Source organism: Corynebacterium suedekumii (genome assembly GCF_030252185.1).
GTDB lineage: Bacteria > Actinomycetota > Actinomycetes > Mycobacteriales > Mycobacteriaceae > Corynebacterium > Corynebacterium suedekumii.
The window spans coordinates 2,675,413-2,730,173 of sequence record NZ_CP126970.1 but is presented as its reverse complement, the minus strand read 5'-3'; the positions used below and the strand labels follow the sequence as shown (position 1 = coordinate 2,730,173).

Below are 54,761 nucleotides of genomic sequence, written 5' to 3'. Positions count from 1 at the left end.
CGTGGTCAGACCCGACTCACCGACGACATACGCGGTGCCCTCCTGGCGCTGATTGGCCAGGAAGTGCGCGGTCGCGGTCGCCGAGGTCCAGATCTTCTCCGCCGGGATCCGCAGACCCGTCGCCGCCAGGCGTGCCGAGAGGTCCCGCGGGGTGTGGATCGAGTTGTTCGTCAGCACCATGAACGGGATGTCATTGTCCGTCAGGGCCTGGAGGAAACGGTCGGCGCCGGGGATCATCTCGCCTTCACGAATGAGGACGCCGTCCATGTCGGTGAGATAGGAAATGCTCATGCCCGCCATTGTTCACCGTCGGGGGCGATCGTGCCCGTCTAGCTGGGTTGTGCCTGTTCCCGGATGTGGTCCTGAGTGTCGGGGCCCGCGGTGACGTAGTCGTTGAGCTCGCCGACGGTGGAGATGTCGAAGACGGTCTCATCATCCAGGCGCACACCGAAGGCGTCCTCGATGCGCACGGCGATCTCGATCATCGACAGGGAGCTGATCCCCAGCTCCGAAATCTTCGCCTCCGGGGTGAGCGCCTCGGCCTCGATGCCGGAGGCCTCCTCGATGATCTGGGCCAGTTCGGGATTGGTCATGCCCACCACCTTAGCGCCGCGGTGCCCCTCGGTAGGCTCTCAAGGTATGACGCCGAAGCTCCACGACATTCCTCCGCTCCTGCGCAGCTGGGCGATGCGGGTGACCCCCGGCGGAGGACGCCGCCTGGCGCTGGAACGCGGCGCCCTGCACTCCGGCACCCGGGAGCCGGGGTTGACCCACATCGACCGCACCGGGATCGTCGACAACGACGGCGTCCCCGTCCACTGGTACGAGTACGGCGACGTCGACGCCGGTGACAGCTCCGTCACCGTCGTGTTCATCCACGGCTTCACCCTCGCAGCCGAATCCTTCTACCTCCAGGTCAACCACCTCCGCGCCCAGTGGCCCGATGCCCGACTGCTGCTCATGGACCTGCGCGGACACGGCCAGACCGGTGCCGTCGCACCGGAGAAATGCACCGTCGAAGGTGCCGCCGACGACGTCACCGCGGTTCTCGACGCCCGCGGCGTCTCCGGCCCCGTCATCCTCGTCGGCCACTCCCTCGGCGGGCTTGTCGCCCTCAACCTCGTCCGCCGCTGCCCCGACGAACTCCGCGGCCGCATCAAGGGCCTCATCCTCGTCTCCGCCTCCATCGAGGCGCTCTCCGCGCAGGGTCTCCCGCAGATCCTCGCGTCGCCGATCGCCGACAAGGTCTACGACGCCGTCGAAGCCTCACCCAACGAGGCCGACAGGTTCCGCCACGAGGTGTCCAAATACCTCGCGCCGGGCCTGGCCGTCACCGTCTTCCACCGCGACACCGACTACGACCTCATCGAGTTCCACGCCGCGATGATCCACGAAACCCCGCTGGAGACCTTCGTCGGCTTCTTCGACGACCTGCAGGTCCACGACGAGCTCGCCGCCGGTCAGCATCTCGACGGCATCCCCGGTTATGTGATCAACGGCGACGCCGACGACGTGACCCCCATGAGCCAGGCCGAACGCATCTGCGAGGTCTGGCCCGGCGCCTGGCTGCAGACCGCCATGGGCGCCGGCCACATGATCCCGCTCGAGGCCCCCGGCATCCTCAACGCCGCCATCGACCGGCTCGTGGGGATGGCGACTCCGGAGGGTGGCGAATCGCTAGACTCGGGCAGATGAACGCTCTGGAACTGGTGAAGGACTGGCCCGTCGACAACGTCGCCGCCGCGGTCATCGACGGCGACGACATCCACCGCATCGGCGACCTCGGCCAGGTCTTCGAACTGGCCAGCGTGACCAAACCCCTGAGCGCCTACGGCTTCCTCATGGCCGTCGAGGAAGGAATCTTCGAGCTGGACACCCCGTTGGGGCCCGACGGGTCGACCGTGCGCCATCTGCTGGCTCACGCCTCCGGGGTGGGTTTCCGGGAAGGCGACAAGGTGCGCGAAGTAGGGGAGCGGCGCATCTACTCCAACTACGGCTTCGAGATCCTCGCCTCCGCCGTCGAGGAAGCCGCCGGCATGACCTTCGCCGAATACCTCCAGGCCGGCGTCATGGACCCCCTCGGCATGAAATGGACCCGCCTCCGCGGCTCCGCCGGCTGGGAAGCAGAAGGCACGGTCCACGACCTCATCACCTTCCTCATCGAGCTCATGCACCCGACCCTGCTGCATTCCTCGACCATGGAGGAGGCAACGACCGTGCAGTTCCCGGAGCTGAACGGCATCGTCCCCGGCTACGGCATGATGAAGCCCTGCCCCTGGGGCCTGGGCTTCGAGATCAAGGGCACCAAGGACCCCCACTGGACCGGCCCCTCCATGCCCGAGAACACCTTCGGCCACTTCGGCCAGTCCGGCACCTACCTCTGGCTCGCCCCCGGCACCGGCCGCGCCATGGTCGCACTCACCGACCGACCCTTCGGAGACTGGGCCAAGCCGCTGTGGGCCGAGACGAATGAGGCCGTGTGGCGGGAGTTGGAGGGGTAGGCGCTACGTTGGAAACCAGAAAATGAACAGGGTTTAGAAACCCACTAGTAGTGGGAGTAGCCAGATGAAAACAAACCTGCAACTTCTCCTCGCAGAGTTCGATGCCAGAAGAGATCCAACTCAGTGGGGTTCATATCGACAAGCTTCTGCTTTCTTACCCCAAACTTCTGGGATAGAATCTGAATCTGCTTGTCTCTGCCAATCCTGTCGAAATCGATCTCGACTGGCTCTTGGTATCCTTGGCTGCGCATCTTGCGAAAAGTCTTAAGGTAATAAGATATCGAATTCCCGCCGATTTGCCCAGGCTCAGGGGAGTATTCTTTCGAGAGGTGATCACGCAGTAGGTTTGCAGTGAACGTATCTAAGCTCTTGAAGGCGTAGACATCGTCAGAGAATCCCCAATACCCAGGGAATCCATATGTCTTACCCTGATACCGGCATCCTGCAGACTTAAGGAGCAATCTGTAATGAAGAAAATTCATCCTCTCGGAAAAGGAGAAACCTTCAAGGCGGCCACCTTCCCTAACTGTCAAGTATTTATCGAATAGTTTCCATATTTGGGACTTCTCCTCCTTTACTACATCTGGAGGTATTCGGTGCTTCACCTTACCATCACTACAAAGCGTTAGTTCTAGGCCGAGAAATGTCAGCCTCTGTTCCCCAGCTTGGCGTTGCAAAAGGAGGGACTTTGATTGGGGGTGATCAAAAGAATGGGCATGCAGGTTCTTCGACTTAAGTAGCCTCCTAAACTTTGCGATCTCACGTTTAGAACTGAAAACTGTTGCATCGTAACGGAAAAGGAACAGGATATCATCGACGAATCGGTGATAAGAGTGAACTTTGCTCGATCTTGTGTAATCTTTCAAAACCTTCTCGATATACCAGTTAGCGACGGACGGGGCGTAGGGTAAGCCCTGAGGCGCGAGTATAGGTCGGTTGATATTAGGCTGACCGACGGAAGTCAGGGCGGCGTGGCAAGCTGTCGAGAAACGTTGCATTAAGGATATGATCTCATTGTCCACACGACTGTCCTTGATCATCATGCCTATGGCTTCATCGTAGGGAACTGAGCCATAGAAGTCACGAATGTCTAAACGGGCAATCGATGAGAACTTTATATCAGGTTCAGATGCGCTAGTGATTAACTTTCGAAGAACTTGCTTCGCAGGGACTGGAGGTTTCTCGGATACTCGAAGTATTTCATCCTTCATTGCTCTCGCAACCAGGTAGTCTCTGTTTGTTGGGATGAATACGGCCCGGGGAAGCTCTGCGGGTTTTTTGGGAATAAGTTTGACCTTTAATGGCCGAGGCTTATATCTTTGAAGTTTCAGATCTTCCTTGAGCCTCATCAAGTGCAAACTGTCTGGTCTTAGGTACAAGTATAGGTCTTCACCGTCAGTCCCTGGGGATCGATAGGTGACTTTTCTCTTTCTGAGATCGCCAACTACAGTGTTAAGCGCGGTTGTCCAGTCGATCTTGGTCACTTTGCCACCTGGGTATTACTCTTTTCGAAATCTTTCTCTAGATGGTTCTCGGTTGACAAAAGTAGGCTCTTGTACTCTTTCACGAGGGACTTTACTTCGTCCATTTTAAGGCCGGGCTTTCCGCGGAGGAGTTCAAAGTCTTGAGATAATGCTTGAATCAGGACATAATCTTGGCTCGCTTTATATACTCGGACATCCAAGTTAAGATACTCGATAAACTGTCTGGCCGAAATGCTTAAAGCGGTGAGTGCAGTGGCAATCAAAACGTACCTTTGGATTTGTATGGATCCGACAGTATCGTAGTCCACGACACTGGCCGGTATTACTATCCAGAGGATTGTTGCGGTGTCCAATACGGCCGAAACCAGTCTTGTCCGGAAGCGGTAGCTGCTTAACCGTTGGTGCATCTGAATTCGCGCCAGATAAGTGTTGTAAGTGCGCTTTTCGTAGAGGGCCGCCAAATACTGCGGGCCTGTTTTCGACATATGTGTAGATTAGGGCTTGACGACGACGCTGGCAAGCAGCGTCCCCCGCGCCTAAAGCGTGGGGCTTAGTGTGGATAGCGAAACGCTTGTAGCTCTTCCTGGGACAGGGCTACTGGAACCGAACAGATGATTCGGTGACTACGGAGGGCTGTTGACCCTAATCGCCAAGCCTGAGCAGTGTATCATAGGGGTCTTGGTAAGAGTCTAAAGGTGTGAGGGCGAAGAAATAGTTTGGGGAGGCGTGGTACTTGGTCTGCGGGCTGTCGTTAGCCTAGGAGGAGTCCCACTTATTCAATCTTCGCGTTGGTCGAGAAATTCTCAGTCTGAGTCAGGTGCAAACTAAACCCCGAAGAACCGGTCCCACAGGCTCCGGGTGTCCGGCGCCTGCCGGGTGATCACGCGCACGCTGGAGCCGCGGGACGAGCCGGTGAGGATGACGCGTGGGGCACCGGGGGCGGGCTGGGTGGTCTGGACGTCGACGGAGGACATGAAGTCCTTCATCCGGTTCTCCACGTAGACGCCGGGCGGGACGATGATCTCCACGGTGGACATGTTGGCGGTGATGTCGAAGACGCACTCGGGTGAGGCGGCGTTGGCCTGCCGGAGGTCCAGGTGGAGCGCGGAGCCGGAGATCTTGAAGGTGGAGTGGGCGGGGACGAGCCAGTTGCCGGTGCGACGGACGGTTCCCATGGTGGAGGAGACGGGCTGGCCTGCAATGGGGACGGCGTGGTGCTGGGCGCCGGGCTGGGCCATGGGGACGGGCTGCTGGAAGCCGGCCGGCGGGTACTGGGCGGGCGGCTGGGGCGGCTGCGGGGAGGAGTAGTTCGGGGTCTGGGGGCCTTGGTACGTGAGGTACTGGGAGCGGATGCGCTCGAGCACCGACTTGTCCTGCGTGGACCACACGACGTCCATGAGCTGGTCGAACTCGTCGAACTGGAGGCGGCCGGCGCCGACGAGGCGGGTGAGGTCCGCCTGGAGCTGCTCGCGGTCCTGATCGGACGGCTTCCGGGTGGGGAACGTGCTCATGGTCTACTCCTGCGGGGCTTTCGGGCTTTCCAGCCAGGTTTTCAGCGCGGACACGATCTTAGGCCACCCCTCGGACACGCGGTCGAGCATGACGGAATCGGCGGAGTCGAAACCCTCATGGGTGAGGTGGAGGCGGACGGCGGCGAGCTCGGGGTCGTCGATAAGCGAGAACCGCACGACGCTGCGCTCGCTTTGCGACGCCGCGAACGCAGCATCCGAAGCAAAGAACCGGCGATGCGCCGGCTGGACGCCGTACCACGTGTACGCCAGCGCGACGCCCGGATCGGCCTCGAGCACCTCCTGGCCGAGGTCCTCGAAATCGCCCTCGGGCAGGGACTTCCAGAACACCTTCTCGCCGACGGCCCACGTCGACTGCGGGCCGGTGGTGCCCAGGTAGGCGTCATAGTCCGCGCGTTCCGTCAGCGCCCGGTAGACCCGCTGCGGTGTCGTGCCGAAGATGTAGGTGACGTAGGTGAACTGCATGGGCCCAGGGTACCCGCCCGAGATGGGACGAGCCCCGCACCAGCAGGTACGGGGCTCGGGTGACCAGGGAGTTTAGGCCTTGGTCGGGTCGTCGAGGTGGTACTTCTTGGCTGCCTCGGCGGCGACCGACATGTCCATCTTGCCCTCGCGGGCCAGGCCCATGAGGACGGCGACGACGACGGACTCGGCGTCGGTGTTGAAGTACCGGCGGGCGGCCGGACGGGTGTCCGAGAAGCCGAAGCCGTCGGTGCCCAGGACGATGTACTGGCCCGGGACGTAGGCGCGGATCTGCTCCTGCAGGTCCGTGGCGAAGTCGGAGACCGCGACGTAGGTCTCACCGTCGACCTGGTTGAGCTGCTTCGTGGCGAACGGCACCTCGACCTCTGCACCCGGATCACGCAGCTGCGCCTTGTTCTTCGCGGCACCGTCGCGGGCCAGCTCGACCCAGGAGGTGACGGAGAAGACGTTGGCCTGGACGTTGTACTCGGAGGCCAGCAGCTGCTGTGCCTCGAGTGCGGCCTGCATGCCGATACCGGACGCGAGGATGGAGGCCTCATGTCCGTTCGCCTCGATGTCGTCGGCCGTGGAGTAGAGGTAGATGCCCTTGTGCAGGCCATCGACGTCCAGATCCTCCGGCTCGGCCGGCTGATGGGTCGGCTCGTTGTACACGGTGAAGTAGTAGATGACGTCCTCGCCGCGGCCCTCGCCGTACATGCGGTCAATGCCCTCGCGCAGCAGGTGCGCGACCTCGTAGGCGAACGCCGGGTCGTAGGAGACGACACCCGGGTTCGTCGACGCCAGGATCTGGGAGTGGCCGTCCATGTGCTGCAGGCCCTCACCCGTCAGGGTGGTGCGGCCCGCGGTGGCACCGATGAGGAAACCACGGGTCATCTGGTCGGCGGCCGCCCAGATGCCGTCGCCGGTGCGCTGGAAACCGAACATCGAGTAGAAGATGTACAGCGGAACCATTGCCTCGCCGTGGGTGGCGTAGGACGTGCCGGCGGCGATGAAGGACGCGACCGAACCTGCCTCGTTGATGCCCTCGTGCAGGATCTGACCGTCCGTGGCCTCCCGGTAGGAGAGCATGAGGTCATGGTCGACCGGCACGTAGTTCTGGCCGTGCGGGTTGTAGATCTTCAGCGTCGGGAACCAGGAATCCATACCGAAGGTACGGGCCTCATCCGGGATGATCGGCACGATGCGCTCACCCAGGGTCTTGTCCCGCATGAGCTCCTTGAAGGTACGCACCAGCGCCATGGTGGTGGCGACCTCCTGCTTACCCGAGCCCTTCCGGACCGAGCGCAGCTTGTCCAGCTCCGGCACCGGCAGCGGGGTGTACTCCTCGCGACGCGTGGGCACGTAGCCGCCCAGCTCCTTGCGGCGGGCCTGCATGTACCTGATCTCCTCGGAATCCTCACCGGGGTGGTAGTACGGCGGCAGGTAGGGATCCTTCTCCAGCTCCTCATCGGAGATCGGGATACCCTGCTTGTCGCGGAACGCCTTGAGATCATCAGCCGTGAGCTTCTTCATCTGGTGGGTCGCGTTACGACCCTCGAAGTTGTGCCCCAGGCCGTAGCCCTTGATGGTGAACGCCAGGATGACCGTCGGCTTGTCCTTGGTCTCCATCGCACGCTGGTAGGCGGCATAGACCTTGCGGTAGTCATGGCCACCACGCGGCAGCGCCCAGATCTCCTCGTCGGTCATGTCCTCGACCAGCTTGAGGGTGCGCTCATCGCGGCCGAAGAAGTGCTCACGCACGTACGCGCCGTCATTGGCCTTGAAGGTCTGGTAATCGCCGTCCGGAGTGGTGTTCATGACGGTCACCAGAGCGCCGTCCTGGTCCTTCTCCAGCAGCGCATCCCACTCGCGGCCCCAGATCACCTTGATGACGTTCCAGCCCGCACCCAGGAAGAAGGACTCCAGCTCCTGGATGATCTGCGTGTTACCGCGCACCGGGCCATCCAGACGCTGCAGGTTGCAGTTGACCACGAAGGTCAGGTTGTCCAGGTTGTTCAGCGCCGCATGCTGGATGAGGCCACGGGACTCCGGCTCATCCATCTCACCGTCACCGAGGAACGCCCACACGTGCTGCTCGGAGGTGTCCTTGATGCCGCGGTTGTGCAGGTAACGGTTGAAGCGCGCCTGGTAGATCGCATCCATCGGGCCCAGGCCCATGGACACGGTGGGGAACTCCCAGAAATCCTTCATCCCGTGCGGGTGCGGGTACGACGGAATGCCGTTGCCCGGACCACGCGAGACCTCCTGGCGGAAACCGTCCAGGTCATCCTCGCTCAGACGACCCTCCAGGAACGCGCGGGCGTAAATACCGGGGGAGGCATGACCCTGGAAGAAGATGTGGTCACCGCCGCCCGGGTGGTCCTTACCGCGGAAGAAGTGGTTGAAACCGACCTCATACAGCGGGGCGGCACCGGCGTAGGTGGAGATGTGGCCACCCACTCCGATCTCCGGGCGCTGCGCCCGGTGCACCATGATCGCCGCGTTCCAGCGCATCCAGCGGCGGTAACGCTTCTCCATCTCCTCATCACCCGGGAACTCCGGCTCCATCGTGGTGGGGATCGTGTTGACGAAGTCCGTCGACGTCAGGTTCGGCAGCGGCACACGCTTGGCGGTCGCCCGCTCGAGCAGCCGCAGCATGAGATAACGCGCGCGCTCAGGCGAAGTCTCCGAGAGCAACCCGTCCAGCGAATCCATCCACTCGCGGGTCTCCTCCGGATCGGAGTCATTGAGGTACGAGGCGACGCCGTCGCGGATCAACGGGAAATTGGAGTCGCTCGACGCGCCGTTCGCGTTCCGGTCTTCTGCCATGGTTACCCTCCAGGTTCGTGGTTATGAGGTGGAGCACCGGGGAATCGTCGGATCGGTGTTCCGGCCTCGCCCGAATGTCTCGCCCAATGATACGTTGTTTTCCCTAGCCAAGCCCCACCCGGGGTCCTGTGAACTTAGCGAAGTCCGCAGGTAGTGGGGGTGTGGGGCTTGTCCGGTGGGCTGTTCTTGTGGAGTCTGGTCGGTTCCGCGCAGGGTGCGGGTTGGATTGGGCCGCTGTGATGACGAGGCCGTGTGATTCGGAGGAGCGGCCCGAGTTCAGTGGCATGCATAGTGTGCGAAGTGCGAACGGCGGTCAGCCCTGGGTCCGCGGACGGGTGAACTCACGATGTGAACCGCGGGTATCCCTGACGACAAGCCTGATAATCCCCGCCAACGGGTGGCAGAAATCGCGAGAAACCTGCATACTCCTTGTAATCTGCCTTATGAGACATCACGAGGAACCGGCCGAAAACGTCGACCGGGCCCAGGATCTAGGAGGACAAACGCAGTGGTAGACGCTCCGGGCGTGACCAACAAGAACGACCAGGACTATGCCCAGACCCTCGGAGTCACCTCCGGGATGACGGTCCTGGAAGTCGGCTGGGACGACGATTGTGACAGCAGCATCTCGGAGTCGATCGAGGCGGCCATCGGCGAGGAACTCCTCGACGAAGAGACCGACGACCTCTGCGACGTTGTCCTCCTCTGGTGGCGCGAAGACGACGGCGACCTCGTCGACGGACTCGTCGACTCCCTCCGCCCGCTGGCCGACAACGGCCGCATCTGGCTCCTGAGCCCGGGCGCCGGCCAGGACGGCACCATCGCCCCCGGCGAGATCTCCGAATCCGCCCAGACCGCCGGCCTCGTCCAGACCACCGCCACCCGCCTCGGCCAGTGGCAGGGCAGCTGCCTCGTCGCCCGCGGCTACACCAAGAAGTAGCGGGTTTACACGGCACCCGTTGCGGCGGGTACCTTCGTGGCCGTGTTACAGTTTTCGACGCCTGACACCGATGTTCCGGTGTCGCAGGCGCCCCTAGCTCAGCTGGAAGAGCAACTGGTTTACACCCAGTAGGTCGGCGGTTCGAACCCGTCGGGGCGCACAGATCAAATGGGCCACGTCTCCTGGTTCGGGGGCGTGGTCCTTGCCGTTGCCGGGCCCGTTTCCGGGGCAGAGTAAATACCGAGACCTGAACCCCGAGACGGTCACTGCTCTCGGGGTTTAGAGCCGGTAAACACCGAGAGGACGGCTCCTCTCGGTGTCCAGGTCTCGGTGTCCAGGTCTCGGGGTTCGAGTTCTCGCTAGTACTGGTGGGTCTCCACCCAGGCGACGGCTGCGCAGAGCTCGGGATCGGTGATGTATCCGTCCTGACAGCCATGCAGGGTCTGAATCTCACCGGAAGTCGGATTGTGCTGTCCCTGGTCGTTGGTTCCGTATCCGCAGATAGCTGCGGCGCAGGTCCCGCCGTCGGCGTAGGGAGCGTTGCTCAGATCCTGCGGAGTTTCCTCGCCTGCCGGAATTGCGGCGGCTGGACCCCAGAGATTGTCATAAGCGGGGTCGCCTCCGAGGTTGGCTGCCGTGCAGTTCGCCGGGTCATTCGTCCATGCATCGGTAGCGGCGCACCTGTATCCGATGCCCGGCTCATTCCAGATTGGGGCATTCGCCTGCGGAGTATCCGGAGGAACGGTTTCAGAAGGGGCGGCGGGGCGCTCTCCCGCACCTTGCTGGATCTCAATGCTGGATACGTCGAACACGTGCGTGTTCGGATCAGATCCCGCCGAGAATCTCACGAGCTCGGTGTTCTCAGGAATCGCAAGGATGATGTGACCCGAACGTTTGAGGCCAGGATCCACTGCTGTGGTCAGTTTGTTGTCGGGGTCAAGATCCTCGCAGTCGAAAGCAGTTAGCGAGGTAGTGGCGTAATCTTCCGAGTCCACGGCTGTGAAGTCTGATTCATTCAGCGCGAAGGCCCGCGGCGAGTCCCGGACATTGAACTCACCATCAAGGGTCAGATACTGGGTGCCTTCAGGATCGGTCCCTTCCATATCGGGGTATTTGACCCCGAAGGGACAAGTCTCCGTGAGGGCGGCTTCAGTGAATGTGACTTCAATATCGCAAGGGTCGTCACCACATTGAGTGATTGCGATCCTGCTGCCCAGGGTGAGCACTTGCAACTTGGCGGGAGCGTCAGTAGTTGCTGCGCTTGTTTCGGCGCTTGTGGAGGGCTGTGCAGCTTCCTGTGTGTTAGCACATGCAGTAAGGCTGAGTGCTAGGGCGCTGGCTGCGACTAATCGGCGAGCGATCATGGTGCTGTCCTTTGTTGGGGTTCGCGTCAGATCCAGCGGAGGTCAAAAATGAGAACTGTTTCCCTCATGATGCTGAGGGAGAGCAAAGCGAACCGGCCCGCAAATCACAAACGCAGAGATGAAATCGGTGAGGATTCCATCTTCTCCTGTATTTGCCGTGTAGGGGCCGAATTCCGTGTCTCGGGGTTTGGCTCGGCGGCAGTAGAACGCGAACTCAGGACCACGACAGGACCCGCCCTTTCGGGGCTGAGGCACAGTAAAACCCGAAAGGAGTCGTCCTTCCGGGTTCCTGGATTCGCGTTGTACCGGTCTGTCGGAGGCTACCCAGCGTCGGCTTCCTGGTTCTCGTCCTGCAGGGCCTCGATGAGTCGGTCGTCGCTGTTGCGCGGCACCCATACGGTGATCTGCTTCATGCCGGTGCCGGCGAGGAGGGTGTAGGCGTCGAAACCTTCGGGGCTGACGGCTTCGAGGATGTCGGACTCGGCGAGGTCGTCGCCGAAGTCGGGGTCCAGGTCGAAGGAGAGGTCGCGGACGTTGTTGTCCACGGTCAGGCGGAGGCTGCCGGTGGTGGTGCTGCCCGGGTCGGCCATGATGATGACGTCGCGGATCTGGTCGGCGGTGCCGGCACCGGTGGCGGCGTCGGCGATGAACTCCTCGAGGTCGGCGACCTCGATGCGGCTGAACTCCTCGGCGTCGATGAAGACGCGGTTGAAGACGGGGGAGCCGACCTCGTCGACGAGGGTGAGCAGGGTGGTCAGGGGGCGGCGTCGGAAGCCGTCGATGCCCTCGGGCTGGTTGGCCTCGAGATCCTCGACGGTGACGTCGCGGCGTGGGTGGAACTCGTAGTCGGCGAGGGTGTTCAGGCCGTCGTAGAGAAGCGCCTGGTCAGACCCGACACGCGCACCAGCGGCAGCACCAGCCGTAGCGGCGGCGGCACCGAGCACGGCGGTGTCGGCGCCGGCGTGGGCGTCGAAGGGGATCGGCTCGTCGGTGGTCTCCGGGGTATTGGGGGCCTCGTAGACCGCGGCCGGCTCGACGGGGGAGTCGGTGGACGGGGCGGTCAGCGGTGCGTTGGCGCTCGGGTCCTCGACGTTGAGAGCGCCGTCGGCGACCGGGTCGAAGGGCTCGGGGGCGTCGGTGGTCTCCGGGGTGTTCGGGGACTCGTAGACCTCGGTGGGTTCGACCTCCGGGGTGGCGACCGGCTCCGGCTCAACGTCGACCACCGGTTCGGCGGTGTCCTCCGGTGCGGCGTACTCTTCCGGGACTTCTCCGACGGGTTCGCCGTCGACGAGATGGACGGCGTCGCGGTCGGAGTCGAACTCGGAGTCGTCGACATCCTTGTCGGGTTCCGGCACCGACACGGGGGCAGGCTCCGTAACCGGTTCCGCAGCCGGCTGGACAACCGGCTCAGCTACAGCCTCGCGGGAGTCGTCGAGTGTCTCGCGCACCTCCGACTCCGCCGGGGCGGTGTCCTCGCCGACCTGCCAGGAGAACTGTGCCTCGTCGGCCTCGACACCGTCGCGGAGGTGGCGGGCGTCCTCGTCCTCGACCTGCCAGGCGAACTGGGTCTGCTCGTCGCCGGCCTTGTCCGGGGTGCCCTCAGAGGTTTCGTCCATTCCGAGGAGTTTCTTCCAGAAGCTCATGCGTGCGTGTCATCCTTCGTGTCATGATCGGTGCCGGCGTGACGGTGGTGGCGCAGACCGCCGACGAGGCGGGTCTCCGCGGCGGCGTCTTCGTCTGCAAAGATACGCGCGAGCGCATCGGCGTGCCGGTCTTCGACCCAGGTGTGGATCGCGTAGTCGCCGGTGGCGACCCAGCGGTGGCCTTCGGGGGTGGCGTCCTCGAAGAGTTGGCGGGCGACCTCGGGGTCGATCCAGTCACCTTCGACGGCGATGTCGAGGTGGACGGGTTCGCCGCCGCGGAGGTAGGACAGCTCGCCGATGGGGTTGTCGGCGAAGTCGGGGCCGAAGTGGAGATCGCAGTGGATGCGGGTGAAGCGGTCGCGGGTGCCGGCGGCCTCGGAGATCTGTTCCAGGAGGTGTGCATACGTGTCGTTGGACTCGACGCACTCGGGATCGAAGAGGAGGACCCGGGAGAAGAGGGGCCTGCCTTCGTCGTCGTCGAGGCGCAGCAGGGCGGTCATCGCCTCGGTGCGGAAGCCGTCGACGCCGCCGTAGAAGTCGAAGTCGATGTCGTCGACGGTGATCTCCCGTCGGGGGACCATGCCCAGGTCGGCGGCCCGGTCGAGGGCGACGTAGAGGACCTGTGCCGCCTCCCGGGGATCGCAGCCGAGGTCGACGGTCGCGTCGCTGTCGCCGCTCAGGCGACGTCGGGGTGTGGCGGTTCCGGTCGCCCGGGAGTCAACGATCTGCTCCGCGCCGGAAAGTCCGAGAAGTCTGTTCCAGAAGCCCATGATCTGTCCTGCCGAATCTCGTGAAGAGCAATAGGGTGGCGTTGATATACATCACCCTATCCCGCAGAAAAGTTTAGCGCTGCCCCCGGAGGCAACGGATCAGAAACGTTCGCGGGAACGACGGGCGAACTTGCCGTAGTGGTCCTCCTGCTCGTCGCCGTAACGGGCGCGACGGCGGGCGGGCGCGGCAGGTGCCTCATCGACTGCGGCGTCGGCGTCGACCCCCGCATCACCCTGAGTGCCGGAGCCTGCGGTGGTGTCCACGGGGACGTCGAGAAGCTCCTGCTCCTCGCGGCGCACGCGGCGGCGTTCGCGGATCTCGGCCCAGATGAAGTAGCCCAGGCCGATGGGCGCCATGATGCCGAAGGCGATCCACTGGAAGCCGTAGGACAGGTGGGAGCCGCGGTCGAGTTTGGGGACGGGGATGGCGCGGAGTTCGCCGGGCTGGCCCTCGGAGAGCTGGAGGTAGTCGCGGGCGAGGTCGGTGCCGGTGATGGCGGAGATTTCCTCGGTGTTGATGCCGTAGACCTGCTCGAAGCCGGCCTCGGTCATCGGCGCGCTGGGTGGGGTCGGCTCGTTGAGGCGGGCGTGCCCGGTGATGGTCACCGGTTCGGTGGGGGCGGGTTCGATGTCGGGCTGTCCCTCGACGGGGACGGAGAAACCGCGGTTGACCAGGATCGTCTCGCCGGAGTCCAGCTGGAAGGGGGTCAGCGCGTGGTAGGCGGGGGAGGACTCGACGGGGCGCAGGCGCAGGATGACCTCGTCCTCGGGCAGGTAGCGGCCCTGGAGGATGACGCGGGACCATTCCTCGTTGGGCTCGATCTCGCCGGCCGCACCGAAGACGGAGGTGACGGGGACGGGGTCGGTCTGGAAGGCGGCGTCGATACGCTCGTTGCGTTCGACGATGTCATCGTCCTTGTTCAGCTGCCACGGCGCCAGGAAGGAGAAGGCGGCGTAGGAGAACGCGATGATGGTGAGCACGGCGATGATCCATCCGGGCGTGAGGAAGGACCGCCAGCCTTTGCGTCGGCCGGTCGCGGTGCTTCCACTGCTGCGCTCACTCACACCGGTTGAGTCTACCTACCGCTGCAAGCCGGCCCGAACCTGCTCGTCCGCCTGCTCGTTCACCCACGCGAGGATGCCGTCGACGGCGGCCTCGATCTGGACGCGGGTCTCGGTGAAGCCCTCCGGGCCGCCGTAGTAGGGGTCGGCGACGGAGGCGTCCTCCTCGGCTGCCGGGTCGAAGCTGCGCAGCAGGCGCACCCGGTCCTCGTCGATGCCGCGGGCGATGAGTTCCGAACGGTGCCCGGTGTCCAGGGCGACGAGCAGGTCCGCGTCGAGGTTGTCGGGGCCGATCTGGGCGGCGATGTGCTCGGAGCCGTCATGGCCGGCGGAGCGTAGTTCGGCGACGGCGCGCTTGTCGGCCCCCTGGCCCACGTGCCAGCCGCCGATCCCGGAGGAGGACACCCGGACCCGGTCGGTCAGGCCGGCGGCCTCGACGGCGTCGCGGACGATGACCTCGGCCATGGGGGAGCGGCAGATGTTGCCGGTGCACACGAAGTTGATGTGCAGGCGGTCATCCTCGTGCGAGGCGGCCTCGGGCGAAGCAGTCATGGACGATACCTTCCAGTTCCTCGGGGGAGTGTGCGGTGGCGCGGGCGGTGGCCCATTCCTCGGGCGTGCCGTAGCCCCAGGTGACGGCGACGGTGTCGATGCCGTGCTCGGCCGCCCCCTCGATGTCGTGGGAGCGGTCGCCGACCATGAGGATATCGGACGTCGCGGTGTCCCACCCGGTGGAGGCCAGGACGTGGTCGATCACCGCCGACTTGGAGCGCCGCGGGCCATCCTCCTGTGCGGCCCCGAGGAAGTCAATGTGCTCGAGGAAACCCTCCCGCGCCAGGATCTTCTCCGCGAAGCTCTCGCCTTTCGACGTCGCCGTGGCCACCGTGTGGCCCTGCCCCTTCCAGCGTCGCACCAGGTCGAGCATGCCGGGGAAGGCGGTGGCGTCCGCCCACCCGCCGCCGGCGGTGTAGTCGAGGTAGATGCCCAGCCCCTCCTGCGCCTGCTCCTCGCTCATGCCGAGTGAGCGCAGCGTCACCTCCATCGGCGGGCCGGGGATCCGGGCGATGAACTCCTCCGGGGGGCGCTCCCACCCCAGGGTGTCCAGGGTGTGCAGGAACCCGGCGCGGATGCCGGGGAAGGAATCGATGAGGGTGCCGTCGACGTCCAGCAGGAGAATGCTCATGGTGTCCAGCCTGCCATCTACACTGGGACGCCATGAAGACCGTCGCCGACATCCGCTCGATCCTGGACACCGCCTACCCACCGCACCTGGCCGAGAGCTGGGACGCGGTCGGCCTGATCTGCGGCGACCCCTCGGCGGAGGTGACCACGGTCGCCTTCGCCCTCGACTGCACCCAGGCCGTCGCGGAGGAGGCCGTGGCCCTGGGTGCGGACATGCTCGTCGTCCACCACCCGCTGCTCATGCGCGGGGTCACCTCCGTGGCGGCGGACACCCCGAAGGGCAAGGTCATCCACACGCTCATCCGCGGTGGGGTCGCCCTGTTCGCCGCGCACACCAACGCCGATTCGGCCCGCCCGGGCGTCAATGACCGGCTCGCCGAGTTGGTGGGCATCACCCCGGGGCGTCCGATCCTGCCCAAGGACGGCGCCGCGATGGACAAGTGGGGCGTGCACGTCCCCGTCGACGCCGCCGAGACCGTCACCGCCGCGCTCTTCGACGCCGGCGCCGGCCACATCGGCGACTACGCCGAGTGCGCCTTCTCCTGGGAGGGCACCGGCCAGTTCACCCCGCAGGACGGCGCGAACCCCACCGAGGGCGAGATCGGGGTCACCCACCGCGGCCCCGAACGGCGGGTGGAGTTCGTGGCCCCCGCTTCTCGACGTCGCGACCTCATCACCGCCCTCCGCGACGCCCACCCCTACGAGGAGCCGGCCTTCGACATCGTCGAGCTGCCCGACGCCGCCCCAGTCGACCAGGCCTGCGGCCTCGGCCGGATCGGGCGACTGCCCGAGCCGATGACGTTGCGGGAGTTCACCCAGCAGGTCGCCGACGCCCTGCCTGAGACCGCCTGGGGTGTGCGCGCCGCCGGCGACCCGGAGGCGATGGTGCAGACCGTGGCCGTCAGCTCCGGCTCCGGCGACAGCTTCCTCGACGCCGTCCGCGGCCTCGGCGTGGACGTCTACGTCACCTCCGACCTGCGCCACCACCCCGTCGACGAGTACCTCCGCGCCGGCGGCCCGCCGGTGATCGACACCGCCCACTACGCCAGCGAGTTCCCCTGGACCGCGCAGGTGGCGGGCATCGTGGGGGACCAGGCGGGCGTCGACACGCACGTCATCGATCTCCGCACCGACCCCTGGACACTGTCCGCCCACCCCACCCGAGGAGAATAGAACCCATGAAACTCGATCCCACCCAGCAGGACATCCTCCTCGACCTGGCCACCACCGAACGCTCCCTCGACGTGGTGGGCGACTCCGCCTTCGTCACGCCCGAGCAGAAGGAGCTCGACCGCCTCATCAGCGAGCACGCCCGCATGCGCAACGCCGCCGGCTCCGCCCAGATGGCCGTCGACGACATGGAGGCCGAGATCCTGCGCATCCAGGAGGACGAACGCAGGCTGCGCCGCCGCGAACGCGACGACAAGGCCCAGCTCGCCGCCGAGACCGACCCCGAGCGCCGCAAGGACCTCGAGCACGACCGCTACTCCGCCAAGTCGCGCATCGCCGACCTCATGGGCGAGCTCACCGAGGCCCACAACGAGATCCACGCCCTGCGCAACAACCGCGACGTCCACGGCGCCCGCCTCGACGACCTGGCCCGCAAGATCGAGGTCGCCGAGCGCGCCGCCGAGGCCGCCAACGCCGCCCACGCCGAGCTGCAGAACCCGGTGGAGCGCGTCGCGGAACTGCGCTCCCAGCTGCCCGCGGACGTGCTCGCCGAGTACGACGCCCAGAAGAAGGACTCCGACGTCGGCGCCGCCGACTTCAACGGCCGCACCTGCGGCGGCTGCTTCATCGTCCTGTCCGGCACCGACCAGAAGCGCATCCGCAACGCCCCCGCCGACGAGCTGCCCCAGTGCCCCGAATGCGGCACCTACCTCATCCGGAAGCAGGCCTGAGTCGTGTCGGGGAAGGTGCTGATCTACACCGACGGCGGCTCCCGCGGCAATCCCGGCATCGCCGGCTCCGGCACCGTCGTCTACTCCGAGTCCGGTGAGGTCCTCCGCGAGATCGTCTACGTCGTGGGCAAGAAGGCCACGAACAACGTCGCCGAGTACCACGGCATGCTCCGTGGCCTCGAGGCCGCCGCCGACCTCGGTGCCAGTGTCGTCGAGGTCCGCATGGACTCCAAGCTCGTCGTCGAGCAGATGAGCGGCCGCTGGAAGATCAAGCACCCCGCCATGCAGGAACTCGCCGTCCAGGCCCGCCGCCTCATGGAGCGTTTCGACGCCGTCACCTTCACCTGGGTGCCGCGCGCCAGAAACAAGGAGGCTGACCACCTGTCCAACGTGGCGATGGACGCCGCCGCCCAGGGCCACGCGCCGGGCATCGTCGCCGAGGCGTCCTCGGTGGAGGCGTCGCTGCCGGGCGCCACATCTGCCGAGCCCGCCGAGGAGACCGCGGCTGCGGAACCGGCCGAGGACACCGCGAACGGCACCGCCGGGACCCCCTCCCACTGGACCGGCGCCACCGCCACCCCCACCCGCTTCGTCCTCCTGCGCCACGGCCAGACCACCATGAACGCCGCCCGCCAGTACTCCGGCCGCACCGACACCGCGCTCACCGAGGTGGGTGTCGAGCAGGCGCAGGCCGCGGCACGGCTGCTGGGGGAACGTGGTGACATCGACGTCATCGTCTCCTCCCCGCTGGCCCGCTGCGTGCAGACCGCCGAGGCCGCCGGGGCGGTCCTCGGGCTCGAGGTGGAGGTCATCGACGACCTCATCGAACTCGACTTCGGCGACTGGGAGGGCAAGACCTTCGACCAGGCACACGAGCAGGACCCCGAGCTCCACGACGAGTGGATCACCGACCCGGCGGTGTGCCCACCGAACGGGGAGACCCTGGAGGCCCTGCACCGCCGGATCCGCAACGTGCGCCGCGACCTGGTCAAGCGCTATGAGGGCAAGACCATCCTCGTGGTCAGCCACGTCACGCCGATCAAGTCGTTTCTCCGGCAGGCCCTGGACGCCGGCCCGCAGGTGTTCTCCCGGATGTTCCTGGACGTGGCGTCGATAAGCGTCGTCGAGTTCTACGCCGAGGGTGCCCGCATCGGGTCCTGCGTGCGGACCTTCAACGAGACCTCGCACCTGCGGTGATGGTGCCGGCGAGGGTGGGGGAGTAGGATCAGGCCTCGCGAATGAGTCGGCCGGGTGATCGCGGCCCCCGAACCCCACCTGCACGGGTGGAGGCGGGTGTCGAGGAAAGTCCGGACTCCACAGAGCACGGTGGTTGCTAACGGCAACCCGGGGCGACCCGCGGGCACGTGCAACAGAAAGTAGACCGCCTGTCTCCCTCGCGGAGGCGGGTAAGGGTGAAAGGGTGCGGTAAGAGCGCACCGGCGGGCCAGGTGACTGGTCCGGCCAGGTAAACCCCACCGGGAGCAAGGCATCAAGGTCTGCCACGTCGCAGACCGGATCGGACGTTCGAGGGTGACTCGCCCGAGTTCGAAGGTAGCTGCTTGAGGCGGCCAGTGATGGTCGACCCAGATGGATGATCACCGCCCTCACGGGAACAGAATCCGGCTTAGAGGCCGGCTCATTCGCCCACTTTCCTCACGCCCGCGAAGTAGCCTGTGTGGGTAGGCTGTGTGCCAGATCACACGGCACCGCGACGAGGAGCACCCATGTACCTCAACCCCTTCTACACCCCCGAGGTCCACGGCCCCTACGAGATGATCAGCATCGGCCGGCTCGAGCTCGAACGCGGCGGGGTGATCGAGGACTGCCGGCTGGCGGTGCGCACCGTCGGCCAGCTCAACGAGGCGAAGGACAACGCCATCCTCATCCCCACGTGGTTCACGGGGACGCACCAGGCGTGGATCGACACCTACATCGGGCCGGAGCATGCGCTGGATCCGTCGCGCTTCTTCATCGTCATCGTCAACCAGATCGGCAACGGGCTATCCACCTCCCCGCACACCACCGACGACGAGTCCATCGCCATGTCGCGGTTCCCCTTCGTCACCATCGGCGATGACGTGGTGGCCCAGGAATGGCTCCTGCGCGAGCACTTCGGCATCACGGAACTGTTCGCCGTCGTCGGCGCGTCCATGGGCGCGCAGCAGACCTACGAATGGGCCGTCCGCTTCCCGGACCGCGTCCACCGCGCCGCCCCCATCGCCGGCACCGCCCAGAACACCCCGCACGACTTCCTGTTCACCCGGGTGCTGCTCGACGCCGTCACCTCCGACCCCGGCTTCAACGACGGCGAGTACGCCTCGAACACCGACGTCGTCGAGGGTCTGGGGCGCCACGCCCGGGTGTGGGGAGTGATGGGCCTGTCCACCGAGTGGTGGAAGAGCGGGGCCTGGCGCGCGCTCGAGTTCGAGACCCCGCAGCAGGTGGTCGAGGGATTCCTCGAACCGACCTTCACCGCGCTGGACCCCAACTCGTTGGTGGTCATGGGCCGCAAGTGGCAGCACGGCGACGTCGCGCTCCACACCGACGGTGACCTCGCCACCGCCCTCGGCCGGGTGACCGCGAGGGTGTTCGTCATGCCCATCAGCGAGGACATGTTCTTCCCCGTCCGGGACTGCGCCACCGAGGCCGACCTGATCCCCGGCGCCGAGCTGCGCGTCATCGACGATGTGGCCGGTCACTTCGGGCTCTTCGGCTTCGTGCCCGAGTACATGGCCCAGATCGATCACCATCTCGGGGAGCTGTTCGCTGTGTAAGAATGGGGCGTCATGAAGCTCTACGCAGCGCCCCTCAACTTCCGTGGCCTCGCCGAGGAATTCGACGTCCCCACCGACTTCACCCCGGAGCTGCACGCCGAGGCCGCGGCGGCGACCGACCGCTTCGCCGACGAGCGCCGTGACGCCCGCGGCATCCCCCTGGTCACCATCGACCCCGTCGGCTCGAAGGACCTCGACCAGGCCGTCTACCTCGAACGCACCGCCGGCGGCTACCGCGTCCTCTACGCCATCGCCGACGTCGCCGCCTTCATCGAACCCGGCTCCGCCCTCGAGGCCGAGTCCCTGCGCCGCGGGCAGACCATCTACCTGCCCGACGAACCCGCCCGCCTCCACCCGCCGGAACTGTCCGAGGGTGATGCGTCGCTGCTTCCCGACGTCGACCGGCCCGCCGTCCTGTGGACCTTCGACCTCGACGACGCCGGCGAGGTCACCTCCTTCCACCTCGAACGCGCCCTGGTCCACTCCGTCGCCCGCCTCGACTACGACGGCGTCCACGCCGACTACCTCGCCGGCACCATGCACCCGTCCATCGAGCTCCTGCCGGAGGTGGGCCAGCTCCGCGAGGTCTCCGCGTTACGACGCCACGCCATCAACCTCCGCATCCCCGCCCAACGCGTGGCCACCACCGACGACGGCCAGTACGAACTCATCACCGAACCACGCCACGAGGTCATGGACTGGAACTCCGAGATCTCCCTGCTCACCGGCATGTGCGCCGGCCAGCTCATGGTGGAGAAAGGCCAGGGCCTGCTGCGCACCCTCCGGCCGGCCACCGAGGAATCCGAGGCCGAGTTCCGCACCGAGGCCCTCGCCCTCGGCTTCGACCTGCCCGCCGACCGGGAGATCGGCGAGTTCCTCCAGACCGTCGACGCCACCGCACCCCTGGGCATGGCCGTCATGCGCGAGGCCCAGAAGCTGCTCCGTGGCTCCGGCTACGCCCGCGTGGACAACGGTGACGCCGAGGTCCACGCCGGCATCGGCGGCTACTACTCGCACGTCACCGCACCCCTGCGCCGCCTCATCGACCGCTTCGCCACCGAGTACTGCCTGGCCCTGATCCAGGGGGTCGAGGTGCCCGCGTGGGTCACCTCGCGTGCCGACGAGGTCATCGACACCATGAACCGCACCTCCGCCCTGGCCAACACCGTCGACCGGGCTGCCCTCGACCTCACCGAGGCCACCGTGCTGGCCCCCTGGGTCGGCCACAACTTCCAGGCTGTGGTCCTCAGCTCCGACGCCGAACGCGACACCGCCCGCATCCTGCTCACCGACCCGCCGGTACTCTCCGACACCCTCGGCGCCCCACCCCTGGGCACGACGACCACCGTCTCCCTCATCCGCGCCGACGTGGCCACCCGCGACGTCGCCTTCGCCTGGCCGGCGGACTGACATGGAGCCCTTCGTCTCCCGGGTGCCGGAGGCCTAACTCGACGATCTCCGCGCCCGCCTTCTCACCGCCCGCCTCCCCGAGGCCGAACCACCCGGCGACCACCCCTGGCACCGGGGCGTCCCGCTCGCCGACCTGGTCACACTGGTGGAGTACTGGCGCACCGACTATGACTGGCGCGCCTTCCAACGGCGCCTGGACGAGATCGGCCAGCACCGGGTCGAGATCGACGGCCTGGGCATCCACTGTCTCCGCCGACGTTCCCCGCGGGCGGACGCCACCCGCTCATCCTCACCCACGGCTGGCCCGGCAGCGTGGCCGAGTTCGTCGACATCATCGACGAGCTCGCCGATCCCGCCGACCCGGCCCAGCCCGCCTTCCACGTCGTCGCTCCGTCCCTGCCCGGCTTCGGATTCAGCGACAAACCCCGGGTCACCGGCTGGGGGACCGAGAAGATCGCCGCCACCTGGGTCGACCTCATGGGCCGCCTCGGCTACGACCGCTTCCTCGCCCACGGCGGCGACTGGGGAGGGGTGATCACCACCATCCTCGGCGGCCGCTTCCCCGGGCAGGTCATCGGCATCCACACCACCTTCGCCGAAGGCCCGCCCGGCCTGCCGGTCAGCGAGCTCAGCGACGCCGACCGCGCGATCGTCGAGGCCAACCGCCACTTCTGGACCGAACGCGCCGGCTACGCCAAACACCAGGCCACCGGCCCGCAGACCATCGGCTACGCCTCTCGTCGACTCCCCGGTCGGCCAACTGGCGTGGATCCTGGAGAAGTTTGCCGAATGGTCCGACACCGACGACAGCCCCTTCGAGACGATGCCCCGCGACCGTGTCCTGGACAACGTCACCCTCTACTGGCTGACCCGCACCGGCGCCTCCGCCGCCCGCATCTACGCCGAAAGCCACGGCGCCCTCGACCCGGCCCTGCGTGTCGACGTCCCCACCGCCGTCACCAGGTACCCCGCCGACATCAGCTCCCACTGCCCCCGCCCCTGGGCCGAACAGCGCTACCGCCGCCTCGTCCGCTGGAGCGAGCCGGACGTCGGCGGCCACTTCCCCTCACTTGAGGTCCTCGAGGTCTTCATCGCCGACCTGCGGGCAGGGCTGCGCGCCGTCCTCGGGTGAGCATTCGGGTAGCAGGACGTCCCGGAAATCCGGGTTTTCGGTGCATTCCTGCCACCCGAAGGAACATCAGCGGCGGAGAGTCGCGACCCCGCCGACCCCCAGTTCCACGACGAGCAGCCCGTCCGCGGACAGATCCGCGGTGAAGTTGTCCGTGTGCCGCTTATCGACGCCCGCGATCACCGCCGCTGAGGTCCCCGCCGACGCCGCCCGCGCCCCCAGGGCGCCCCGGGCGTTGCACAGCTGAACCAGCTCGGTGGCACCCGTGAGACCGTACTGGCCGGTCAGGGCCACCTCCGACTCGGCGAGCAGCGGCCAGACGTCCTCGATGCGCCGCGACCGCAGCGCCCGGCCCAGCTGCTGGGCCCGCCGGGTCTCCGACTCGTCGAAGGACAACCAGCCGGCGGCCTGATCGGCGGTGGGCTGGTTCTCGGTGCCGTGGACCTTGTGGACCGCACGGAGCCACTCCAGGACGCGCTGCGGGGCGTCGGGAAGCAGGCGCAGCGACTCCGCGCCGAAGGCGTGGCACGCGTTGTCGAGGAACTCGCGACGCTCCCGGATCAGCTCCGCCTCATCGACCTCAGGGCCGGGAACGGCGACCGCGACGAAACAGACACCCGCGGACATCGGGTGCGGGGCGTGCGTGACCGATCCGTCGGCGTAGTCGATGACCGAGACCGCGTCGGCGACCCCGCGCAGGGCGGTGGTGTGACGGGCGCGCAACGGCGGGACCTCGGAGAACATCTCCGCCGCCTGCGCACACACCTCGGCCAGGCGGGCCCGCATGGGGGCGTCGTCGATGTCCTCGGCATCCCCCTGGAGGGCGAGGGCGAACGCCGCCTCGAGGGACGCGTTGGCACCCAGACCGGCGCCGGCCGGGATGTCGTCGACGACCGTGACGTCCAGGCCCGCGGTGTCCCGGGACAGCAGTTGACGATGGATCATCGTCCACACGATGCCCGCCAGCCGGGCGGCGAGCCCGCCCTCCGGGGCGGGGGGAGTGGTGGTGCGCCCGCGGGCGTCGATTCCCGACTGCTGGCCGGCCGCCCGCTCCGCGATCGCCCCGGTGCTGATCTCATCGGTGTCGGCGTCCGCCCCGGGGACGTGCCGCGTGACCCGGATGAGGTCATCCTGGCGGGGAGAGAACGCCACCGCCACCCGCTGGGCGGCCTGCCCGACGAGGACGACCCCGCCCGCGTAATCGACGTGCTCACCCATGAGCAGCCACGTCGCCGGGGCATCGGCGGCATGCGTGGCCTCGACCCCGGTGGCCTCCCGGTGGGCGGCGACCACCCGGTCGAGGGCGGGGCTGTCGGCGGTGGGCCACATCGGCATGTCGGGGTTCTCCTTCAGGAATCTTCGATTGCAGTCGACGACTAAATCTCCTCCACCTTAGCCCCGCTACCGCGGCCCGTCCGCAGGTAGCCTGGGCAGCACCAGACTCACAGACTCTTCAGGAGGACACCATGGCAGACACCGAGAAGTGGTACTTCGACCCCACCACCGGCAGCGTCGAGCAGGGCAAGGTCGGTAGCTGGGACGAGCGGATGGGTCCCTACGACACCCGCGAGGAGGCCGCCCGCGCCCTCGAGGTCGCCGAGGCCCGCAACGCCGCCGCCGACGCCGAGGACCAGGCCGACGAGGACTGGGGCAAGCCCGCCTCCTGGGAAAAGCCCTGACACCCGCCCCGCAGACCGACATTGACACCGCCACCGCGAACCGAGCTGGTTCGCCGTGGCGGTGTCGTCGTCGCTGAGGCGACCTACGTCGTGCGCTACTTCTTGCGCCGCTTCCGGTCACCCTTCTTCGCGCGCTTCTTGGCGGAATCCTTCACGTCCTTCATCAGCCGCTCATAGGCGGCCTTGATGGCCTTCACCTCGTCGTTGTAGTCATCGAGCGCCTTGAGGCCGATGGAGCGCTCACGCTGGTAGAGCACGCCGTAACCGAAGGTGTCCTCGCCGCGGCGGTGGGCGTGCTCGGCGAGCTTGACCAGCCGGTCACGGGAGGTCACCGAATCCTGGAAGTCGCCCAGGCTGGACTGCATGGCCTTGCAGGCGTTGTAGAGGCGCCTGGTCTTCAGGCTCGTCGCCGCGCCGACGGCCTCGGCCGCGTAGCGCAGCTTCTTCGCCGACTTGCGCATGTCGTGGAAGTACTCCTCCCGCTCGTGCAGCGTCAGTTCCCGGTTGTCCCAGTTCTCCACGGCCTTGCGGTGGCGCTTCATCAGCTTCCTGTAGGCCTGCTCAAGGTGCTCGGACAGCAGCGCCTCGACCTCCTCGGGGGACTGGGCCTGGGTGAGGACCGGTGCCGCTGAGTCTTCCGCGTCCTCGGTGTCCGCTGTGTCAGCGTCGTCCTCATCGGCCTCGGGCACGATCTCGCTGTCGGCGGCCAGGGCCTCATCGGTCGGGGCGCCCTCGGCGACCATGTCGGCCTCGTCCTCGGTGGTGTCCTCGGCCGGGTCCGGGACCTCGACGACGGTGACCTCCTCCGACTCCACTGCCGGATCCTCGCCGGGTTCCTCACCGTCCGGCTCCACCTGCGGTTCGGCACCGGGGGTCGGCGGGTGGGCCAGCAGCTCGTCGATGGCGTCGAGGAGGTTGAGGTAGCGGTCGGAGTTGAGGGTGGCCACCACCCGGCGGTGAGCGCGGCGGTACTCGGTGCCCATGTCCTCGCGCAGGTGCAGCTTCGTCTCCTCGTCCAGGACACTGGAGTCCTCCAGGTCCAGCAGCTGGTGGAAACGTTCCTCCACCACCTCGGCGTCGCGGGCGTGGCCGAGCATGCCGGCGAGCAGCTTGAGCTCGGACTCGATGTAGGTGACCTCCTCGCCACCGAGGATGCCGTCGAAGGTCTCCATGTGGCTGCGCAGCTCGCGGGTGGCCACGCGCATCTGGTGGACGGAGTCCCACTCGTCGCGACGCACGCGCGGGTCGTAGTCGAGCAGTTTGTCGCGGTTGAGCTCCAGCGCGGCGATGACGGCGGCGGCGGGGGAGTCCTCGTCGATGTCGGCGCGCTGGCGGAACAGCGGCTGCGGGGCGTTCTGCTCGGAGTCGCCGAGGGCCATGACCAGCTTGGAGGGGAGGAGGACACCCGCGCACCGGCGCCGACGAGAAGCGGGGTGGCAGACTGCATGAGGGCGGTGCCCTCCGGGGTGCCGGGCAGGTCACCGGCGAGTTCGATCTCCCATTCGCGCCACGAGGTCTGCTCGCCGCCGGGCAGCAGCGACCAGGCGGTGACGTGGTCGTCGCAGAACTCGGCGACCGGGGTGCCCTCGGGACCGAGCAGGGTGGATTCAACGCGCTCGTTGTCCACCTGGGCGATGGGGATCAGCTCCCGGCGACGGATGAGCGCGCGGACCTGGGACTCGATGTCGCGGGGAACCTGGTGGCGGCCGTCGACCAGCTCGCCGATCGGGGCGTGGATCTCCAGGCGGCCGTTCTCGCCGGGGAGTTTGATGTGCCAGCCGTCGTCCTCGCCGCCCTCGCGACGTCGCAACGTGATCTTCGAACGGGTGAGCCGGAGATCCTCGGTGTCGTAGTAGATCGCCGAGAGGCGGTGCGTCCGGGTCTGGCCCACCTCCTCGACACCGGTGATGCGGGTGAGGTCGGGGGTCGTGACATCGTCTGCCACGGCGAACTTGGCTTCGACCTCGAGGAAGGTGCGGGTGCTCATCGCGAACTCCTGTACAACGGCGGTGGGGTGGCTACAGCTGATCTGTCGCGTCCCAGCCTACCGCCGGGTCGTGGGTGAGTCGGGAGCTGTCGGCCGCGGCGTAGCCGTCCCGCCAGCCCCCACTGTGGCGGGCGGCGAAGGACATCGAGCGGGTGCGGTGGAAGGCGGAGTGGAGGTAGTCGTCGACCTCCGCGCGGCGATCATCGAGCAGGACGAGGGCACGGTCGTCGCCCGGGCGGGTGTCGCTGAGTCCGGTGTTGGCCTCCTCGAGGAGATTGCCGATGCGGGCGGCGTAGGACAGGAGGAAGGCGCGACGGTAGGCGGTGGTGTCACCCGCGCGGGCGGCCTCGGCAGCACCCGGGGAGGTGCGCATGAAGTAGTCGCGCTGCCGGTTGAGGCTGTGGAACAGCTCGACGGTGTGCCGCACGTCCTGCGGGTGGCCGATGACCGAGGCGATCTCCTGCCCGCCCATGAGGATCGTCGAGCAGGAGTTGGCGCCGGCGACGCGGTGGAGCAGGAGGAACTGGTGTCGGACCCACGGGGCGACGAGGTGGACCCGGAGGGCGACGAGGGGGTGGTCGTCGAAGGAGCCGCCGCCGTCCGCTGTGTCCGCGGCGTCCGCTGTGTCGACGGTGTCCAGCCGGTGGCGCTGACGCAGCTGCTGCGCCTTGGCCACCAGGGACTCCGCCTCGGCCTCGAAGGTCGTCGACTCCGCCTTGCGGAGCAGAGCGGTGATGCGGGTGAGGATCCGCTGCTGCTCCGGGTCGGCCTCCACGGCTGCGCCGGGGTGACCTTCCAGGTGGTCGAGGTCGGTGAGGATCGCGGCGTCGGCAAGCTCGGGCAGCAGATCCACCTGGTCGAGGATCTTCTCCAGCTGGGCGCTGCGGTAGTCCGGGCGGGGAGTCGGCCGGCACTGCTCCTGCCAGGCGCGGCGGACGGGTGCGGCGACGGTGGCGGGGATGCGGTGGTGGGCGAGGAAGAGGAGGTGGTCGATGCCGGCGCCACAGAGATGGCGCAGGTCCGCCGGGGCCCAGCCGCGGCAGGCGGCGGTGGCGATACGGTCGACGATCATGGTGATGAGATGGCGGTGATAGCGGGTGCCGGGGCTGTCACCGACACCGTTGTCGCGGTCCAGGGCGTCGGCCTCGGCGAAGGCGCGGGCGAAGGCGGGGAACAGGGAGCTGGTCATGGGGGAGTCCTTCCGGGACGTGTTCACTGATGTGTTCGCTGATGTGTTCGACGCCAGTCGACCATGCCGCCCCGACACCGCCACCCCCGCGGGACCCGGCGAGCCCTGGCGGCCTGCGGGAACAACCCCGGACATCCACCCCGACCCGCCGCCCGTGTCGGGTGGCGTCATTAGGGTTGGGGGCATGAATCGTCAACAGGAATTCGTGTTGCGCACCGTCGAGGAACGTGACATCCGCTTCATCAGGCTGTGGTTCACCGACATCCTCGGGTACCTCAAGTCCGTCATGATGAGCCCCTCGGAGCTCGAGGGCGCCTTCGACGAGGGCGTCGGCTTCGACGGCTCCTCCGTCGAGGGGTTCTCCCGCATCTCCGAGTCGGACACCATCGCGCTGCCGGACCCGTCGACGTTCCAGATCCTGCCCTTCGACTCGGCCACCCCGGAGATCCAGTCGGCCCGGATGTTCTGCGACATCACCACCCCCGACGGCCAGCCCTCCTGGTCCGACCCGCGCCAGATCCTGCGCCGGCAGCTCACCAAGGCCGCCGACGACGGCTTCACCTGCATGATCTCCCCGGAGATCGAGTTCTACCTGATCAAGCAGAACCAGGACCTGACCACCCTGGAGCCGACGGACAACGGCGGCTACTTCGACCAGGCCACCAACAACATCGCGCCCCGGTTCCGCCGGGAGGCGATGATGGCGCTGGAGTCGATGGGCATCGCCACCGAGTTCTCCCACCATGAGACCGCGCCGGGCCAGCAGGAGATCGACCTGCGCCACGCCGACGCCCTCACCATGGCCGACAGCATCATGACGTTCCGCTACCTGATCAAGCAGGTCGCCGTGGACAGTGGCATCCGCGCCACCTTCATGCCCAAGCCGTTCACCGAGCACGCCGGGTCCGCGATGCACTCGCACATCTCCCTGTTCGAGGGCGGCACCAACGCCTTCCACGACCCGGACGACGAGATCTCGCTGTCGCAGACCGCCAAGCACTTCATCGCCGGCATCCTCCACCACGCCACGGAGATCTCCGCGGTGACCAACCAGTGGCCGAACTCCTACAAGCGCATCGTCTTCGGCAACGAGGCACCCACCGCCGCCACCTGGGGAGTGTCCAACCGCTCCGCCCTCGTCCGGGTGCCCACCTACCGGCTGGCCAAGGAGGATTCCCGCCGGGTCGAGGTCCGCTCCATCGACTCCGCCTGCAACCCCTACCTGGCCTACTCCGTCATCCTCGGCGCCGGCCTCAAGGGCATCCGGGAGGAGTACGAGCTGGATGAGCCGGCGGAGGATGACATCTCCCAGCTCACCCGCCGTGAGCGCCGGGCGATGGGCTACAAGGATCTTCCCTCCTCCCTCGACCAGGCGCTGAGGGAGCTGGAGAAGTCCGACTTCGTCGCCGACATCCTCGGCGAGCACGTCTTCGAGTACTTCCTGCGATCCAAGTGGAACGAATGGCACAGCTACCAGGAGCAGATCACGCCCTGGGAGCTGCGCAACACCCTCGACTACTAGACCCACACCCAGGAGCTGTCCCACCTCATGGCCGCTACCGCCACACCCCGCCCGAGTGTTCCCTCGCCCGCCGTCCTCAGCCTCACCAGCCCCCGCGCGGGCGAGGACCTCGCGTGGCTCGGCTGGGACAACACCGAATCCGTCGACCTGCTGTGGGGATTGTCGAGCGCGGGTGACCCCGACCTGGCGCTCAACACGCTCATCCGGGTGATGACCTCCCTCGAGGACGGCCGAGAGGAACTGGACCGGGCGCTGCGCGAGGACACCGACCTGCGGATCCGCCTGTTCGCCCTGCTCGGCGGTTCGACCGCCCTGGGCGATCACCTGGCGGCCCATCCCGAGCTGTGGCGGGAGCTCCAGCGCGAGCTGCCCACCCGGGAGGAGCTGCTGCAGGAGATGCTCGGCTGCGTCGAGGCGGTCCCGGCCACCGTCACGCTGGCGGAGGACACCGACACCGATGTCGCTGACCGCGGCCCCGACACTGCCACGCAGGACCTGACCACCCCGGGCACCTACCGCGCCGGTCTCTCCGGCCCGGAGGCGACGACGGCGCTCAAGCTCACCTACCGCACGCTCATCATGCGGATCGCCGCCCATGACCTGGCGGGCACGTTCGTCTCCCGCCGCGGGGCGGAGCTCGCCCAGCCGGTGGTGCCGTTCACCGAGGTCACGGGGTTGCTCACCGCGCTTGCCGACGCCGCCCTCACCGCCGCCCTCGCCGTGGCCCTGGCCGGGGTCTACGGGGAGTCGGACGTCGACTCCCGGCTGGCAGTCATGGCGATGGGCAAGTGCGGGGCGGGCGAACTCAACTACATCTCGGACGTGGACGTCATCTTCGTCGCCGAACCCCCGAGCCCGCGGGCGACCCGCGCGGCGGGGGAGTTCATGCGCATCGGGTCGGCCGCCTTCTTCGAGGTGGACGCGAACCTGCGCCCGGAGGGCAAGTCCGGCGCGCTGCTGCGCACCCTGGACAGTCATGTGGCCTACTACCAGCGCTGGGCGGAGACCTGGGAGTTCCAGGCCCTGCTCAAGGCGCGACCGATGACCGGGTACCTGCCGTTGGCGCAGGCCTACCTGGAGGCGCTCGCACCGATGGTGTGGACGGCGTCGCAACGCGACTCCTTCGTCGACGATGTCCAGGCGATGCGTCGCCGCGTCCTGGACAACGTCCCGGAGAACCTGCGCACCCGCGAGCTCAAGCTCGGCGTCGGCGGGCTCCGTGACGTCGAGTTCGCTGTGCAATTGCTCCAGCTCGTCCACGGCCGCTCCGACGACACCCTGCGGACCCTGGCCACGGTCGAGGCGCTGCAGGCCCTGGTCGACGGCGGCTACGTCGGCCGGGAGGACGGCCAACAGCTCATCGAGGCCTACGAGTTCCTCCGCCTCCTCGAGCACCGCCTGCAGCTGCACCGGCTCCGCCGCACGCACACCCTGCCGGCGGACGAGGACGAGAAGAACCTCACCTGGCTGGCTCGGACCAGCGGATTCGCCGCCGAGGGGAAGAAATCCGCCACCGAGGTGATGCAGAATCACCTGCGCAAGATCCGCCTGCGGATCTCCGACCTGCACTCCCGCCTGTTCTACCGGCCGCTGCTGCACACCGTGGTCAACATGTCCGTTGACGAGCTCACCCTCTCCCCGGAGGCGGCGAAAATCCAGCTCGCGGCCCTGCGCTACCGCCACCCGGAGCGCGCGTTCGAGCACCTCACCGCCCTCGCCGCCGGCGGCTCCCGCAAGGCGAAGCTGCAGGCCATGCTGCTGCCGACGCTGATGACCTGGCTGTCGGAGACCGCCGACCCGGACGCCGGCCTGCTCAACTACCGCAAGCTGGCCGAGGCCGCCTACGACAAGGTGTGGTTCCTGCGGATGCTCCGCGACGAAGGCGTCGTCGGCCAGCGGCTCATGCGGATCCTCGGCACCAGCCCGTACACCTCGGACCTCATCATCTCCGCGCCCGACATCGTCAAACAGCTCGGCGACGGTGCCACCGGGCCGAAACTCATGGAGGTCGCCCCCGACCAGGTGCACAAGGCGCTGGTCGCCAGTTCCAAACGCCACGCCGACCCCGACAAGGCCGTCAACGTCGCCCGCTCCCTGCGCCGGGTGGAACTGGCCCGGATCGCCGCCGCCGACCTGCTCGCCTTCATGCCCGTCGACCAGGTGTGCATGGAACTCTCCCTGGTGTGGGACGCGGTGCTCCAGGCCAGCCTGCTCGCGGAGGTGCGGGCTGATCTGCGGGAACGCGACGCGGACACGCCGCCCGGTTGGATCGCCATCATCGGCATGGGCCGCCTCGGCGGCGCGGAACTCGGCTACGGCTCCGACGCCGACGTCATGTTCGTCGTCGAACCCGCCGACGGCGTCGAGGACCATGACGCCGTCAAGTGGGCCATCACCATCGTCGACCGCATGCGCAGCCGGCTGTCCAAACCCTCCGGCGACCCGCCACTCGAGGTCGACCTCGGCCTGCGCCCCGAGGGTCGCTCCGGCGCGACCGTGCGCACCATCGAATCCTACGAGCGCTACTACCGCGAGTGGGGCGAGGTGTGGGAGACCCAGGCGCTCCTGCGCGCCACCGTCGTCGCCGGCGACCCGGGCGTCGGCGAGAAGTTCCTCCGCATGATCGACGAATTCCGCTACCCCGACGGCGGAGCATCAGCCAGCGCGATCCGCGAGATCCGCCGCATGAAGGCGCGTATCGACGACGAACGCCTCCCCCGTGGCGCCGACCGCAACACCCACACCAAACTCGGCCGCGGCGCCCTCACCGACATCGAGTGGACCGTCCAGCTGCTCACCATGATGCACGCCCACAACCACCCCGAGCTGCACAACACCTCCACCCTGAAGATCCTCGACGTCCTCGCCGACAAGGAGATCATCGCCCCCGCCAAGGTCCGCACCCTGCGCGAGGCCTGGCTCATGGCCACCAACGCCCGCAACGCCCTTGTCCTCGTCCGGGGCCGCCGCACCGACCAGCTGCCGCAGCCCGGCCCGGCGCTCGCCCAGGTCGCCGGCGCCGCCGGCTGGGACCCCGAGGACTACCAGGGCTTCCTCGAGGCCTACCTTCGCATCACCCGCCAGGCCCGCAAGGTCGTCGACGAGGTGTTCTGGGGCGAGGAGACCCTGGAGCCCTGAGCGGTTCCGATCCCAGAATCAGCGGGTCCCCCGCATCCACTTCGATACGGGGGACATCGGGTTGCGGATCAGGCGCCGAGAGTGAAGAGATCGACGAGGAAGCCGGTGGCGCTGCCGGTGACGAAGGCATCGGCGATCGGGCCGAGGTCGAGGCCGTCAATGAAATCGAGAACGCCGAGGTAGAGCAGGACAGAAGACATTTTTCTGGGTTCGTTTGTGCAGATGGATGTTTGGTAAAGCTCGCTTATCGTACGTCTATGACCTCGGACATAATTTTTGAGGTCGGGCGAAGCAGGTCCGAGCACCCCTCGTCCGGGGTCAGGCGGAACCCCTAAGGCCCTGTCGACGAACTTGATGCACACCTACGCTGGGTCATACCCCGACACATAAAGGAGCCACCATGGCTGTTTCCCTGTCCATCGACCTCTCCGACGCCACCTTCGCGGACCTCCGCGCGCTTGTCGACGCCGCCCGCACCGCCGGCGTCTCCGACACCTCCACCCTGGAGCTGGAGGACACCACCCTCATCGTCGCCGCCGACAACACCGCCGGCCGACCCACCCCGCCCGACCCGGAGACCCCGCCGCGTCCGCCGCACGCCGGCCCCCACAACCCGCGGGGCGCTGCGATCGGCGACGCCGCCATCCGCAGCGTCATCGACATCCTCACCGGCCGTCAGGAGCCGCCGCGGGGTGGGAACTAGTATTCACAGCCCGGTGCCATCTGCCCGTCAGGACCAGACCCTAGGGTCGGCGTCATGACCCGCTGGATGAGACTCCGACAACTGGCGGTCGCCACGACCCTCGTCAGCCTGCCGCTGGCCGGCGGGGTGGCGGTCGCCCACACCATCGACGACCTCGGCGCCTCCGTGCAGACCGTCCGCGGCCTGGAGCCCGCCGAACCCACCGGCCCACCCGGTGTCGACCTGGGGACGCAGCTCGGCGCTGAATGGAATGACCAGCGTGGCCGCTGAATCACTAGCATGGGAACATGTTCATCACCTCGGTGCGCCTGGACCACATCAAGGACGAGTCCTACATCCGGACTCTTCCTGCCGTCCGCCACCTCGAGGTCCTCGACGGCCTGCGCCTGCACCACCCGGTGACCTTCTTCGTCGGTGACAACGGCGCCGGCAAATCCACCCTCGTCGAAGCCATCGCCATCGCCGCCGGTTTCCCCGGCACCGGCGGGCCCATCCGGGAGGTGCTGCCCACCTCCGCCGTCCCCACCGAATCCGCGCTGTCGCGCTGGATCACCCTCCGCGGCAGAGAACTGCCCCTGCGCGGCTACTTCCTCCGCGCGGAGACCCACTACGACACCGTGAGCGCCTTCGACAACAAGCAGTGGGCAGACCCGGCGGAGTCCCGCCACCTCATGTCCCACGGCGAATCGGTGCTCTCGGTTCTGGGGGACCACGTCGACGGCGCCGGGCTCTACATCTTCGACGAACCCGAATCCGGCCTGTCCATCGTCCGGCAGATGGCCCTGGTGGCCGAGATCCAGCAGGCGGTGCAGCGGGGCGGGCAGTTCATCATCGCCACCCACTCGCCGATCATGCTCGCTGTCCCGGACGCCACCATCGTGGAGATCACCGAGGACGGCATGGTCGAGACCGTCTACGACGAGGCCGAAGCTGTCGTGGCCACCCGCGAATTCCTCGAGGATCCCGAAGGGACCCTGAAGTACATCCTGGAGTAGACGGACAAAGACGAAGCGCCGCCTCCCGAGTGGGAAACGGCGCAGAGGCTGGGTGGGTTACTCGCAGGCGATGCCGTCGTAGTCACGGTCGAGGCGGGGAGCCTCGTAACCCGGCTGGCCGCGGTAGAGCGGTGCCTTGCCGGCAGCACGGACGGCGTCGCAGTTGCGGTAGTAAACGGAGTTGGTGGCCGGCGCCGGAGCAACGGCCTGGCGGGCGGGGGCCGGAGCTGGGGCGGGAGCCGGTGCAGGCGCGGGGGCCGGTGCGGGCGCGGGGGCCGGTGCGGGCGCGGGGGCCGGTGCCGGTCCCGGAATGATGCCGGGCAGCGGGTTGGGAATCATGTGCTGCTGGATGGCCCAGTACACGCCACCTGCGATGAGCCCCGCGACGGCGAGGACACCGACGACGAGGGCGACGTCGCCCCCGGAGGAGCCCTCGTCGGTGGACTCAGTGTCGGTGGTGGTGCCTGAGGTGGTGCCGTCGTCCGTGGTGGTGACCACGGACGTGGTGTCCGGGGACTCGGAGGACTGGGCGGTGGCGGGCTGGATGGTGCCAAAGGTCAGGGCAGTCGCCGCGACAAGGCTGACGAGGATCTTTCGCATGACCTTATCCTTGCAGAAGCCTGTCAGAAACTTGAATGCCAGCCGAGAACGGGGGTAGTCGTTGCAGGTGAGACGGTGAATGTGCGGAAGGGTCGGTGGGTGAGGAGAAGGGGGCGTCGATAAGCGGGCGAGGGTGTCAGCCCTCGGTGGAATCTACGATCCTCACGTTGTTCTCGCCGGACTTCGCGCGGGCGGCGCGGCGGCGGGTGACGGCGATGCGGGAGGTGATCAGGCCGGCCATGCCGATGGCCCAGGTGATGGTGACGGCCCACCAGGCGAAACGGAAGTCGGCCCAGGAGTAGGCCTGGCCGCCAGCGGAGTAGTCGAGCATGAAGCCGACGATCTGGGCGGCGAACATGCCGGCGAAGAAGCCACCCATGTTGGCCATGCCGGTGGCGGTGGCGACGATGCGGCGGTCGAGACCCTCACGGATGTCGTCGAAACCGTAGTTGGAGGACGCGGTGAACGCGGCCATGACGATGTTGACCACGATGATCGCGGTGACGCCCCGGGGTTCGGCGGGCAGGAAGAAGATGATCCAGGCGGTGCCGATGAACCCGGCGAAGGTGAGCGACGCGAGGATGCGGTTGCGGCCCAGCCGGGCGGAGATCGGGCCGAGCAGCGGGCCGGCGACCATCGAGGTGATGACGTTGACGGTCAGGACCAGGCCGACGGTTGCCGGTGACAGTCCCATGCCCAGCGACATCAGCGGCACACCCCACAGCAGGGTGAACACGATCTGCGGCAGCATCGCGGAATAGTGGTTGAAGAAGCCCTGCCAGCACAACGGCTCCCGGAACACGGTGGCCAGGGCGGTGCCGATGGGCATGCGGTCCTGCGCGGCGAGCTTCTTCTCCCGCACGGCGTCCGGGTCCTTTCCCTTGCGGGCGGCCTCCCAGGTCTCGGGGGAGTCGGCGACGGCGACGCCGGCGGCGATGGCGATGAGCAGGCCGACGGCGCCGAGGCTGAGGAACGCCGGAGTCCAGCCGGGGCCGTGGAGAAGAGCGAGGAAGGGCACGGCGGAGAGGAACTGGCCTGACTGGCCGAGTGCGGCCGTCAGCTGGGTGAAGGTGGGGGTCTTCTTCAGTGGGAACCAGTAGGGCAGGATCCGCATGACCGACAGGAACGCCGTGGCGTCGCCGGCGCCGATGAGGACGCGGGCGACGATGGCGACCGAGTAGGAGGTGGTCAGGCCGAGGGTGATCTGGCCGATCGCCATGATGACGGCACCGATGACGAGCATCCGGCGTGGGCCGAAACGGTCGATGAGCATGCCGGTGGGGATCTGGGCCAGGGAGTAGACACCGATCTGGACGGCGGTGAAGACGGCGATGCGGGAGGCGTCGACGTCGAAGCGCCCGATGGCGTCGACCGAGGCGACGCCGAAGGAGGTGCGGCCGGTGATGGCGACGATGTAGACGAGAACGGCCGCCACCCACACGGTCAGCGCCTTGCGCGTGACCTGCTCGCGGGGGTGGGGCACCAGTCTCGTTTCACTCACAGGTGACCACCTTAGACGCTGTGGTCGGTCCACGGGTGAACTCCGGAGCGGAACCGGTCAGGAGGAGTGCCGCCCCGTCATCAGACCCGCCCGGTTGACGGCCGCGGACACCGCCCGGGAGGAGGTGGCCACCACCCGTTCCAGCGGACCACGCCCCAGGGAGAAGTGCCACGCGGTGGCGAATAGTCCGGCGACACCGATCTGGATGGCGAACCACAGGACCGGCAGGGTCTCGATGTCCGCGAGGGTGATGAACACCAGGTGCGTGGCATAGAGCGTCAGCGTCATCGTCCCGGCGGCGATCATCGGGGTCAGGGCGTTCTCCGCGACCCGCGCCGCGTGGGTGAAGGTCTTCTCGCGGAAGGAGAGCTGGGCGGGGGAGAGCTCGCGGTCGTCGACAGGCGTGATGCCGGACGCGGCGGCGGCGTCGCTGACGCACCCGCAGTCCTGGGTGGTGGTGGGGACGCAGTCGCCGTCCGCCTGCGCCGGCCGTCACACGGACATCCCGCCCAGGCCGACGATGAGGGCGATGAGCAGGAGGATTCCGAGTACCGCGAGGAGGGGCAGCAGCGGGACTCCGCGGCGGCGGGAGCGGGGGTGTGAATACATCTTCTGCACCGGCACACCGACAGTGTAGGCCCGATCCCGTCCGGCGGGGGTGCCCCGAGGCGGGGTGCGGAGGGTACCGATGTCGGACAGGAGAAGTAAGGTGAACCGGGTGAATTACATTTCGACGCGTGATGCCTCCCGTACGCCAGCCCGATTCACCGACATCCTGCTCGGCGGTCTCGCCCCGGACGGCGGACTCTACCTGCCGGCCGAGTACCCGCAGCTGAGCGATGAGCAGCTCACCGCGTGGCGCGGCCTGCTCGCCGAGCGTGGCTACGCGGCACTCGCGGCGGAGGTGCTCAAGCTCTTCGTCGACGACATCCCGGCCGCTGACCTCGAGGCGATCGCGGCCCGGGCGTACACCACGCCGAAGTTCGCCGATGAGGACATCGTCCCCGTCACCCGGCTGGAGGACAACCTGTGGATCGGCCACCTCTCGGAGGGGCCGACCGCCGCGTTCAAGGACATGGCGATGCAGCTGCTCGGCGAGCTCTTCGAGTACGAGCTGGCCCGCCGCGACGAGACCCTCAACATCCTCGGCGCCACCTCCGGCGACACCGGCTCCTCGGCCGAGTACGCCATGCGCGGCCGCCAGGGCATCCGCGTGTTCATGCTCACCCCCGCCGGACGCATGACCCCGTTCCAGCAGGCCCAGATGTTCGGCCTCGACGACCCGAACATCTTCAACATCGCCCTCGACGGCGTCTTCGACGACTGCCAGGACGTGGTCAAGGCCGTCTCCGCGGACGCCGGCTACAAGCGCGAGCACCGCATCGGCGCGGTCAACTCCATCAACTGGGCCCGCCTCATGGCGCAGATCGTCTACTACATCTCCTCCTGGATCCGGGTGACGGAGAACAACGACGAGAAGGTCTCCTTCTCCGTGCCCACCGGCAACTTCGGCGACATCTGCGCCGGCCACATCGCCCGCCAGATGGGCCTGCCCATCGACCGGCTCATCGTCGCCACCAACGAGAATGACGTCCTCGACGAGTTCTTCCGCACCGGCGACTACCGCCCGCGCACCTCCGCGGAGACGATGGCCACCTCCTCACCGTCGATGGACATCTCCCGTGCGTCCAACTTCGAGCGCTTCATCTTCGACCTGCTCGGCCGCGACGCCGACCGCACCGCGCAGTTCTTCGGCGTCGACGTCAAGGGGGACGGCTTCTCGCTTGCCGACGATCCTGCGTTCCCCACCGCCGCCGACACCTTCGGCTTCGCCTCCGGCCGCTCCACCCACGCCGACCGCCTGGCCACCATCACGGACGTGTGGGAGCGCCTCGGTGTCATGATCGACCCGCACACCGCCGACGGCGTCCACGTCGCCCGCGGATGGGCCGATGAGGTGGACACCCCCATCATCTGCCTGGAGACGGCCCTGCCGGTGAAGTTCGCCGAGACCATCGAGGAGGCCACCGGCCGACAGCCGGAGGTCCCGGAGCGTTTCCGCGACATCCTCGACGCCGACCGCCACGTCACCGACCTGCCGAACGACGCCGAGACGGTGAAGAAGTTCATCACCGACTCCATCCGTACCACCGACGTCACCGCCGACCGCTAGGAGGACCGCCATGGGCATGGAATTCAAGATGAGCCAGGAGTACTTCAACGAGTTCGACCCGGAGAAGTTCGCCAACCAGATCAAGGAACAGGCCGCGGCGGAAAAGGCCGCCCGGGACGCGGCGAAGGAGGCCGGCCAGACAGGCACCGATGACTTCGACAAGGCCGACTGACCGGGACCGCTGGTGAGGCGAGACATCTGGGCGTTGACCTCCGCCATGGTGACGATGGGTGTGGGAACACTCATCTACCAGGGCGTCGACTACGACCGCACCCACCCCGCCCCGCAGGTGGTGCAGGCCCAGGCCCAGGATCTCGCCGCCGCCCCGTCCCTGCGGGTACCGGTCGCCAGCCCCTGGTCGCCCGGCACCGCCGTCACCATCACCACCACCCGCCCCGTCCCCGGCGAGACCATCCAGGTCGGCCAGTGCACCGTCGCCTACAGCTTCACCGCCGGCGAGCAGGCCTACGCCGTCACCGCCTCCCACTGCGGCAGCCCGGGTGACTACGTGTGGGCGACCGAGGACGGTGCCACCGCCGATTTCAGCGAACCGGTCGGCACCTTCACCTATTCCGACCTCTACGACCTGGAGACCAACTCCCTCGACGTCGGGCTCATCGAGATCTCCGACGCCCGCCGCGTCATGCTCGCCCCCGATCCCGGCGCCCCCACCGTCGTCGCCTCGGACATCACCGACCTGCCCGAGACCATCTGCAAGTACGGCACCACCACCGGCGAGACCTGCGGGCAGCCCCTGACCTCCTCCGGCGTGGAGATCCTCGCCGACAACCACGGCCTCGAACTCCGCGCCCTGGCCTCCACCGCCGCCATCTGCGCCCGCGCCGGCGACTCCGGCGGCCCCGTCTACGCCGACCTCGACGGTCAGCGTGTCATCATCGGCCTGGTCTCGGGCACCCGCGACGCCGCCGCTGAGCACCAGTGCGACGCCCCCGCCGGGCCCGACATGGCGATGTCCTACACCGCCATGCCCGGCATCCTCGAGGTCATCGACCGCGAGGTCCCCGCCGCCGAGTACCACACGCCCTGAAAGGACCCCCATGCCCATCCCGGATTTCATCGTCTCCCTGCGTGAGAAGATCGGCCACGAGCAGCTCTGGCTGCCCGGCGTCACCGCCGTCGTGGTCCGCGACGTCCCGGCGGACGCCCCGATCTGGGCCGTGCCGGAGGTCCTGCTGGTCCAGCGCGCGGACAACGGCGACTGGACCCCGGTGTGCGGCATCTGCGAGCCCGGCGAGCAGCCGCACGTCACCGCCGTGCGGGAGGTAAAGGAGGAGACGCGTATCGACGCCCACGTGGAAGCCCTCCTCGGTGTCGGCGCCGTCGGCCCGGTCACCTACGACAACGGGGACGTGACCAGCTACATGGACACCGCGATGCGGCTGTCCGTCGTCGGCGATGACACCCCCTCGGTGGGTGACGACGAATCCGTCGACGTCGGCTGGTTCCCCATCTCGCAGCTGCCGCCGATCAGCCCGCGCTTCCGTATGGTCATCGCCGATGCGGTGGCGCAGATGAAGCACCCGCACGGCTACCGTCCGCGGATGGGCTACGAGAAGCGGGACCGCTCCTAGGCCTAGGTGAAGTCGAGCCGGTAGTTCTCCGAGGTGATCAGCCCGATGCGCTGGAAGATCCAGGTGAACAGGAGCGAGCAGACGATCGGCAGGATGACGAACATGGCGACGATGATGGCCAGGTTCGCCGCCGACCAGCCCCAGCCCTCGTAGTTGAGGGCGGCGAGGGGGCCGACGAGCCCGGAGATGCCGAAACCGGCGGAGATCGGGGTGCCGGAGATCCCGACCGCGCCGCCGACGCCACCCATGACCGCGGCGGTGCAGGCGATGGGCAGGAAGTTGATGGGGCGCGACCAGATGGTGGCCATGTGCACCTTCGGCGAGCCGAGGACGGGCAGGAGGGAGGTGGCCACACCGTTGGCCTTCCACCCGGCGATGGCCAGGCCGAAGCCGGCGGCGACGACGCCGAGGTTGGCCGTACCGGAGGCAACCCCGTCCATGAAGATGGCGGTGGCGATGCCGACGGTGGAGATGGGGGAGACGATCGCCAGGGCGAACAGCAGCGCCAGGCAGATGCCCATGATCACCGGCTGCAGCGAGGTGGCGCCGTTGATGAGCTCACCGAGCCACACGGTGAACACCTTGACCACGGGGTAGGTGACCACCCAGCCGATGCCGCCGGCAATGAGGACGACGAGCGTCGACAGGAGCAGGATGGTGTAGTTGCCCAGGCGGGTGCCGATGAGCAGCACCACCCCCACGGCCAGTGCCGCGGTGATGCCGGAGTTGATGACCAGGCCCGTGCCCTGCAGTTGGAAGCCACCCTCGGGGTCGACCTGGGCGACGCCGCTGCCGAGGACGGCGGCGATGCCCACGGCCGCGGTCTGGATCTGGGTGAGGTGGAACTGCATGGCCACGAGCACGCCGATGAGCACCGGCAGCATGGAGGCGGCGAGGGAGACCAGGTGGATGACGGTCTCACCGGCGGGGAAGACCGGGAGCAGGGCCGTGAACAGTTCGCCGAGCAGGGCCTGCGGAACGAGCGCCACGACGACGGCGATGGAGATACCGTTGAGCACCTTGAGGGTGAAGGAACCGGCGGTCAGGGGCGGTTGCGTGGTCGGGGGATCAGGTGCGGCAGCGGTAGTGGTCACACCAATAAACCTAGACCACGCCGTCAGCATCGGTGAGGGCGCGGTGCAGCTGTTCCCAGGTGTCCACGAAACACACCGTCTCCAGCTCGGGCGGGCGGGTGTCATCGACGACGATCTCCGCCTCGTGCGTGCCACCGCACACCACCAGGTGCGGCGGCCCCGGTTCCACGCCGAGGATGAGCCGCCCGGCGACGGCCAGCTCGAAGATCAGCCGGCACTGTTCCTCGTTGGCAGCGATGTCGTGGACCTGGAGGTAGACGCTGGTCGCACCGACACCCAGCCAGGAGGTCTCGATGGCGGTGGCCTCGCCGCCGAGGACCGGAAGACGGCCGTCCGGGGCGTGGAGCAGCGGATCCGTCTCCGACGGGGCCAGCCCCCACCGGTCGAGCACCGCCCGGACGGCGGGAACGTCGGGGGCGTGCTCGAGAGCGACGAGGATGAGGAAGTGGCGGGCCACTATGCCTTCTTGACCACCGAGGACTTCAACTTCATCGGGCCGAAGCCGTCGATCCTGCAGTCGATGTCATGGTCGTCGGTGGTGTCGATCAACCGGATGTTGCGCACCTTGGTGCCCGTCTTGATGGGCTGGGCGGAGCCCTTGACCTTGAGGGTCTTGATCACGGTGACGGTGTCGCCGTCGACAAGCACGTTGCCCACCGCGTCCTTCACCTCCCGGGCCGTCTCCGCCTCGTCGGGGACGGCGCGGGTCCACTCGTGCCCGCATTCGGGGCAGACGAGGAAGGGGGCCATCTCGTAGGTGTACTCGCCGCCGCACTCCGGGCAGGGCGGCAGGTCCGGGTTCTCGGAGTGGTCGGTGCTCATGGCCTCAAGTATGTCAGCCGCGGCGCTCGAACAGGTCCTCCTCCGGCTCGGGTACCGCGGGGGAGTCATCGCCGCGGTACCGGACGCCCAGGTGTTCCATGAGCAGACGGAAGGCCCGGGCGTTGATACCGACGGTGAACAGCACAACCAGGGCGGCGCCGATGAACAGGACGGTGGAGGACATCTGGGGCCTTTCCGAACGGGGAGAGGGATCTGACGGTCGGGCCGGGATCAACCCGGGATCAGCAGTTGAAGTAGAGCTCGAACTCCTTCGGTGTCGGGCCCTGGCGCAGCGGGTTGATCTCGGCGTCGTACTTCAGGGCGATGTAGGACTCGACGAGGTCATCGGTGAACACGTCGCCGGCGGTGAGGAACTCGTGGTCGTTCTCCAGGGCCTCGAGGGAGGCCTCCAGGGAGTGGGGGACACGGGGGACCTCCTTGGCGGCCTCGGGGCCGAGCTCGTAGAGGTCCTTGTCCACGGCCTCGCCGGGGTCGATGCGGTTCCTGATGCCGTCGATGCCGGCCATGAGCTGCGCGGCGAACCCGAGGTAGGGGTTGCCGGAGGGGTCCGGGGCGCGGAACTCGATGCGCTTGGCCTTGGGCGAGGGCCCGGTGACGGGGATGCGGATCGCGGCGGAGCGGTTGCGCTGGGAGTAGGCGAGGTTCACCGGGGCCTCGAAGCCGGAGTAGAGGCGGCGGTAGGAGTTGACGGTGGGGTTGGTGAACGCCAGGACCGCCGGGGCATGGGCGAGCAGGCCGCCGATGTAGTGGCGCGCGGTCTCGGACAGGCCGGCGTAGCCCTCCTCGTCGTAGAAGAGGGGCTTGCCGTCCTTCCACAGTGACTGGTGGGCATGCATGCCGCACCCGCCGTCGTCGAGAAGCGGCTTCGGCATGAAGGTGGCCACCTTGCCGTGGGCGTCGGCGGTGTTCTTGACGATGTCCTTGAACGTCTGCAGGTCATCCGCCGCGCGCAGCAGCGGCGCGAACCTGTAGTTGACCTCCTGGATGCCGCCGGTGGCCACCTCGTGGTGGAAGCGCTCGATCTCGAAGCCGACCGTGGCGAGGTTGTGGGCGATCTCGTCGCGCACGGGGATGGTCTTGTCGTAGGGGGCGGTGGGGAAGTAGCCGTCGTTGACACGGATCTTGTTGCCCAGGTTGGGGGAGCCGTCGATCATCGTCTCGGCATCCGAGTTCCACCAGCCCTCGTCGGAGTCGACCTCGTGGAAGGAGCGGTTGACGCCGGTGGAGTAGCGCACGGAGTCGAAGACGAAGAATTCCGCCTCCGCACCGATGAAGCAGGTGTCGGCGATGCCGGTGGAGGTCAGGTACTCCTCGGCCTTGCGGGCGACGTTGCGGGGATCGCGGGAGAAGGGCTCGTGGGTGAACGGGTCATGCACGAAGAACTTCATGTTCACCGTCTTCCGGTGCCGGAAGGGGTCGAGGTAGGCGGTGGACACGTCCGGCAGCAGCGTCATGTCGGACTGGTCGACGGAGGTGAACCCCGCCACCGAGGAACCGTCGAAGGCGAAGCCTTCCGCGGCGGTCTCCTCCGTCAGCGCCGACGCCGGCACGGTCAGCGCGTGCTCGGTGCCAGGCAGGTTGGTGAACCGGATGTCCAGGTATTCCACCTCCTCGTCGCGCAGGTACGTGATCAGGTCGGAGATGGTGGAAAAGGACACGGGATGCTCCTCGGTGGTTCGGGGTGTGTCGAACTGGGGTGGGATCAGGACAGGGTGGGCGATTCCCACAGGTTCAGCGTCGTGCCGATGCCCTTGTCCAGCGCGTTGTGGTAGACGTCGAAGGCCCAGGCGACGTCCTCGACGGGCATGCCGCCGATGGAGTAGCAGAAGATCTGCTCGTCGTTTACCCGCCCCGGGGCACGGCCGGCGGCGATGTCGCCGATGTTGACCAGGCGCTCCTCCGGCAGGGTGCCCTCCTCCTTCATGTCCCACCACCGGTTGCCGGGGATGCCGAGCAGGTCCTCGTAGGTGACGTCGGGTCCGTTCTCGTTGAACCACTCGTTGTACAGGCCGGTGTAGTCGACGACCAGGTTGGCCTCGTCGGAGAGGATGAACTCATCGTCGAAACGTGCGGCGGCGGGGCAGAGGATGAGCGCGCCGGGCTTGATCCACTCGCGCTTGAAGTACGGGAAGCCGGAGGGGCCGTCCTTGGAGGTGGAGGTGCCGGCGATGAGGATGTCGGAACCCTCGATGGCCTCCTGCTCCGTGTCCACGACGGTGACGGACGCCAGCTGCGGGAAGTTCTCCCGGAACCAGTCGGCGGCGCGTTCGGTGGACTTCGGCGAGCGGCCCTTGATCTTGAGGTTCCTGATCGAGGGGCGCTGGGAGAGGGCGGAGGCGAAGATCGTCCGCGCCATGACGCCGGGGCCGATGATGCCGACGGTCTCGGCGTTCTCCACGGCCAGGTGCTTGACGCCGACGCCCGGGACGGCGCCGGTGCGGTAGGCCGACAGCAGGTTCGCGGACATCATTGCCTTCGGGGCGCCGGTGACGGCGTCGTTGAGCACGAACACGTGGATCGACCGCGGCAGGTCATGCTCGCGGTTCTCGGTGTTGGAGCCGTACCACTTCACACCCGCGGAGCGGAAGCGTCCGCCGAGGTAGGCGGGCATGGCCATGAAACGGCGGTCTGGTCCGTCGGCGGGCATGCCCTCGTGCTCCGGGTTGGCGGGGAAGTTGATCTGGGCGCCGTGGGAGTTCGCGGAGGCGCCGGCCATGCGGTAGTCGCCCTCGGCGAGCAGGATGAGCGTCTCCTCCATCGTCTCGACGCAGGCGGCGGAGTCCGCCACCCCCGCCTCAATCATGTCGGGCTCGGACAGCCACAGGACATCGATCTTGGGGGTTCCTGCGTAGGGGTCGGTGGGGGTGGTGCTCACTCGTGCCTTTCCGAACCGCCCGTCCGGCGGTTCTCATCATTCGGATCCGGGTTCCCCACTACGGTACATAAGTTTCACCTGCCAAAATCCTCCCCAACCGCTGGCCGGGGTTATGGAACGGCGTCGTGCGAGGTGACGCGGGGGATCCGCCGGCACCCCTGTTCGGGTGACCATGCCCCCGCGTATCGACGCCGCCGTGCCCACCCCACGCCGCCTCCTCACCGTGATCCCTCAGCCGGCCGGTTTGTCCGAGGGCGCCCACGCCGGTACTATTGAAAAGCAGTTTCAATAGATTTTCAACAAGACACCAGGAGATCCCGTGCGGACCCACCAGATCCTCGGCACCCTCGCCGCCACCACCCTCGCCAGCCTCGCGCTGACCGCCTGCTCCACCGACGACGAGGATTCTACCGGCGGTGACAACACCGGGGGCGCGTCCGTCGTCGCCACCACCACCCCGCTCGGCAGCGTCACCGCCCAGATCGCCGAATGCGCCGAGGGCCAGGCCACCACCCTCATGCCCGTCGGCGCCGACCCGCACGACTTCTCCGCCTCCTCCGCCCAGATCGCCGACCTGGCCACGGCCGACCTCGTCGTGGCCAACGGCCTCGGCCTCGAGGGTGGCCTCGACGCCGCCCTCACCCAGGCCGAGGAGGACGGCGTGGAGGTCCTCCACGTCGCCGAGGACGTCGACCCGCTGCCCTTCGGTGAGGAGGAGGGCCACGATCACGGCGACCTCGACCCCCACTTCTGGCTCGACGCCGCCCGCATGGCCTCCGCCGCCGAAATCATCGGCGCGCGCGTCGCCGAGGTCTCCGGCGACCAGGCCTGGGCCGACTGCGGCACCGAGGTCGGCTCCGAGCTCACCGCACTCGACGAGGAACTGCGCGAGACCCTCGCCGCCGTGCCGGGGGACCGTCGCACGATCGTCACCGACCACGACGCGTTCGGCTACTTCACCGAGGCCTATGACTTCGACTCCGCCGGTGTCGTCGTCCCCGGCGGTTCCACCGAGGCTGAGCCCTCCTCCCAGGAGCTCGCCGCCCTGGCCGGCGTGATCACGGACGAGGGTGTCCCGGCGATCTTCTCCAACACCGCCGTCAACCCCGGGCTTGTCGACGCCCTCGCCGCCGAGGTGGGTGACGACATCACCGTCGTCCCCCTCTACGTCGGCTCCACCGGCGAGGAAGGCTCCCCGGCCGGCGACTATCAGGGCATGATGCGCGAGAACGCCCGACTCATCGTCGACGCCCTCGCCTAGAGGGGACTACGTTTAACTCGTGATCGACTGGCTTGTAGAACCGTTTCTGCTGGGATTCCAGCAACGCGCCCTCATCGGTGGCCTCATCGCCGCGGTGATGAGCGCGACCGTCGGGGTCTGGCTCGTGCTGCGGGGCATGAGCTTCTTCGGCGACGCCTTCGTCCACGGCGTGCTCCCCGGCATCGCCGCGGCCGTGGTGTTCAACTTCAACCCCATCCTCGGCGCCGCCGTCGCGGCCGCCGTCATGGTGGGGGCGGTGGAACTGATCCACCGCCACACCAAGCTGCGGGAGGACACCGCCATCGGCCTGCTCTTCGTCGGCATGATGGCACTCGGCGTGGTCATCATCTCCCGGTCGAGCTCCTTCACCGGCTCGCTGACCAGCATCCTCTTCGGCGACGCCCTGGGGGTGTCCTGGGACGCCATCCGCCAGCAGGCGATCCTGGCCGCCGTGGTCATCATCGGCTCGCTCGTCCTCTACCGTCCGCTACTCGCCCTGTCCTTCTCCCCGGTCAAGGCCGAGGCCCTGGGCATGCGGCCGAAGCTGACGCATGCATTGCTGCTCGTGCTCATCGCCACCTCCGTCATCGGCAGTTTCCAGGCCGTGGGCACGATGCTCGTGTTCAGCCTGCTGGTCGCCCCGCCGGCCACCGCGGCCCTCATTTCCCGCTCCATCCCCATGATGATCGCGCTGTCCGCGTCCATCGGCGCGGTCTCCGTGGTCATCGGCCTCATGCTCAGCTACCACTGGGGCACGGCCGCCGCCGCGACGATGGCGCTGGTCCCCATCGTCGCGTTCCTGGTCATCATGGAGGCCCAGTACCTGCGCCGCCGCTTCCGTCGGCAGGCCGAACCCGTCCCGGCCCAGGAGGTCACAGCAGCATGAGCACGTTCGCCACCGGCCGTGGCCTCCAGCTCGGGTACGAGCGCGTCACCGCCGTCGCCCCCTCGGATTTCAGCATCCCGGCCGGGAAACTCACGGCCATCATCGGCCCCAACGGTTCCGGCAAGTCGACGCTGCTCCACGCGCTCGGCGGTCTCATTGAGCCGCAGGGCGGCCACCTCGAGGTCCTTGGCGGTTCGCCGGAGGCGGCGAAGTCGCGGGTCAGCTACGTCATGCAGTCGGTCGCCTTCCCCGAAGGCGTGCCCCTGTCGGTGCGGGAGGTGGTGAAGATGGGGCGCTACCCGTCGAGTGGTTGGTTCGGCCGTTTCTCCGCCGCCGACCGCGACCGCGTCGACCGGGTGATGGACCGCCTGCGGGTGACCGATCTGGCCAGGCGGCACCTGGAGGAGCTGTCCGGCGGCCAGCGTCAGCGCGTGTACGTGGCACAGGGCCTGGCCCAGGACCATGAGGTGCTGCTTCTCGACGAACCCCTCACCGGACTCGACATCGTCTCCGCCCGGACCATCGACGAGATCATCCACGACGAGACCGAGTCCGGGCGCACCGTCGTCCACACCACCCACGACCTCGACGAGGCCAACGCGGCCGACCACGTGGTCCTCATGTCGGGCCGGGTCGTCGCCTCCGGGTCGCCGGCTGAGGTGCTCACCGAGTCCAACCTCCGGGTGGCCTACAACCTGGGCGAGCTCCACGAGTCGACCGGTCTCATCGTCGACGACCCCCACCGGGCCTGCTGAGGGCGGTTACATCTTCACGTAGCGGGCGCGGGCGATGGAGTAGATGCCGTAGAGCGCCAGGCCGACGCCGACGATGACCAGCAGCACTGCACCGAAGGGCTGTTCGCCGAGGGTGCGCAGGGCGGCGTCGAGACCCGCGGCCTGCTCCGGGTCGGACTTCCAGCCGGCGATGACGATGAGGATGCCCAGGATGGAGAACGCGATGCCGCGGGCGATGTAACCGGCCATGCCGGCACCGACGATGGCGGAGCCGACGTTTCCGGAGCCGACGTTGCCGGAGCCGGCACCGGCCTCGAGGTCCTCCTTGAACTTCTTGGTGGCGCCGTTCCAGATGTTGTACACGCCGACGCCGAGGACGACGAGGCCCGCGATGATGACCAGTACCGCACCCCACGGCTGCTCGAGGACCTTGGCGGTGACGTCGGTGGCGGTGTCGCCGTCGGAGGTGGAGCTGCCGCGGGCGAAGGTGGCGGTGGTGAAGGCCAGGGAGAAGAAGACGACCGCCAGGACGCCACCCTTCGCCTTGTCCTTGGCCTCCTCGCCGACGAAGAGCTGGCTCAGCCGCCACAGGCCCAGGGCGGCGAGGGCGACGACGGCGACCCACAGCAGGATCTGCCCGCCGGGGGCGTCGGCGATGGTGGACAGGGCGCCCGAGTTCGACGCCTCCCCGCCGCCGGAGCCGGTGGCGATCTGGACGGCGATCCAGCCGATGAGGATGTGGAGAATGCCCATGACGACGAATCCGCCGCGGGCCAGCATCTTCACCGCGGGATGCTCGTTGGCTTTGCCGGCATGGCGCTTCGCCTCGTTCTTCGCGATAGTCGTGTCCATATGTCCATTCAACCCTGTCCGCCCGGTCGACGTGACATCAGCCACGAAGACTTGCGGGGTGTCCGCACATTCCCCTAACGTTGCCACGTCATCAAGTCATCGTATGAAGGGTCACCATGAAGATCGCAGTGTTCGTCGGTTCCATCCGTGAGGGCCGTACCGGCATCACCATCGGCCAGTGGGCCATCGAGCAGCTCGAGGCGCGTAACGACGGCCACGAGTACCTCCTCATCGACATCCTCGAGCAGGATCTCAACCCGAACACCGCCGTCCCGCCGCGCATGGTCGCCAACGGCGAGTACGCCGACCCCAAGACCCTCGCCTGGGCCGAGCTCATCGGCGGTGTCGACGCCTTCATCTTCGTCACCCCCGAGTACAACGCCTCCGTCCCGGGCCCGATGAAGGACGCCTACGACCTGCTCTACGCCGAGTGGACCGGCAAGCCGATCGGCTTCATCGGCTACGGCTCCGACGCCGCCCGCACCGCCGTCTCCCACTGGAACGACATCGTCGGCCGCGTCGGCATGACCATCGTCCCGGCCCAGGCCGAATTCACCTTCGAGGAGCACTTCCCGGAGTACGTGTTCACCCCGGGCGAGCAGGGCACCACCTGGATCAACGCCATCGCCGACGAGCTTATCGACGCCGCCGTCACCACCCAGACCCCCTCCCTCACCTCCTAGCGGGGGGTTACCGTGGGGGCATGCACCCACGCCTGCTGCCTGTCGCCCTCGTCCCCGCCCTCCTCCTCACCGCCTGCGGTGAGGAGAGCGCTGAGGTGGGGGAGGAGGCGTCGACAAGCGTGAACTACGTCGCCCTCGGTGACTCCTACGCCTCGATGGGCAGCCGTAGCGCCGCCCTCGACGAGCCGCCGTTCTGCCTGCGCTCCGCCGACAACTATCCCTCTCAGGTCACCGCCGATCAGACGACCGACGTCAGCTGCCAGGGCGCCGTCGTGGAGACCATCCTCGGCCCACGGACCACCGACACCGGGACGCTGCCGCCGCAGGTCGACGCGCTGACCCCGGAGACCACCCTGGTCACACTGTCCGTCGGCGGCAACGACATCGGTTTCGGCGACATCTCCGCCTGCATCCTCCGGGCCGCCGACAGCGGCCAACCCACCGACTGCGCCGCCGAACTCGAGGAACGGATCCGCGGCGAGCTGGCCGCCCTGCCCGCCGAGCTCGACGAGCTCTACCGCGTCATCGGGGAGCGCTGGCCCGAGGCGGAGATCGTCGCCACCGGCTACCTGCCGCTGGTGGCCGCGGGTGTCGAATGCCCCGAACTCTCCCTGGTCACCCCCGCCGACCGGGAATGGGCCGTCGCCCTGACCTCGGAGATCAATGCGGTGGTCGAGGAATCGGCCCAGCGTCACGACGCGACTTTCGTCCTCCCCGAGGGCGCCGAGAACCACACCGCCTGCGCCCCGCCCGAACAACGCTGGGCCGACATCACCGGCGTGGCCACCGACGCTTACCCCCTGCATCCCACCGCCACCGGTCAGGCCGCCATGGCCCGCGCCATCAACGAACGCTAGGAGTACACCCGCGCGGTGTGCGCCCACAGGTCATCGAGCGGCGTACCGGGCGGGAAACGACCGTCGATCTCCAGGATCGCCAGGCCGTGCACCGCCGCGAACAGACTCTGCGCCTGCAACGGATCCGACGTCACCCGCGCGAACGGCGCGCCCGCCCACTCCTCCAGACCCGCCGGCAGTGCGCCCCGGTCCAGCGGGCCGGTGGTGGCCAACCGGTAATGATGCGGATGGGTGGTCGCCTGCACCCGGTACGCCGCAAGCAATTCCGGGACGTTCCGGGCGGCCCACAGCGCATCCCCCATGAGGAAGAAGGACTGCGTGAGGATCATCGTCCCCAGCTCCTCCTTGTTCGCCGCATGGTTGTACAACGACGGCGCCTTCATCCCCACCTGCTCCGCCAGCCGACGCATGGTCAGCGCCTCCCAGCCGGTCTCCTCGAGCATCCCGCGCGCGATGGAGACGATCTCCGCGGTGCGCGGTGACAGGGTCGGTGGGGTCGGGCGTTCCATACCCGCAATCTACCCGCCCGCGTGGGCCGTGATCGCCGCGGCCAGGGCATCGGTGCTGGTGGCGAACTCCTCCTCCAGGTCGAGGAAGGGCCGGAGCAGGGGGACGGTGGCACCGCGGAACTCCTCACCCTGGACGACGGTCACCGTATCTGCTGTGGGCCCCGGTTCGATCCGGAAGTAGTGCTCCCCGTCCGCCACGCCGCGGATCCCGGTGGTTCCACGCCACCGCAGCTCCCGAGCGGGGTCGGCGACGAGGACGACCGGGCGGAAAGTGAACTCCGTCCCACTGGATCGAGTGCGGTTGAGCAGCGTCTCGCCGACCTCGGGTGTACCGCTGAGCTCGACGGTGTGGGGGTTCCAGGTGCTGTGTCCGGGCAGGTCGGCGATGACCTTCCATGCCTGGTCGGCGGTCGCGGTGGCGGTGGCACGGTGTTCGACGCGGTAGGGGAACAGGAATCCGGCGGCGGCGGTTCCCGCGAGCAGGGCGGCGGCGGTGAGGGTGATGGTGGTCCGGGTCTTCATGATGGCCTCCTTGGGCTAACGATGTTAGTTAGTAGGCTAACGGTGTTAGTTGGTGGCGTCAAGTGGTTCTTTGTGTGCCACTTAGGCGCCGGATTCCGGATTCTGAGGCCTAACTGGCATGGAAAGCGCCACCCGTGGCCCGGGAGTGTTCCTTCGGGTGGCACGAAACGTCTGAATTTTAAGATTTCTTCGACTTCCTGCCACCCGAAGGAACACCTCGAAACCGCGGGCGCCACAGGCACCAAAGAACCCCGCCGCACAGCCGTGAGGCTGTGGGGCGGGGCCGAGGCAGGAACGCCGGGCGAACTAGCAGTCGTAGTACATCTCGAACTCGAGCGGGGTCGGGCGCAGGCGCGACGGGGCGATCTCGTTGTCGTACTTGTACTTGACGTAGGTGTCGATGAGGTCGTCGGTGAAGACGTCACCCTCGGTGAGGAACTCGGAGTCCTCCTGCAGGGCGGCGAGGGAGGCCTCGAGGGAGGTCGGTGCCTGCGGGATGGAGGCGGCCTCCTCCGGCGGAAGCTCGTAGAGGTCCTTGTCCACCGGGGCGTGCGGCTCGATGCGGTTCTTCACGCCGTCGAGGCCGGCGAGCATCATGGCGGCGAAGCCGAGGTAGGGGTTGCCGGACGGGTCCGGGGCGCGGAACTCGATGCGCTTGGCCTTCGGGTTGGAACCGGTGATCGGGATGCGGACGGCCGCGGAGCGGTTGCGCTGGGAGTACACCAGGTTGATGGGGGCCTCGAAGCCGGGGACCAGGCGGTGGTAGGAGTTCAGCGTGGGGTTGGTGAAGGCGAGGACGGCGCCGGCGTGGTGGAGGATGCCGCCGATGTAGTAGCGGGCGATGTCGGACAGGCCGGCGTAGCCGGACTCGTCGTGGAACAGCGGCTTGCCGTCCTTCCACAGGGACTGGTGGGCGTGCATGCCGGAGCCGTTGTCGCCGGCCAGGGGCTTGGGCATGAAGGTGGCGGATTTGCCGTTGGCGAAGGCGGTGTTCTTCACGATGTACTTGAAGGACTGCAGGTCATCCGCCGCGTGGAGGAGGGTGTTGAAGCGGTAGTTGATCTCCTGCTGGCCGCCGGTGCCCACCTCGTGGTGGAAGCGCTCGAGCTCGAAGCCGGCGGTGGCGAGGTGGCGGGCCATCTCGTCGCGGATGTCGGTGGTGGTGTCGTACGGCGGGACGGGGAAGTAGCCGCCCTTGAGGCGGGTCTTGTAGCCGAGGTTGCGGGAGCCGTCGAGGTTGTACTCCTCGCCGCGGTTCCACCAGCCTTCGTCGGAGTCGACCTCGTAGAAGGAGGAGTTGACGTCCGCCGAGTAGCGGACGGAGTCAAAGAGGTAGAACTCGGCTTCGGCGCCGAAGAAGCAGGTGTCGGCGATGCCGGTGGAGGCGAGGTATTCCTCGGCCTTGCGGGCGACGTTGCGCGGGTCGCGGGAGAAGGGTTCGCGGGTGAAGGGGTCGTGGACGAAGAACTTCATGTTCAGCGTCTTGGCCTTGCGGAAGGGGTCGATCTTGGCGGTGGCGAGGTCCGGCAGGAGGTTCATGTCGGACTCGTCGATGGTGGTGAAGCCACGGACCGAAGAGCCGTCGAAGGCGAGGCCCTCCTCGGCTGCGTCCTCGTCGAACATCGAGGCGGGGATGGTGAAGTGCTGCTCGATGCCGGGGACATCGGTGAAGCGGACGTCGACGTATTCGACGTTCTCATCCTTGATGTACTTGACTACGTCTTCGACGGACTTGAAGGCCATCTGTGGCTCCTAGTGGTTACTCGACTTCGGGATGACACCCATCGTACAGGCGATGCCCACAATATTAGTCGACCGACAGAATTAATTGTCAAGTGGGGAGCATTCGGTTCCGGCAGGTGCCCCCGCTAGGCTGGGAGGCATGGCTACCCCCAAGCGCAGCTGGCTCGACGGCCCCCAGATCCCCGGTGAACACGACGATCCCTTCGCCCCCGGCGCCTGGCCCGGGGAGAAGCTGGGTCTGCCGCAGTCCGGCCCGTCGTCCCTGGCCTCGGTGGCCCGCCGCGCCGTCGGTGTGTTCATCGACTGGTTCTTCTGCTGGATGCTGGCCATCACCTTCGTCCGTTTCACCGACGTCCTGGGTTCCACGCCGACGGTGACGCTCATCTTCTGGGTCATCCTCGGCATCGTCTGCGGGTGGCTGTTCTCCCGCACCCCGGGTCACATGCTGCTGGGCATGGGTGTCGCGCGTATCGACGTCGGCGGGGCCAAGGTCGGCCTCTGGCGCGCCGTGGTCCGTACCCTGCTCACCGCGTTCATCCTCCCCGCCGCCATGGTAGATTCCGACGGCCGCGGGCTCCACGACCGTGCCACCGGCACCGCCGTCATCCGCGGGTAGGCGCGGGTAGGCGCGGGTAGGCGTCAGAGCAGCGCGAACAGCAGGATCTGCGCCAGGACGATCTTGGCCACCATCGACACGGGGTAGACCGATGTGTAGCCCATGGCGGGCAGGTCGTTGCGCGTGACATCGGAGACGTAGCTGAGCACCGCCGGGTGGGTCTGCATGCCGGCGAGGATGCCGGCCGTTTCGCCGAAGGGCAGCTTCATCACCTTGTGGCCGACGACGAGCACGAGCACGGAGATCAGGGCCGTGATGAGTGCACCGACGCCGATGATCGTCAGTGACGAGGGATCCGACAGCGCCGCCCGGAAACCGGCGCCGGCGGTCGTGCCGATGGCCGCGAGGAACAGGGTGATGCCGATCTGCCGCAGCGCCAGGTTCGCGCCGTAGGGGACCTGCCACACGACCTTCCCCGAGCGCCCCAGGGCGCCGAGGATGAGGGCCACGACGAGCGGCCCGCCGGCGGTGCCGAGCTTCAGGGAGGCACCCCCGGGCAGGGGGATGGCCAGCATGCCCACGGCCACGCCGATGGTCAGGCCGGCGACGAGGGGCAGCAGGTTGACGTCGGAGAGACGTCGGTAGGAGTCGCCGAACAGGCGGGTGACCTTGCCGATGCGGTCGTGCGGCGCCACCACCCGCACCCGGTCGCCGAGCTGGAGGATGGTGTCCGGGGTGGCCACCATGTCGTGGTCGCCGCGTCGCACGCGTGTGATGAGCATGCCCGACAGCTGCGGCCGCAGCTTCGCCAGGGGGATACCCACCAGGTCATTGTTGGAGACGAAGATCCGGCGGTAGTCCAGGTCATGGCCGTGGAAGGGATCACCCGGCAGGGCCTCGCCGATGAGATCGGCGGCGCGGTCCAATTCCTCGTCGGTGCCCACCACGGAGAGGACGTCGCCGCGGCGGGCCCACGCACTGTTGGAGGGGATGCGCTGCTCGCCTTCGCGCTCGAGGCGGGACACTATGACCTCCAGGCCGAGGGCCTCCGGGAGGTCCGCGATGGCGGCCAGATCGTCGCGCTGGACCTGGATCCGGCGGGTGTAGAGCTCGTGGACCGCGACCCCGGCCTCGACGGCCTCCCGCTGGTGGTCGACCCGGAAGACCTTGCCCATCACCGCGATGGCGAGGATGACGATGATCACGCCCAGCGGGTACGCCAGCGAGTAGGCGACCAGCGGTAGGGACTCGGAGGAGCGGAGCTCACCGGGGTCGTCGATGAGCGCG

At 67.5% G+C, this 54,761-nt stretch carries 55 protein-coding genes, 1 tRNA gene, 1 other RNA gene and 2 pseudogenes (2 of these 59 only partly in view); 27 read left to right on the top strand and 32 right to left on the bottom strand.

What is annotated here, in order from left to right; genetic code table 11:
• Both QP029_RS13615 and QP029_RS13610 read right to left on the bottom strand, forming a co-directional pair.
• Positions 1–291, bottom strand: partial view of an HAD-IIA family hydrolase gene (locus tag QP029_RS13615; RefSeq protein ID WP_284874786.1) — the 5' portion only. The gene continues 510 nt to the left of window position 1, outside the view; only the first 291 of its 801 coding nucleotides appear in the window; the start codon lies at positions 289–291; the stop codon falls past the left edge of the window.
• Positions 292–329: 38 nt separating this feature from the next.
• Positions 330–593 carry an acyl carrier protein gene (locus tag QP029_RS13610; RefSeq protein WP_284874785.1) on the bottom strand — a complete coding sequence of 88 codons (264 nt, stop codon included), beginning with the start codon at positions 591–593 and terminating at the stop codon, positions 330–332.
• Positions 594–639: 46 nt separating this feature from the next.
• On the opposite strand from QP029_RS13610, the gene QP029_RS13605 reads away from it, so the two are divergent.
• Positions 640–1,695: an alpha/beta fold hydrolase gene (locus QP029_RS13605; RefSeq protein WP_284874784.1), complete on the top strand. Its 1,056-nt coding sequence runs from the start codon at positions 640–642 to the stop codon at positions 1,693–1,695.
• Positions 1,692–2,501 (top strand): serine hydrolase domain-containing protein, encoded by an 810-nt coding sequence (locus QP029_RS13600; RefSeq protein WP_284874783.1) that lies wholly within the window; start codon positions 1,692–1,694, stop codon positions 2,499–2,501. Before QP029_RS13605 ends, QP029_RS13600 begins: the two co-directional genes overlap by 4 nt.
• 44 nt (positions 2,502–2,545) lie before the next feature.
• Here QP029_RS13600 and QP029_RS13595 read toward each other — a convergent pair whose 3' ends face one another.
• The 5 genes from QP029_RS13595 to aceE form a co-directional block, all read right to left on the bottom strand.
• Positions 2,546–3,985: a reverse transcriptase domain-containing protein gene (locus QP029_RS13595; protein WP_284874782.1), complete on the bottom strand. Its 1,440-nt coding sequence runs from the start codon at positions 3,983–3,985 to the stop codon at positions 2,546–2,548.
• Positions 3,982–4,470, bottom strand: a complete 489-nt coding sequence (locus QP029_RS13590) for a hypothetical protein (RefSeq protein ID WP_284874781.1) — start codon at positions 4,468–4,470, stop codon at positions 3,982–3,984. Before QP029_RS13590 ends, QP029_RS13595 begins: the two co-directional genes overlap by 4 nt.
• A gap of 339 nt (positions 4,471–4,809) precedes the next feature.
• Positions 4,810–5,496 carry a DUF1707 SHOCT-like domain-containing protein gene (locus QP029_RS13585; protein WP_284874780.1) on the bottom strand — a complete coding sequence of 229 codons (687 nt, stop codon included), beginning with the start codon at positions 5,494–5,496 and terminating at the stop codon, positions 4,810–4,812.
• A 3-nt stretch (positions 5,497–5,499) separates the two neighbouring features.
• A complete protein-coding gene (locus QP029_RS13580; RefSeq protein WP_284874779.1) occupies positions 5,500–5,979 on the bottom strand; it encodes an SRPBCC domain-containing protein in 480 nt (159 codons plus the stop codon).
• Positions 5,980–6,051: 72 nt separating this feature from the next.
• Positions 6,052–8,805, bottom strand: coding sequence for a pyruvate dehydrogenase (acetyl-transferring), homodimeric type (aceE, locus tag QP029_RS13575; protein WP_284874778.1), 2,754 nt, complete (start codon positions 8,803–8,805; stop codon positions 6,052–6,054).
• Between the two features lie 580 nt (positions 8,806–9,385).
• Between aceE and QP029_RS13570 the strand changes: the two genes are divergently transcribed.
• Positions 9,386–9,745 carry a DUF3052 domain-containing protein gene (locus QP029_RS13570; RefSeq protein WP_284876266.1) on the top strand — a complete coding sequence of 120 codons (360 nt, stop codon included), beginning with the start codon at positions 9,386–9,388 and terminating at the stop codon, positions 9,743–9,745.
• Positions 9,746–9,832: 87 nt separating this feature from the next.
• A tRNA-Val gene (locus QP029_RS13565) sits at positions 9,833–9,905 on the top strand.
• 199 nt (positions 9,906–10,104) lie between these two features.
• Here QP029_RS13565 and QP029_RS13560 read toward each other — a convergent pair.
• The 6 genes from QP029_RS13560 to QP029_RS13535 form a co-directional block, all read right to left on the bottom strand.
• Complete coding sequence (locus QP029_RS13560) at positions 10,105–11,109, bottom strand: hypothetical protein (protein ID WP_284874777.1); 1,005 nt, start codon at positions 11,107–11,109, stop codon at positions 10,105–10,107.
• Positions 11,110–11,429: 320 nt separating this feature from the next.
• Positions 11,430–12,752 (bottom strand): hypothetical protein, encoded by a 1,323-nt coding sequence (locus tag QP029_RS13555; protein ID WP_284874776.1) that lies wholly within the window; start codon positions 12,750–12,752, stop codon positions 11,430–11,432.
• Positions 12,749–13,522 (bottom strand): hypothetical protein, encoded by a 774-nt coding sequence (locus QP029_RS13550; protein ID WP_284874775.1) that lies wholly within the window; start codon positions 13,520–13,522, stop codon positions 12,749–12,751. The genes QP029_RS13555 and QP029_RS13550 overlap by 4 nt, the downstream gene beginning before the upstream one ends.
• A gap of 99 nt (positions 13,523–13,621) precedes the next feature.
• Entirely contained in the window at positions 13,622–14,587 is a 966-nt protein-coding gene (locus QP029_RS13545) for an SURF1 family cytochrome oxidase biogenesis protein (RefSeq protein ID WP_284874774.1), read from the bottom strand.
• 15 nt (positions 14,588–14,602) lie between these two features.
• The gene (locus QP029_RS13540; protein ID WP_284874773.1) at positions 14,603–15,136 is read right to left on the bottom strand and encodes a low molecular weight protein-tyrosine-phosphatase; all 534 of its coding nucleotides are present in this window, start codon (positions 15,134–15,136) and stop codon (positions 14,603–14,605) included.
• Positions 15,099–15,767, bottom strand: a complete 669-nt coding sequence (locus tag QP029_RS13535; protein ID WP_284874772.1) for an HAD hydrolase-like protein — start codon at positions 15,765–15,767, stop codon at positions 15,099–15,101. The genes QP029_RS13540 and QP029_RS13535 overlap by 38 nt, the downstream gene beginning before the upstream one ends.
• A gap of 32 nt (positions 15,768–15,799) precedes the next feature.
• On the opposite strand from QP029_RS13535, the gene QP029_RS13530 reads away from it, so the two are divergent.
• The 7 genes and pseudogenes from QP029_RS13530 to QP029_RS13500 all read left to right on the top strand — a co-directional run bounded on the left by QP029_RS13530 (position 15,800) and on the right by QP029_RS13500 (position 22,983).
• Positions 15,800–16,939: a Nif3-like dinuclear metal center hexameric protein gene (locus tag QP029_RS13530; RefSeq protein WP_284874771.1), complete on the top strand. Its 1,140-nt coding sequence runs from the start codon at positions 15,800–15,802 to the stop codon at positions 16,937–16,939.
• 5 nt (positions 16,940–16,944) lie between these two features.
• Positions 16,945–17,667: a zinc ribbon domain-containing protein gene (locus QP029_RS13525; protein ID WP_284874770.1), complete on the top strand. Its 723-nt coding sequence runs from the start codon at positions 16,945–16,947 to the stop codon at positions 17,665–17,667.
• Between the two features lie 3 nt (positions 17,668–17,670).
• On the top strand, positions 17,671–18,864 hold the full coding sequence (locus QP029_RS13520; protein WP_284874769.1) for a bifunctional RNase H/acid phosphatase: 1,194 nt from the start codon (positions 17,671–17,673) through the stop codon (positions 18,862–18,864).
• 42 nt (positions 18,865–18,906) lie between these two features.
• An RNA gene (gene rnpB, locus QP029_RS13515) (RNase P RNA component class A) lies at positions 18,907–19,310 on the top strand.
• Between the two features lie 81 nt (positions 19,311–19,391).
• On the top strand, positions 19,392–20,441 hold the full coding sequence (locus QP029_RS13510) for an alpha/beta fold hydrolase (RefSeq protein WP_284874768.1): 1,050 nt from the start codon (positions 19,392–19,394) through the stop codon (positions 20,439–20,441).
• A gap of 12 nt (positions 20,442–20,453) precedes the next feature.
• Complete coding sequence (locus QP029_RS13505; protein ID WP_284874767.1) at positions 20,454–21,851, top strand: RNB domain-containing ribonuclease; 1,398 nt, start codon at positions 20,454–20,456, stop codon at positions 21,849–21,851.
• Between the two features lies 1 nt (position 21,852).
• Positions 21,853–22,983, top strand: a pseudogene (locus tag QP029_RS13500) (epoxide hydrolase family protein).
• 66 nt (positions 22,984–23,049) lie between these two features.
• Here QP029_RS13500 and QP029_RS13495 read toward each other — a convergent pair.
• On the bottom strand, positions 23,050–24,315 hold the full coding sequence (locus QP029_RS13495; protein ID WP_284874766.1) for a galactokinase family protein: 1,266 nt from the start codon (positions 24,313–24,315) through the stop codon (positions 23,050–23,052).
• A 131-nt stretch (positions 24,316–24,446) separates the two neighbouring features.
• Here QP029_RS13495 and QP029_RS13490 point away from each other — a divergent pair, with 131 nt between their 5' ends.
• A complete protein-coding gene (locus QP029_RS13490; protein WP_284874765.1) occupies positions 24,447–24,659 on the top strand; it encodes a hypothetical protein in 213 nt (70 codons plus the stop codon).
• Between the two features lie 95 nt (positions 24,660–24,754).
• Here the strand turns inward: QP029_RS13490 and QP029_RS13485 are convergent.
• Positions 24,755–26,646 (bottom strand): annotated as a pseudogene (locus QP029_RS13485) (CYTH and CHAD domain-containing protein).
• 31 nt (positions 26,647–26,677) lie between these two features.
• Entirely contained in the window at positions 26,678–27,835 is a 1,158-nt protein-coding gene (locus tag QP029_RS13480) for a DUF2786 domain-containing protein (protein WP_284874764.1), read from the bottom strand.
• Between the two features lie 184 nt (positions 27,836–28,019).
• Here QP029_RS13480 and glnA (QP029_RS13475) point away from each other — a divergent pair, with 184 nt between their 5' ends.
• Positions 28,020–29,357, top strand: a complete 1,338-nt coding sequence (glnA, locus tag QP029_RS13475; protein ID WP_284874763.1) for a type I glutamate--ammonia ligase — start codon at positions 28,020–28,022, stop codon at positions 29,355–29,357.
• Between the two features lie 27 nt (positions 29,358–29,384).
• On the top strand, positions 29,385–32,495 hold the full coding sequence (locus QP029_RS13470; RefSeq protein ID WP_284874762.1) for a bifunctional [glutamine synthetase] adenylyltransferase/[glutamine synthetase]-adenylyl-L-tyrosine phosphorylase: 3,111 nt from the start codon (positions 29,385–29,387) through the stop codon (positions 32,493–32,495).
• 68 nt (positions 32,496–32,563) lie between these two features.
• Here the strand turns inward: QP029_RS13470 and QP029_RS13465 are convergent, their stop codons facing one another.
• Entirely contained in the window at positions 32,564–32,695 is a 132-nt protein-coding gene (locus QP029_RS13465; RefSeq protein ID WP_284874761.1) for a hypothetical protein, read from the bottom strand.
• Between the two features lie 200 nt (positions 32,696–32,895).
• On the opposite strand from QP029_RS13465, the gene QP029_RS13460 reads away from it, so the two are divergent.
• The 3 genes from QP029_RS13460 to QP029_RS13450 are packed head-to-tail and all read left to right on the top strand — an operon-like array spanning position 32,896 to position 34,193.
• Positions 32,896–33,198, top strand: coding sequence for a hypothetical protein (locus QP029_RS13460; protein ID WP_284874760.1), 303 nt, complete (start codon positions 32,896–32,898; stop codon positions 33,196–33,198).
• 54 nt (positions 33,199–33,252) lie between these two features.
• Positions 33,253–33,468 carry a hypothetical protein gene (locus QP029_RS13455; RefSeq protein ID WP_284874759.1) on the top strand — a complete coding sequence of 72 codons (216 nt, stop codon included), beginning with the start codon at positions 33,253–33,255 and terminating at the stop codon, positions 33,466–33,468.
• Positions 33,469–33,485: 17 nt separating this feature from the next.
• The gene (locus QP029_RS13450) at positions 33,486–34,193 is read left to right on the top strand and encodes an AAA family ATPase (RefSeq protein ID WP_284874758.1); all 708 of its coding nucleotides are present in this window, start codon (positions 33,486–33,488) and stop codon (positions 34,191–34,193) included.
• A gap of 57 nt (positions 34,194–34,250) precedes the next feature.
• On the opposite strand, the gene QP029_RS13445 is transcribed toward QP029_RS13450, so the two are convergent.
• The 4 genes from QP029_RS13445 to QP029_RS13430 all read right to left on the bottom strand — a co-directional run bounded on the left by QP029_RS13445 (position 34,251) and on the right by QP029_RS13430 (position 36,918).
• Positions 34,251–34,793: an excalibur calcium-binding domain-containing protein gene (locus tag QP029_RS13445; RefSeq protein ID WP_284874757.1), complete on the bottom strand. Its 543-nt coding sequence runs from the start codon at positions 34,791–34,793 to the stop codon at positions 34,251–34,253.
• Positions 34,794–34,929: 136 nt separating this feature from the next.
• Positions 34,930–36,294 carry an MFS transporter gene (locus QP029_RS13440; RefSeq protein ID WP_284874756.1) on the bottom strand — a complete coding sequence of 455 codons (1,365 nt, stop codon included), beginning with the start codon at positions 36,292–36,294 and terminating at the stop codon, positions 34,930–34,932.
• Positions 36,295–36,351: 57 nt separating this feature from the next.
• Positions 36,352–36,600: a hypothetical protein gene (locus QP029_RS13435; protein ID WP_284874755.1), complete on the bottom strand. Its 249-nt coding sequence runs from the start codon at positions 36,598–36,600 to the stop codon at positions 36,352–36,354.
• A 186-nt stretch (positions 36,601–36,786) separates the two neighbouring features.
• Positions 36,787–36,918 carry a hypothetical protein gene (locus QP029_RS13430; RefSeq protein WP_284874754.1) on the bottom strand — a complete coding sequence of 44 codons (132 nt, stop codon included), beginning with the start codon at positions 36,916–36,918 and terminating at the stop codon, positions 36,787–36,789.
• Between the two features lie 94 nt (positions 36,919–37,012).
• Between QP029_RS13430 and thrC the strand changes: the two genes are divergently transcribed.
• Genes thrC through QP029_RS13410 form a run of 4 tightly spaced genes read left to right on the top strand, consistent with a single transcriptional unit; the run spans position 37,013 to position 40,059 of the window.
• Entirely contained in the window at positions 37,013–38,467 is a 1,455-nt protein-coding gene (gene thrC, locus QP029_RS13425) for a threonine synthase (protein ID WP_284874753.1), read from the top strand.
• Positions 38,468–38,477: 10 nt separating this feature from the next.
• Positions 38,478–38,639: a hypothetical protein gene (locus QP029_RS13420; protein ID WP_284874752.1), complete on the top strand. Its 162-nt coding sequence runs from the start codon at positions 38,478–38,480 to the stop codon at positions 38,637–38,639.
• Positions 38,640–38,651: 12 nt separating this feature from the next.
• Positions 38,652–39,515 (top strand): trypsin-like serine protease, encoded by an 864-nt coding sequence (locus QP029_RS13415; protein ID WP_284874751.1) that lies wholly within the window; start codon positions 38,652–38,654, stop codon positions 39,513–39,515.
• 10 nt (positions 39,516–39,525) lie between these two features.
• Positions 39,526–40,059, top strand: coding sequence for an NUDIX hydrolase (locus QP029_RS13410; protein ID WP_284874750.1), 534 nt, complete (start codon positions 39,526–39,528; stop codon positions 40,057–40,059).
• Positions 40,060–40,061: 2 nt separating this feature from the next.
• Here QP029_RS13410 and QP029_RS13405 read toward each other — a convergent pair whose 3' ends face one another.
• From QP029_RS13405 to QP029_RS13380, 6 genes are read right to left on the bottom strand one after another with little or no spacing between them, the layout of a single operon-like run.
• Positions 40,062–41,153, bottom strand: coding sequence for a PTS sugar transporter subunit IIC (locus QP029_RS13405; RefSeq protein ID WP_284874749.1), 1,092 nt, complete (start codon positions 41,151–41,153; stop codon positions 40,062–40,064).
• Positions 41,154–41,163: 10 nt separating this feature from the next.
• On the bottom strand, positions 41,164–41,610 hold the full coding sequence (locus QP029_RS13400; RefSeq protein ID WP_284874748.1) for a hypothetical protein: 447 nt from the start codon (positions 41,608–41,610) through the stop codon (positions 41,164–41,166).
• Positions 41,610–41,975 (bottom strand): zinc ribbon domain-containing protein YjdM, encoded by a 366-nt coding sequence (locus QP029_RS13395; RefSeq protein WP_284874747.1) that lies wholly within the window; start codon positions 41,973–41,975, stop codon positions 41,610–41,612. The genes QP029_RS13400 and QP029_RS13395 overlap by 1 nt, the downstream gene beginning before the upstream one ends.
• A 13-nt stretch (positions 41,976–41,988) precedes the next feature.
• Entirely contained in the window at positions 41,989–42,159 is a 171-nt protein-coding gene (locus QP029_RS13390; RefSeq protein WP_284874746.1) for a hypothetical protein, read from the bottom strand.
• 58 nt (positions 42,160–42,217) lie between these two features.
• Positions 42,218–43,654 carry a type I glutamate--ammonia ligase gene (gene glnA, locus QP029_RS13385; RefSeq protein WP_284874745.1) on the bottom strand — a complete coding sequence of 479 codons (1,437 nt, stop codon included), beginning with the start codon at positions 43,652–43,654 and terminating at the stop codon, positions 42,218–42,220.
• Between the two features lie 44 nt (positions 43,655–43,698).
• The gene (locus tag QP029_RS13380; protein WP_284876265.1) at positions 43,699–44,799 is read right to left on the bottom strand and encodes an ornithine cyclodeaminase family protein; all 1,101 of its coding nucleotides are present in this window, start codon (positions 44,797–44,799) and stop codon (positions 43,699–43,701) included.
• 391 nt (positions 44,800–45,190) lie between these two features.
• On the opposite strand from QP029_RS13380, the gene QP029_RS13375 reads away from it, so the two are divergent.
• The 3 genes from QP029_RS13375 to QP029_RS13365 are packed head-to-tail and all read left to right on the top strand — an operon-like array spanning position 45,191 to position 47,773.
• Entirely contained in the window at positions 45,191–46,132 is a 942-nt protein-coding gene (locus tag QP029_RS13375) for a metal ABC transporter substrate-binding protein (protein ID WP_284874744.1), read from the top strand.
• Positions 46,133–46,151: 19 nt separating this feature from the next.
• The gene (locus tag QP029_RS13370; RefSeq protein ID WP_284874743.1) at positions 46,152–47,018 is read left to right on the top strand and encodes a metal ABC transporter permease; all 867 of its coding nucleotides are present in this window, start codon (positions 46,152–46,154) and stop codon (positions 47,016–47,018) included.
• Positions 47,015–47,773, top strand: a complete 759-nt coding sequence (locus QP029_RS13365; RefSeq protein WP_284874742.1) for a metal ABC transporter ATP-binding protein — start codon at positions 47,015–47,017, stop codon at positions 47,771–47,773. The genes QP029_RS13370 and QP029_RS13365 overlap by 4 nt, the downstream gene beginning before the upstream one ends.
• 6 nt (positions 47,774–47,779) lie before the next feature.
• Here the strand turns inward: QP029_RS13365 and QP029_RS13360 are convergent, their stop codons facing one another.
• Positions 47,780–48,604 carry a DUF1206 domain-containing protein gene (locus QP029_RS13360; RefSeq protein ID WP_284874741.1) on the bottom strand — a complete coding sequence of 275 codons (825 nt, stop codon included), beginning with the start codon at positions 48,602–48,604 and terminating at the stop codon, positions 47,780–47,782.
• A gap of 116 nt (positions 48,605–48,720) precedes the next feature.
• Between QP029_RS13360 and QP029_RS13355 the strand changes: the two genes are divergently transcribed.
• Together QP029_RS13355 and QP029_RS13350 are read left to right on the top strand one after the other, a co-directional pair.
• Positions 48,721–49,287, top strand: coding sequence for an NADPH-dependent FMN reductase (locus QP029_RS13355; protein ID WP_284874740.1), 567 nt, complete (start codon positions 48,721–48,723; stop codon positions 49,285–49,287).
• Positions 49,288–49,307: 20 nt separating this feature from the next.
• Entirely contained in the window at positions 49,308–50,144 is an 837-nt protein-coding gene (locus QP029_RS13350; protein ID WP_284874739.1) for an SGNH/GDSL hydrolase family protein, read from the top strand.
• Here the strand turns inward: QP029_RS13350 and QP029_RS13345 are convergent.
• The 3 genes from QP029_RS13345 to glnA (QP029_RS13335) all read right to left on the bottom strand — a co-directional run bounded on the left by QP029_RS13345 (position 50,141) and on the right by glnA (QP029_RS13335) (position 52,918).
• Positions 50,141–50,653: a TetR/AcrR family transcriptional regulator gene (locus tag QP029_RS13345; RefSeq protein WP_284874738.1), complete on the bottom strand. Its 513-nt coding sequence runs from the start codon at positions 50,651–50,653 to the stop codon at positions 50,141–50,143. The two genes, QP029_RS13350 and QP029_RS13345, sit on opposite strands and share 4 nt — an antisense overlap.
• A 9-nt stretch (positions 50,654–50,662) precedes the next feature.
• Positions 50,663–51,175, bottom strand: a complete 513-nt coding sequence (locus tag QP029_RS13340; protein WP_284874737.1) for an SRPBCC family protein — start codon at positions 51,173–51,175, stop codon at positions 50,663–50,665.
• 306 nt (positions 51,176–51,481) lie between these two features.
• Positions 51,482–52,918 (bottom strand): type I glutamate--ammonia ligase, encoded by a 1,437-nt coding sequence (glnA, locus tag QP029_RS13335; protein ID WP_284874736.1) that lies wholly within the window; start codon positions 52,916–52,918, stop codon positions 51,482–51,484.
• Positions 52,919–53,057: 139 nt separating this feature from the next.
• Between glnA (QP029_RS13335) and QP029_RS13330 the strand changes: the two genes are divergently transcribed.
• On the top strand, positions 53,058–53,534 hold the full coding sequence (locus tag QP029_RS13330) for an RDD family protein (protein WP_284874735.1): 477 nt from the start codon (positions 53,058–53,060) through the stop codon (positions 53,532–53,534).
• A gap of 23 nt (positions 53,535–53,557) precedes the next feature.
• On the opposite strand, the gene QP029_RS13325 is transcribed toward QP029_RS13330, so the two are convergent.
• Positions 53,558–54,761, bottom strand: partial view of an aspartate:alanine exchanger family transporter gene (locus tag QP029_RS13325; RefSeq protein WP_284874734.1) — the 3' portion only. The gene runs 416 nt beyond the window's last position; 1,204 of the gene's 1,620 nt are visible here — the last part of the coding sequence; its start codon lies beyond the right edge, outside the window; its stop codon occupies positions 53,558–53,560.

What these genes read in the sequence shown, in the direction of transcription:
- QP029_RS13495 (WP_284874766.1), bottom strand. Translation starts at nt 24,315, where the DNA reads ATGCCGATGTGGCCCACCGCCGACAGCCCCGCCCTCGACCGGGTGGTC.
- QP029_RS13345 (WP_284874738.1), bottom strand. Translation starts at nt 50,653, where the DNA reads ATGGAACGCCCGACCCCACCGACCCTGTCACCGCGCACCGCGGAGATC.
- QP029_RS13395 (WP_284874747.1), bottom strand. Translation starts at nt 41,975, where the DNA reads ATGAGCACCGACCACTCCGAGAACCCGGACCTGCCGCCCTGCCCGGAG.
- QP029_RS13540 (WP_284874773.1), bottom strand. Translation starts at nt 15,136, where the DNA reads ATGACTGCTTCGCCCGAGGCCGCCTCGCACGAGGATGACCGCCTGCAC.
- QP029_RS13580 (WP_284874779.1), bottom strand. Translation starts at nt 5,979, where the DNA reads ATGCAGTTCACCTACGTCACCTACATCTTCGGCACGACACCGCAGCGG.
- QP029_RS13570 (WP_284876266.1), top strand. Translation starts at nt 9,386, where the DNA reads ATGACGGTCCTGGAAGTCGGCTGGGACGACGATTGTGACAGCAGCATC.
- QP029_RS13590 (WP_284874781.1), bottom strand. Translation starts at nt 4,470, where the DNA reads ATGTCGAAAACAGGCCCGCAGTATTTGGCGGCCCTCTACGAAAAGCGC.
- aceE (WP_284874778.1), bottom strand. Translation starts at nt 8,805, where the DNA reads ATGGCAGAAGACCGGAACGCGAACGGCGCGTCGAGCGACTCCAATTTC.
- QP029_RS13360 (WP_284874741.1), bottom strand. Translation starts at nt 48,604, where the DNA reads ATGGACACGACTATCGCGAAGAACGAGGCGAAGCGCCATGCCGGCAAA.
- QP029_RS13465 (WP_284874761.1), bottom strand. Translation starts at nt 32,695, where the DNA reads ATGTCTTCTGTCCTGCTCTACCTCGGCGTTCTCGATTTCATTGACGGC.
- QP029_RS13560 (WP_284874777.1), bottom strand. Translation starts at nt 11,109, where the DNA reads ATGATCGCTCGCCGATTAGTCGCAGCCAGCGCCCTAGCACTCAGCCTT.
- QP029_RS13510 (WP_284874768.1), top strand. Translation starts at nt 19,392, where the DNA reads ATGTACCTCAACCCCTTCTACACCCCCGAGGTCCACGGCCCCTACGAG.
- QP029_RS13365 (WP_284874742.1), top strand. Translation starts at nt 47,015, where the DNA reads ATGAGCACGTTCGCCACCGGCCGTGGCCTCCAGCTCGGGTACGAGCGC.
- QP029_RS13535 (WP_284874772.1), bottom strand. Translation starts at nt 15,767, where the DNA reads ATGAGCATTCTCCTGCTGGACGTCGACGGCACCCTCATCGATTCCTTC.
- QP029_RS13480 (WP_284874764.1), bottom strand. Translation starts at nt 27,835, where the DNA reads ATGACCAGCTCCCTGTTCCCCGCCTTCGCCCGCGCCTTCGCCGAGGCC.
- QP029_RS13435 (WP_284874755.1), bottom strand. Translation starts at nt 36,600, where the DNA reads ATGATCGCCGCCGGGACGATGACGCTGACGCTCTATGCCACGCACCTG.
- QP029_RS13605 (WP_284874784.1), top strand. Translation starts at nt 640, where the DNA reads ATGACGCCGAAGCTCCACGACATTCCTCCGCTCCTGCGCAGCTGGGCG.
- QP029_RS13525 (WP_284874770.1), top strand. Translation starts at nt 16,945, where the DNA reads ATGAAACTCGATCCCACCCAGCAGGACATCCTCCTCGACCTGGCCACC.
- QP029_RS13340 (WP_284874737.1), bottom strand. Translation starts at nt 51,175, where the DNA reads ATGAAGACCCGGACCACCATCACCCTCACCGCCGCCGCCCTGCTCGCG.
- QP029_RS13460 (WP_284874760.1), top strand. Translation starts at nt 32,896, where the DNA reads ATGGCTGTTTCCCTGTCCATCGACCTCTCCGACGCCACCTTCGCGGAC.
- QP029_RS13505 (WP_284874767.1), top strand. Translation starts at nt 20,454, where the DNA reads ATGAAGCTCTACGCAGCGCCCCTCAACTTCCGTGGCCTCGCCGAGGAA.
- QP029_RS13450 (WP_284874758.1), top strand. Translation starts at nt 33,486, where the DNA reads ATGTTCATCACCTCGGTGCGCCTGGACCACATCAAGGACGAGTCCTAC.
- QP029_RS13420 (WP_284874752.1), top strand. Translation starts at nt 38,478, where the DNA reads ATGGGCATGGAATTCAAGATGAGCCAGGAGTACTTCAACGAGTTCGAC.
- QP029_RS13585 (WP_284874780.1), bottom strand. Translation starts at nt 5,496, where the DNA reads ATGAGCACGTTCCCCACCCGGAAGCCGTCCGATCAGGACCGCGAGCAG.
- QP029_RS13410 (WP_284874750.1), top strand. Translation starts at nt 39,526, where the DNA reads ATGCCCATCCCGGATTTCATCGTCTCCCTGCGTGAGAAGATCGGCCAC.
- glnA (WP_284874763.1), top strand. Translation starts at nt 28,020, where the DNA reads ATGAATCGTCAACAGGAATTCGTGTTGCGCACCGTCGAGGAACGTGAC.
- QP029_RS13390 (WP_284874746.1), bottom strand. Translation starts at nt 42,159, where the DNA reads ATGTCCTCCACCGTCCTGTTCATCGGCGCCGCCCTGGTTGTGCTGTTC.
- QP029_RS13470 (WP_284874762.1), top strand. Translation starts at nt 29,385, where the DNA reads ATGGCCGCTACCGCCACACCCCGCCCGAGTGTTCCCTCGCCCGCCGTC.
- glnA (WP_284874736.1), bottom strand. Translation starts at nt 52,918, where the DNA reads ATGGCCTTCAAGTCCGTCGAAGACGTAGTCAAGTACATCAAGGATGAG.
- QP029_RS13600 (WP_284874783.1), top strand. Translation starts at nt 1,692, where the DNA reads ATGAACGCTCTGGAACTGGTGAAGGACTGGCCCGTCGACAACGTCGCC.
- QP029_RS13610 (WP_284874785.1), bottom strand. Translation starts at nt 593, where the DNA reads ATGACCAATCCCGAACTGGCCCAGATCATCGAGGAGGCCTCCGGCATC.
- QP029_RS13555 (WP_284874776.1), bottom strand. Translation starts at nt 12,752, where the DNA reads ATGAGCTTCTGGAAGAAACTCCTCGGAATGGACGAAACCTCTGAGGGC.
- QP029_RS13455 (WP_284874759.1), top strand. Translation starts at nt 33,253, where the DNA reads ATGACCCGCTGGATGAGACTCCGACAACTGGCGGTCGCCACGACCCTC.
- QP029_RS13530 (WP_284874771.1), top strand. Translation starts at nt 15,800, where the DNA reads ATGAAGACCGTCGCCGACATCCGCTCGATCCTGGACACCGCCTACCCA.
- QP029_RS13355 (WP_284874740.1), top strand. Translation starts at nt 48,721, where the DNA reads ATGAAGATCGCAGTGTTCGTCGGTTCCATCCGTGAGGGCCGTACCGGC.
- QP029_RS13330 (WP_284874735.1), top strand. Translation starts at nt 53,058, where the DNA reads ATGGCTACCCCCAAGCGCAGCTGGCTCGACGGCCCCCAGATCCCCGGT.
- QP029_RS13380 (WP_284876265.1), bottom strand. Translation starts at nt 44,799, where the DNA reads ATGATTGAGGCGGGGGTGGCGGACTCCGCCGCCTGCGTCGAGACGATG.
- QP029_RS13445 (WP_284874757.1), bottom strand. Translation starts at nt 34,793, where the DNA reads ATGCGAAAGATCCTCGTCAGCCTTGTCGCGGCGACTGCCCTGACCTTT.
- QP029_RS13350 (WP_284874739.1), top strand. Translation starts at nt 49,308, where the DNA reads ATGCACCCACGCCTGCTGCCTGTCGCCCTCGTCCCCGCCCTCCTCCTC.
- QP029_RS13490 (WP_284874765.1), top strand. Translation starts at nt 24,447, where the DNA reads ATGGCAGACACCGAGAAGTGGTACTTCGACCCCACCACCGGCAGCGTC.
- QP029_RS13550 (WP_284874775.1), bottom strand. Translation starts at nt 13,522, where the DNA reads ATGGGCTTCTGGAACAGACTTCTCGGACTTTCCGGCGCGGAGCAGATC.